Origin of the sequence: Beggiatoa alba B18LD (genome assembly GCF_000245015.1) — a bacterium.
GTDB lineage: Bacteria > Pseudomonadota > Gammaproteobacteria > Beggiatoales > Beggiatoaceae > Beggiatoa > Beggiatoa alba.
This window is the reverse complement of sequence record NZ_JH600070.1, coordinates 1,107,681-1,165,183: the sequence shown is the minus strand read 5'-3', so window position 1 is coordinate 1,165,183 and position 57,503 is coordinate 1,107,681. Positions and strand designations below refer to the sequence as shown.

At 41.6% G+C, this 57,503-nt stretch carries 45 protein-coding genes and 1 tRNA gene; 25 read left to right on the top strand and 21 right to left on the bottom strand.

Features of this window, described 5'->3' with window-relative positions:
• On the top strand, positions 1-650 hold a 650-nt coding region (locus BEGALDRAFT_RS19355), incomplete at its 5' end, for a site-specific integrase (protein WP_002684128.1).
• Between the two features lie 29 nt (positions 651-679).
• Here the strand turns inward: BEGALDRAFT_RS19355 and BEGALDRAFT_RS04620 are convergent.
• Together BEGALDRAFT_RS04620 and ispB are read right to left on the bottom strand one after the other, a co-directional pair.
• Positions 680-756, bottom strand: a tRNA-Pro gene (locus BEGALDRAFT_RS04620).
• Between the two features lie 21 nt (positions 757-777).
• A complete protein-coding gene (gene ispB, locus BEGALDRAFT_RS04615; RefSeq protein ID WP_040295245.1) occupies positions 778-1,746 on the bottom strand; it encodes an octaprenyl diphosphate synthase in 969 nt (322 codons plus the stop codon).
• A gap of 48 nt (positions 1,747-1,794) precedes the next feature.
• On the opposite strand from ispB, the gene BEGALDRAFT_RS04610 reads away from it, so the two are divergent.
• From BEGALDRAFT_RS04610 to BEGALDRAFT_RS04585, 6 genes are all read left to right on the top strand, one after another.
• A complete protein-coding gene (locus tag BEGALDRAFT_RS04610) occupies positions 1,795-2,172 on the top strand; it encodes a DUF423 domain-containing protein (protein WP_002684124.1) in 378 nt (125 codons plus the stop codon).
• Between the two features lie 117 nt (positions 2,173-2,289).
• Positions 2,290-3,699 (top strand): sigma-54-dependent transcriptional regulator, encoded by a 1,410-nt coding sequence (locus BEGALDRAFT_RS04605; RefSeq protein ID WP_002684122.1) that lies wholly within the window; start codon positions 2,290-2,292, stop codon positions 3,697-3,699.
• A 101-nt stretch (positions 3,700-3,800) separates the two neighbouring features.
• Positions 3,801-3,995 carry a hypothetical protein gene (locus BEGALDRAFT_RS04600; RefSeq protein WP_002684121.1) on the top strand — a complete coding sequence of 65 codons (195 nt, stop codon included), beginning with the start codon at positions 3,801-3,803 and terminating at the stop codon, positions 3,993-3,995.
• Between the two features lie 163 nt (positions 3,996-4,158).
• Complete coding sequence (locus tag BEGALDRAFT_RS04595; protein ID WP_002684117.1) at positions 4,159-4,533, top strand: hypothetical protein; 375 nt, start codon at positions 4,159-4,161, stop codon at positions 4,531-4,533.
• 56 nt (positions 4,534-4,589) lie between these two features.
• Positions 4,590-6,500, top strand: a complete 1,911-nt coding sequence (locus tag BEGALDRAFT_RS04590; protein WP_002684116.1) for a copper resistance system multicopper oxidase — start codon at positions 4,590-4,592, stop codon at positions 6,498-6,500.
• Positions 6,490-7,206: a copper resistance protein B gene (locus BEGALDRAFT_RS04585; protein WP_002684115.1), complete on the top strand. Its 717-nt coding sequence runs from the start codon at positions 6,490-6,492 to the stop codon at positions 7,204-7,206. Before BEGALDRAFT_RS04590 ends, BEGALDRAFT_RS04585 begins: the two co-directional genes overlap by 11 nt.
• A 550-nt stretch (positions 7,207-7,756) precedes the next feature.
• Here BEGALDRAFT_RS04585 and BEGALDRAFT_RS04580 read toward each other — a convergent pair.
• The 4 genes from BEGALDRAFT_RS04580 to BEGALDRAFT_RS04565 form a co-directional block, all read right to left on the bottom strand.
• Positions 7,757-8,968, bottom strand: coding sequence for an RsmB/NOP family class I SAM-dependent RNA methyltransferase (locus BEGALDRAFT_RS04580; RefSeq protein ID WP_002684114.1), 1,212 nt, complete (start codon positions 8,966-8,968; stop codon positions 7,757-7,759).
• Between the two features lie 125 nt (positions 8,969-9,093).
• Entirely contained in the window at positions 9,094-9,381 is a 288-nt protein-coding gene (locus BEGALDRAFT_RS04575; protein WP_002684113.1) for an encapsulin-associated ferritin-like protein, read from the bottom strand.
• A gap of 21 nt (positions 9,382-9,402) precedes the next feature.
• Positions 9,403-11,652, bottom strand: a complete 2,250-nt coding sequence (gene parC / locus BEGALDRAFT_RS04570) for a DNA topoisomerase IV subunit A (RefSeq protein ID WP_002684112.1) — start codon at positions 11,650-11,652, stop codon at positions 9,403-9,405.
• Between the two features lie 78 nt (positions 11,653-11,730).
• Positions 11,731-14,025, bottom strand: coding sequence for an ATP-binding protein (locus BEGALDRAFT_RS04565; protein ID WP_002684111.1), 2,295 nt, complete (start codon positions 14,023-14,025; stop codon positions 11,731-11,733).
• Between the two features lie 258 nt (positions 14,026-14,283).
• Here BEGALDRAFT_RS04565 and BEGALDRAFT_RS04560 point away from each other — a divergent pair, with 258 nt between their 5' ends.
• The gene (locus tag BEGALDRAFT_RS04560; protein ID WP_002684110.1) at positions 14,284-14,763 is read left to right on the top strand and encodes a peptidylprolyl isomerase; all 480 of its coding nucleotides are present in this window, start codon (positions 14,284-14,286) and stop codon (positions 14,761-14,763) included.
• Positions 14,764-14,803: 40 nt separating this feature from the next.
• Here the strand turns inward: BEGALDRAFT_RS04560 and BEGALDRAFT_RS04555 are convergent, their stop codons facing one another.
• On the bottom strand, positions 14,804-15,724 hold the full coding sequence (locus BEGALDRAFT_RS04555) for an alpha/beta fold hydrolase (RefSeq protein ID WP_002684107.1): 921 nt from the start codon (positions 15,722-15,724) through the stop codon (positions 14,804-14,806).
• A gap of 151 nt (positions 15,725-15,875) precedes the next feature.
• On the opposite strand from BEGALDRAFT_RS04555, the gene BEGALDRAFT_RS04550 reads away from it, so the two are divergent.
• Positions 15,876-16,751: a queuosine precursor transporter gene (locus BEGALDRAFT_RS04550; protein WP_002684105.1), complete on the top strand. Its 876-nt coding sequence runs from the start codon at positions 15,876-15,878 to the stop codon at positions 16,749-16,751.
• Here BEGALDRAFT_RS04550 and BEGALDRAFT_RS04545 read toward each other — a convergent pair.
• The gene (locus BEGALDRAFT_RS04545; protein ID WP_002684104.1) at positions 16,729-17,913 is read right to left on the bottom strand and encodes a thioester reductase domain-containing protein; all 1,185 of its coding nucleotides are present in this window, start codon (positions 17,911-17,913) and stop codon (positions 16,729-16,731) included. The two genes, BEGALDRAFT_RS04550 and BEGALDRAFT_RS04545, sit on opposite strands and share 23 nt — an antisense overlap.
• A gap of 1 nt (position 17,914) precedes the next feature.
• Here BEGALDRAFT_RS04545 and BEGALDRAFT_RS04540 point away from each other — a divergent pair, with 1 nt between their 5' ends.
• The 3 genes from BEGALDRAFT_RS04540 to BEGALDRAFT_RS04530 all read left to right on the top strand — a co-directional run bounded on the left by BEGALDRAFT_RS04540 (position 17,915) and on the right by BEGALDRAFT_RS04530 (position 20,674).
• Positions 17,915-19,252 (top strand): sulfotransferase family protein, encoded by a 1,338-nt coding sequence (locus BEGALDRAFT_RS04540; RefSeq protein WP_002684103.1) that lies wholly within the window; start codon positions 17,915-17,917, stop codon positions 19,250-19,252.
• A gap of 20 nt (positions 19,253-19,272) precedes the next feature.
• Positions 19,273-19,884, top strand: coding sequence for a hypothetical protein (locus tag BEGALDRAFT_RS04535; protein ID WP_002684102.1), 612 nt, complete (start codon positions 19,273-19,275; stop codon positions 19,882-19,884).
• A gap of 340 nt (positions 19,885-20,224) precedes the next feature.
• Entirely contained in the window at positions 20,225-20,674 is a 450-nt protein-coding gene (locus BEGALDRAFT_RS04530; protein ID WP_002684101.1) for a MaoC family dehydratase, read from the top strand.
• Positions 20,675-20,731: 57 nt separating this feature from the next.
• On the opposite strand, the gene BEGALDRAFT_RS04525 is transcribed toward BEGALDRAFT_RS04530, so the two are convergent.
• Complete coding sequence (locus BEGALDRAFT_RS04525; protein WP_002684100.1) at positions 20,732-23,815, bottom strand: beta-propeller domain-containing protein; 3,084 nt, start codon at positions 23,813-23,815, stop codon at positions 20,732-20,734.
• A 343-nt stretch (positions 23,816-24,158) separates the two neighbouring features.
• Here BEGALDRAFT_RS04525 and BEGALDRAFT_RS04520 point away from each other — a divergent pair, with 343 nt between their 5' ends.
• From BEGALDRAFT_RS04520 to BEGALDRAFT_RS04480, 9 genes are all read left to right on the top strand, one after another.
• On the top strand, positions 24,159-27,239 hold the full coding sequence (locus tag BEGALDRAFT_RS04520; RefSeq protein ID WP_002684098.1) for a type ISP restriction/modification enzyme: 3,081 nt from the start codon (positions 24,159-24,161) through the stop codon (positions 27,237-27,239).
• 336 nt (positions 27,240-27,575) lie between these two features.
• Positions 27,576-28,667 (top strand): globin domain-containing protein, encoded by a 1,092-nt coding sequence (locus tag BEGALDRAFT_RS17905; protein ID WP_002684097.1) that lies wholly within the window; start codon positions 27,576-27,578, stop codon positions 28,665-28,667.
• 291 nt (positions 28,668-28,958) lie between these two features.
• Positions 28,959-30,908 carry an AMP-dependent synthetase/ligase gene (locus tag BEGALDRAFT_RS04510; RefSeq protein ID WP_002684096.1) on the top strand — a complete coding sequence of 650 codons (1,950 nt, stop codon included), beginning with the start codon at positions 28,959-28,961 and terminating at the stop codon, positions 30,906-30,908.
• A 14-nt stretch (positions 30,909-30,922) separates the two neighbouring features.
• Positions 30,923-31,714: an ABC transporter ATP-binding protein gene (locus tag BEGALDRAFT_RS04505; RefSeq protein ID WP_002684095.1), complete on the top strand. Its 792-nt coding sequence runs from the start codon at positions 30,923-30,925 to the stop codon at positions 31,712-31,714.
• A gap of 125 nt (positions 31,715-31,839) precedes the next feature.
• Positions 31,840-32,745 carry a branched-chain amino acid ABC transporter permease gene (locus tag BEGALDRAFT_RS04500; RefSeq protein ID WP_002684094.1) on the top strand — a complete coding sequence of 302 codons (906 nt, stop codon included), beginning with the start codon at positions 31,840-31,842 and terminating at the stop codon, positions 32,743-32,745.
• A 12-nt stretch (positions 32,746-32,757) separates the two neighbouring features.
• Positions 32,758-33,828 carry a branched-chain amino acid ABC transporter permease gene (locus BEGALDRAFT_RS04495; RefSeq protein WP_002684093.1) on the top strand — a complete coding sequence of 357 codons (1,071 nt, stop codon included), beginning with the start codon at positions 32,758-32,760 and terminating at the stop codon, positions 33,826-33,828.
• Between the two features lie 111 nt (positions 33,829-33,939).
• Positions 33,940-35,277 (top strand): ABC transporter substrate-binding protein, encoded by a 1,338-nt coding sequence (locus BEGALDRAFT_RS04490; RefSeq protein WP_002684092.1) that lies wholly within the window; start codon positions 33,940-33,942, stop codon positions 35,275-35,277.
• A 93-nt stretch (positions 35,278-35,370) separates the two neighbouring features.
• Complete coding sequence (locus BEGALDRAFT_RS04485; RefSeq protein ID WP_002684091.1) at positions 35,371-36,192, top strand: ABC transporter ATP-binding protein; 822 nt, start codon at positions 35,371-35,373, stop codon at positions 36,190-36,192.
• 33 nt (positions 36,193-36,225) lie between these two features.
• Positions 36,226-37,479, top strand: coding sequence for a phenylacetate--CoA ligase family protein (locus tag BEGALDRAFT_RS04480; protein ID WP_002684090.1), 1,254 nt, complete (start codon positions 36,226-36,228; stop codon positions 37,477-37,479).
• A 641-nt stretch (positions 37,480-38,120) separates the two neighbouring features.
• On the opposite strand, the gene ahcY is transcribed toward BEGALDRAFT_RS04480, so the two are convergent.
• The 3 genes from ahcY to metE all read right to left on the bottom strand — a co-directional run bounded on the left by ahcY (position 38,121) and on the right by metE (position 43,428).
• Entirely contained in the window at positions 38,121-39,434 is a 1,314-nt protein-coding gene (gene ahcY, locus BEGALDRAFT_RS04475; protein ID WP_002684089.1) for an adenosylhomocysteinase, read from the bottom strand.
• A 115-nt stretch (positions 39,435-39,549) separates the two neighbouring features.
• Positions 39,550-40,713 (bottom strand): methionine adenosyltransferase, encoded by a 1,164-nt coding sequence (metK, locus tag BEGALDRAFT_RS04470; protein WP_002684088.1) that lies wholly within the window; start codon positions 40,711-40,713, stop codon positions 39,550-39,552.
• A 435-nt stretch (positions 40,714-41,148) separates the two neighbouring features.
• Positions 41,149-43,428 (bottom strand): 5-methyltetrahydropteroyltriglutamate--homocysteine S-methyltransferase, encoded by a 2,280-nt coding sequence (metE, locus tag BEGALDRAFT_RS04465; protein WP_002684087.1) that lies wholly within the window; start codon positions 43,426-43,428, stop codon positions 41,149-41,151.
• A 130-nt stretch (positions 43,429-43,558) separates the two neighbouring features.
• Here metE and BEGALDRAFT_RS04460 point away from each other — a divergent pair, with 130 nt between their 5' ends.
• Positions 43,559-44,479 carry a LysR family transcriptional regulator gene (locus BEGALDRAFT_RS04460; protein ID WP_002684085.1) on the top strand — a complete coding sequence of 307 codons (921 nt, stop codon included), beginning with the start codon at positions 43,559-43,561 and terminating at the stop codon, positions 44,477-44,479.
• Positions 44,480-44,655: 176 nt separating this feature from the next.
• On the opposite strand, the gene lipA is transcribed toward BEGALDRAFT_RS04460, so the two are convergent.
• Together lipA and BEGALDRAFT_RS04450 are read right to left on the bottom strand one after the other, a co-directional pair.
• On the bottom strand, positions 44,656-45,606 hold the full coding sequence (gene lipA, locus BEGALDRAFT_RS04455; protein ID WP_002684084.1) for a lipoyl synthase: 951 nt from the start codon (positions 45,604-45,606) through the stop codon (positions 44,656-44,658).
• Positions 45,607-45,666: 60 nt separating this feature from the next.
• Positions 45,667-45,930 (bottom strand): hypothetical protein, encoded by a 264-nt coding sequence (locus BEGALDRAFT_RS04450; RefSeq protein WP_002684083.1) that lies wholly within the window; start codon positions 45,928-45,930, stop codon positions 45,667-45,669.
• Positions 45,931-46,064: 134 nt separating this feature from the next.
• Between BEGALDRAFT_RS04450 and ispF the strand changes: the two genes are divergently transcribed.
• Complete coding sequence (gene ispF, locus BEGALDRAFT_RS04445) at positions 46,065-46,547, top strand: 2-C-methyl-D-erythritol 2,4-cyclodiphosphate synthase (protein WP_002684082.1); 483 nt, start codon at positions 46,065-46,067, stop codon at positions 46,545-46,547.
• A 340-nt stretch (positions 46,548-46,887) separates the two neighbouring features.
• Here ispF and hemA read toward each other — a convergent pair whose 3' ends face one another.
• Positions 46,888-48,147, bottom strand: a complete 1,260-nt coding sequence (gene hemA, locus BEGALDRAFT_RS04440) for a glutamyl-tRNA reductase (protein ID WP_002684081.1) — start codon at positions 48,145-48,147, stop codon at positions 46,888-46,890.
• A gap of 296 nt (positions 48,148-48,443) precedes the next feature.
• Here hemA and BEGALDRAFT_RS04430 point away from each other — a divergent pair, with 296 nt between their 5' ends.
• Positions 48,444-49,016 carry a hypothetical protein gene (locus BEGALDRAFT_RS04430; protein ID WP_002684080.1) on the top strand — a complete coding sequence of 191 codons (573 nt, stop codon included), beginning with the start codon at positions 48,444-48,446 and terminating at the stop codon, positions 49,014-49,016.
• A gap of 28 nt (positions 49,017-49,044) precedes the next feature.
• Positions 49,045-49,497, top strand: a complete 453-nt coding sequence (gspG, locus tag BEGALDRAFT_RS04425; RefSeq protein WP_002684079.1) for a type II secretion system major pseudopilin GspG — start codon at positions 49,045-49,047, stop codon at positions 49,495-49,497.
• Between the two features lie 254 nt (positions 49,498-49,751).
• Here the strand turns inward: gspG and BEGALDRAFT_RS04420 are convergent, their stop codons facing one another.
• The 6 genes from BEGALDRAFT_RS04420 to BEGALDRAFT_RS04395 all read right to left on the bottom strand — a co-directional run bounded on the left by BEGALDRAFT_RS04420 (position 49,752) and on the right by BEGALDRAFT_RS04395 (position 57,407).
• Positions 49,752-51,929 carry a molybdopterin cofactor-binding domain-containing protein gene (locus BEGALDRAFT_RS04420; RefSeq protein WP_002684078.1) on the bottom strand — a complete coding sequence of 726 codons (2,178 nt, stop codon included), beginning with the start codon at positions 51,927-51,929 and terminating at the stop codon, positions 49,752-49,754.
• Between the two features lie 17 nt (positions 51,930-51,946).
• A complete protein-coding gene (locus BEGALDRAFT_RS04415; RefSeq protein WP_002684077.1) occupies positions 51,947-52,399 on the bottom strand; it encodes a (2Fe-2S)-binding protein in 453 nt (150 codons plus the stop codon).
• Between the two features lie 529 nt (positions 52,400-52,928).
• On the bottom strand, positions 52,929-53,165 hold the full coding sequence (locus BEGALDRAFT_RS04410) for a hypothetical protein (protein WP_002684076.1): 237 nt from the start codon (positions 53,163-53,165) through the stop codon (positions 52,929-52,931).
• A gap of 13 nt (positions 53,166-53,178) precedes the next feature.
• The gene (locus BEGALDRAFT_RS04405) at positions 53,179-53,649 is read right to left on the bottom strand and encodes a hypothetical protein (protein ID WP_002684075.1); all 471 of its coding nucleotides are present in this window, start codon (positions 53,647-53,649) and stop codon (positions 53,179-53,181) included.
• Positions 53,650-53,730: 81 nt separating this feature from the next.
• On the bottom strand, positions 53,731-53,913 hold the full coding sequence (locus tag BEGALDRAFT_RS04400; RefSeq protein WP_002684074.1) for an AbrB/MazE/SpoVT family DNA-binding domain-containing protein: 183 nt from the start codon (positions 53,911-53,913) through the stop codon (positions 53,731-53,733).
• A gap of 83 nt (positions 53,914-53,996) precedes the next feature.
• Positions 53,997-57,407 (bottom strand): tetratricopeptide repeat protein, encoded by a 3,411-nt coding sequence (locus BEGALDRAFT_RS04395; RefSeq protein WP_040294866.1) that lies wholly within the window; start codon positions 57,405-57,407, stop codon positions 53,997-53,999.
• Between the last annotated feature and the right edge of the window lie 96 nt (positions 57,408-57,503).

The window sequence follows — 57,503 nt, the reverse complement described above, 5'->3', positions numbered from 1 at the left end:
AACTCAACTATGACCATGATGAAAATTTGCCGAATCCCACACTAGGCAACCGCGAAAAGAAACCGAGGGGGCGTAAAAGATGGGCAACCGTAGCGGAAGCAAAACACCTCATACAAGCGGCTAGCGAATCAAAGAACCCGCTGTTATTACCATTCATACAACTAGCCTTAGCAACGGGTATGAGAAAGGGCGAAATTCTTAACCTTCGCTGGGCGCAAATAGACTGGGAAAGCCAAACCATCTATTTAAACCAAACCAAAAACGGCGACCCTGCGTCGATACCCTTAAATCAATACGCCCTCCACGCATTAAACACCCTCAAAAAATACCGGGTTCGCAGTAGTACATGGGTATTTAGTCACCCTAACGGAGAACGGCTACAAAACATCAAAAACAGCTTTGCGACGGCGTGCAAGAAAGCCAAGATTGAGGGTTTAACCATACACGACTTAAGAAGAACGGTCGGGAGCTGGTTAATTAATGCAGGCGAGAGGCTCGAAATTGTGCAGGAAGTGCTTAGACACAAAGATATTGGAACAACGCGAGAATATTACGCACATCTGGAAAAAAGCAAGGCGCGTGAGGCACTTGAAAAACTCGACAATACAAAAATCTATATATTAGAGGACGTTAATATTAGAAAACGCTAATATAGTGAGGTAAGTTATTGATTTTAAAGTGGTCGGAGTGAAAGGATTCGAACCTTCGACCCTTACTTCCCGAAAGTAATGCTCTACCAGACTGAGCTACACTCCGACTTTTTAGGGATTTTTGCAGTTAGTAACTGCGATGCACTGAGAAATGCGCGAGAGAATAAAGCGCGTCTAAATAGGGGGTTGACGGCAGACCATTTAAGGCTTCTATGGCTTTGTTCATTTCTTGTATTGCAGACTGTTTAGTATATGCTATCGCGTTGGTTGATTCAATCGCTTTAAGAACTTGTTGAATATTCTCGCGTCCGCCGTGACGGATGGTTTCTTGGAGCATGGCTTTTTCGTCGGGGTTGCCGTGTTTCATGGCGTAGATGAGCGGTAGTGTGGGTTTGCCTTCGGCGAGGTCATCGCCAACATTTTTGCCCATTTCTTCAGCGGTTGAGCTGTAGTCGAGTACGTCGTCGATGATTTGGAAGGCTGTGCCTAGGTGCATTCCGTAGCGGGCTATTGTGCTTTCTATGTGGGGGGGTTGTTGGGTGATGATTGCGCCGAGTTGTAGGGCGGCTTCGAAGAGTTTGGCAGTTTTGGAGCGGATGACGGTGAGGTAGTCGGCTTCGGTCACGTTGGGTTCATGGCAGTTTAGGAGTTGCATCACTTCGCCTTCAGCAATGATATTTGTTGCATTGGAGAGGATTTCCATAATGCGCATGTTTTGGACTTCAACCATCATTTGAAAAGCGCGGGTGTAGAGGAAGTCACCAACTAAAACACTGGCTTCATTACCCCAAACGGCATTGGCGGTTTGTTTGCCACGTCGGAGTTCGGAGGCATCAACAACGTCATCGTGCAGTAGGGTGGCTGTATGAATGAATTCAATAACCGTAGCCAGTTTGATATGGTTTGTCCCTTGATAACCAAACGCATTGGCACTGAGGATGAGAAGGACGGGGCGCAGGCGTTTCCCACCACTATTGATGATGTAAGTCCCTAATTGGTTGATAAGAGCTACATCGGAGTGTAACCGTTGTTGTATCAGTGCGTTGACGGCTTGCATGTCGTCTTTAATGAGCGTTTGGATAGCAGTAATATCCATCATATTAATTTTTTTATTTCGTTAGGGGTAAAAAGAAGGGTGTCATTAATGGGTAAAATTTTTGTGATTCTGGGTAGTTTGAATGCTTTTTTAGCGGTTAGTTTGGGTGCTTTTGGGGCGCACGGTTTAAAGCCTGTGTTGAGTGCTGAGATGTTTGCGGTGTATCAAACGGGGGTCAGTTATCATTTATTTCATGCGTTAGCGTTGTTAATAATTGGTATTTTAACAAGGCTTTTAACCTCTTTTCGTTGGGTTGTCATGGCAGGCTGGTTTTTATTGGCGGGTATTATACTGTTTTCAGGGAGCTTGTATGTACTTAGTCTGTCGGGTGTGCATTATTTGGGCATTGTTACGCCGATTGGTGGAAGTGCGTTTTTAATCGGGTGGTTATTGTTAGTATGGGCGGGAATTAAAGCAGAAAATTAGCTGTTTTCTTGTGGGTAAATCAAGCAAATAGGGCTTGTGTCATATTTATGACATATGTCAGAATAACACACAGTATTCCTTATATGATGATTGAAAATAACTAAAGGATTTTGGATTATGGCTGATTTACCCAGCTTGTTATTGGTTGATGATGATCAGGCTATTACGGATTCTTTCGCGTTTGTTTTGCGTGATAGTTTTGCGATTAATGCCGTTGGAACACGGGAAGAGGCGAAGCGTTTTTTATATACCGCGCCTATTTTACCCAATATTGCGTTGATAGATTTGGGTTTACCGCCAACACCGCACAGCCCCGATGAGGGTTTTGCGTTAGTTTCTGATTTATTAGCATTTAATCCTAGCATGAAGATTTTAATTCTTTCAGGTCAGGATACTCAGGAGAATGTCCGTCATGCCTTGACTTTAGGCGCGGTGGATTTTATTCCTAAGCCTTGCGATATTGAGTTATTAAAAGCGCGTTTAAAACATCAGGTGATGATTTTAGAGGCTGAACAGTATGTTGCAACGCCTGTAGAGAAACGTGAGTGTCATTTAATTGGGCAAAGTAGTGCGATGAATATGTTACGCGCACAGATTCAGCAGTTTGCTAACTCTCCATTTTCCGTGTTAATTCAAGGGGAATCGGGTTCAGGTAAAGAGTTAGTTGCGCAATGTTTGCACACACAAAGCTGTCGCGCTCATTTACCTTGTTTAACCTTGAACTGTGCGGCGTTTACGTCGGAATTGTTAGAAGCGCAATTATTTGGTCATGCTAAAGGTGCGTTTACAGGAGCGGGCACAGCACGGGCGGGATTTTTTGAAGAGGCGGGCGATGGTAGTTTGATTTTAGACGAAATCGGCGAGATGCCGTTGTCTTTACAGTCTAAATTATTACGGGTTTTAGAAAACGGTGAATATTATCGCATTGGTGAAACAAAAGTTCGTCAATCTAATGCACGAATTATTGCGGCAAGTAACCGAGATTTACGGGAAGAAGTGCAGGCAGGACATTTTCGCGCCGATTTGTATCACCGTTTAAGCGTTTTAACAATTCGTGTGCCTCCGTTGCGCGAGCGGGGCGATGACCGTCTGGTTTTATTAGAACATTTCCAACAGTTTTATAAAGAAATGGGCACGTTGTTTCAATTGGATAATACTGCAAAACAGGCTTGGATGGGCTACAGTTTTCCAGGAAATATTCGAGAATTACGTAATATTGTGATTCGCATTGGTGCAAAATATCCGAATCAGCAAGTGCCACGTGCTTTGTTAGAAATGGAATTAGAGACCGATATTAATCGCCAAGAATTAGCCGATATTGATTCAGAAGAAGCCATTTTACGGCAGATTAATACGGGTAATTTCTCCCTAGATGATGTCTTATTAGATTGGGAACGGCGATATATCAATGCGGCTTTAAAAACCAGCCAAGGCAATTTGAGCAAAGCGGCGCGGGTGTTAGGCATTAATCGCACAACGTTGTATAGCAAAATGCAACGCATGGGTAAAACAACGCCTAGCCCTTAACCGAAACGGAATGTTATAGAACTATAAAAAAGCCTTATCTGTTTAATTAGCTAAGGCTTTTTTTATGCTAAACTTAAGTCTTTAACCACGGAGATAATGCGATGTCTAACAATGAACCTAAAAATGTGAATGAAGAGATGATTCGCCAAACCTTTAAATTTATGCAAGCTGATACCCCGCAGAGTTTGATGGAAAAAGCGTTAAAGGCACAAATTACAGGGCAATATGGTCATCAGGAAAAGCCCGAAGAAGCCGAGAAGGGCGAAACGGATATTAAATCTGATGAGAAAAAATGATTGATTGCAATTTATTTTTAAACGTTATTTGATACGAATACTTGTTAAAAAGTATTTCGTATCAATTAAGCATTCGCAGGTTATTTTTTGACTTTTATAAAAACGCTCAGTACACTAAAAATATAGTGTACTTATTTTACTGAAAAATTAAATTTTATTCATCATGTTACATCAATGGCTTGGCTACTGCTTAATAGTGGCGTTGGTTATTACGACCTTGCCAGCACGTGCTATGTCAATGCAACATTATCACGCCCGTGATTGTGCCCATGTTTCAATGGAATTACCAATAACAACGGCAGAACATGCGCATCATGTTGTTACGGATGAAACGCCTACGCAAACAACGCTAAATTATTCCCCAATTTGCGAAAAAAATTGCACCTGTTTAGCCAATTTGTGCCACGTTGTTCAGTTTTTCTACGCGCATCAACTCACAATTTCCCCCCATTTAATCACCAACCCTTTACCCCTTTTCACAGGGCTTCGCTTTCCTGCGAAACTCATCGCCCAAATAGAACGCCCGCCCAAGTTATAACCCTAATTGTTTTAAAAAATTAGCATTTTCTTTTTTTTAAACGAGGGTTTTCACTCATGAAACGATTGTTTTTCATGGCATTGTCGCTCTTGGGTTTTTTATGCCTAAGTGTTACGAGTTTTGCCAACACCACAGAATACACACTGACTATTGCACGCAACCCTGTGAATCTTACAGGTAACACGGTGAGTAAAATCACCATTAACGGTACAATTCCCGGTCCTACACTATATTTTACAGAAGGCGATGAAGCCGTTATTCACGTTATAAATCAATTAGCTGAAGATACATCCGTCCACTGGCATGGTATTTTATTACCCCCTTTAATGGATGGTGTCCCCCATTTAAATGGTTTTACAGGAATTAAACCAAACGCCACGTTTACTTATCGCTTCAAAATTCGCCAAACAGGTACATATTGGTATCACGCTCATAGCATGGGACAAGAACAAGATGGACATTACGGCGCAATCGTGATTCGTCCACAACAGCCTGATAATGTAAAAGTTGACCGCGATTATGTCGTGATGCTCTCTGATTTCAGCGAAGAAGAATCCAGCACTATTTTGGCAAATTTAAAAATGTCCTCAGACTACTACCAAAATGCCCGCCGTACTGTGGGCGATTTTTGGTCATCTGCCCGTCAACAAGGGGTTAGCAAAGCATGGGAAGAGGCAAAAATGTGGGCTGAAATGCGCATGTTACCTACCGATTTATCCGATGTTTCTGGCTACACATTTTTAGTCAATGGTAAAAATAACGCGCAAAATTGGACGGGACTTTTTAAAGCAGGGGAAAAAGTTCGCTTACGCTTCATCAATGGCTCTGCCATGTCTTTTTATGATGTGCGCATTCCCAAACTCGCCATGACCGTGATTGAAGCAGATGGACAAGCCGTTGAACCTGTCACCGTCAATGAATTCCGTTTCGGCGTTGCAGAAACATATGACGTTATCGTTACGCCAACAGAAGATATTGCCTACACCATCGTTGCCGAAGCCTTAGACCGCACAGGCTTTGCCTTAGGAACACTTGCCCCACAAGCAGGAATGCGTGGCGAAATGCCAAGCCATCGCCCACGCACATTATTAACAATGGCAGATATGGGCATGAGTCACGGCGAACACGCCAATCATCAAAGTACATCCTCAACAGATTCAAGTCAGAACAACAAGATGAGTGGACAAAACGAGCATACAAGCCACGCAGGACATCAAATGGCGGGTATGTCCACAGATTCAAATCAAGACTATGAAACAGGTGTAAAAGGCAGTGGTTGGGCAGATGCAGGGACTCCACAAGGTGATAAAGCCCTTAGTTATAAAGATTTACGTTATCGCGGTACACAAGCAGATACCCGCCAACCCGTTCGAGACATCGAAATTCGATTAGGGGGCAATATGGAGCGATACATTTGGACAATGAATGGGAAAAAATTCGCCAATGCAGAACCGATTCATTTTGAATATGGCGAGCGTATCCGCTTTAAATTTATCAATGAAACCATGATGGCGCATCCCATGCACCTACACGGCATGTTTATGCAATTAGAAAACGGGCAACCGATGGACAAATTGCCCAATAAACACACGATTATTATCGCCCCTGGGGACACTTACAGCGCGTTATTAACTGCTAATGAATCAGGCGACTGGGTCTTTCACTGTCATTTGCTTTACCACATGGCAACAGGCATGATGACAAAAATCGTTGTTTCTAAACAAGACCCTAACAAAGATTATTCACTCCCTCCCCCAAGTTCGCATGATATGTCCTCACACGACATGAGCCAGATGGAACATAGCGAACACAATGCACATCAATCTCATGAAATGCAAACGCAACCAGTGACATCCACAAAATCAGCTGATATGCCTGCAACGCACGACATGAGCCAGATGGAACACAGCCAGCATCAACAAACGCAAGCAGTTGATAAAAAAGCAGGAGAACATCATGCACACTAACGCGACCATGTTTGCTTTGTTACTCTTAGCCTTACCATCAGCCAGTTTTGCAGAAGAAACTCATTCAGGTATGGAACATGGTAGCGAAATTTTTCACCGTTTCACGCTGGATATTGGCGCAGGTTTAAGCCGTGATGATGAGACATTTAACTGGGATTTTGACGGCTGGATAGGAACGGATGAGCATAAGCTCTGGTTAAAAGCAGAGGGCGAGCACACTAATAGCAACACAGAGAAATCTGAATTTCACGCTTTGTATAGCTACAACCTCAGTACATTCTGGGACATACAAGCAGGTATTCGCTACGACAATGAACCAAAATCAATCAGCTACGCAGAAATTGGTTTTCAGGGTTTAGCCCCTTACTTTATTGAAACGGCTGCACATGTATTTGTCAGTGAAGACGGTGACACAACAGCACGATTACATCAAGATACGGAGTTTTTATTCTCACAACGCTTGATTTTACAACCTTATTGGGAAATCAACGCATCGGCCCAAACCGTACACGCGCTACATATTGGCAAAGGTATTTCCAGTGCGGAATTTGGCGGACAATTACGTTATGAAATCACTCGCAAATTTGCGCCATATATTGATATTAAGTATGAACGTAAATTCGGTGACACTGCTGATTTTGCCGAACGACATGGCGAATCTGTGGATGCAGTCGTAGGAACAATTGGCGTTCGTTTACTGTTCTAAATCTAATCTGAATTCTGTGGATTTCTTTTAAAAAGACAAAAATTTGTCTGAATCAGGATTCACAGGATTTAAACCTACTAGGTTTTGAAAACCTAGTAGGTTTTTTTGTCTGAATCAGAGTTCACAGAATTTTCAGAATTAGCAGGATTAAAAAGCATGATTCATCTTACTTTTTGGTTTAAGGGTTTTAAATTCCGCTAATTCTGTTAATTCTGAAAATCCTGATTCAGACAATGTTGTAATCTTGTCTGGTGAATTTTGATGAAAAACAAGAGAATAATCTCTGCCAGTCCGTCAACCCTTTTCTCGTGTTCCAACAGACCTGCTAGGTTTTGAAAACCTAGCAGGTCTCTGTTTTATTTTATAAAACTCGCCGAACTCAGGTTAGTAGTTTTTTTGTCTGAATCAGAATTCACAGAATTTTCAGAATTAGCAGAATTAAAAAGCGTCATTCACCTGACTTTTTTGGTTTTAGGGGTTTAACTCTTAAAAATCCTAATTCAGACAAGCTATTGTCTTTTTAGAAAATCTCGCCGAACTCATGTTGATATTAGCCAACTCTTTCTAAAACAGCGATATAAAAGCCATCAAACCCTGTCACATCTGGAAATAAGGTTGATTCAGACAAGAGTTGAAAACGTCCTGCTTGGCTTTCTAAAAAGGTCTGAATTTGTTGCTGATTTTCAGAGGGGAGAATGCTACAGGTAGAATAAACAAGTTGTCCGCCTTGCCGACATAAGGGGCTATAATTTTGTAAAATCTCTTGTTGGTGAGTACGCACCAGTTCCAATCCTTCTGCGCTGAGTTTCCATTTTGTATCAGGATTACGGCGTAATACACCTAATCCTGAACAAGGGACATCTAAAAGTAAACGGTCAGCACTGTCATATAAGCGTTTAATCACTTTGCGATTATCAATTAAACGACTTTCAATAATATGTGCGCCAGCCCGTTTTGCACGGGTCTGTAAGTTCTTCAATTTCCATGCTTCTACGTCTAATGCAATGATTTTTCCCTTATTTTGCATTAATGCCGCTAAATGTAAGGTTTTACCACCGCCTCCTGCACACGCATCTATTACCCGCATCCCTGCACTAACCGTTAATGCAGGGGCAACTTGTTGCGAAGACGTATCTTGTAATTCAAATAAACCATCCTGAAAGGCTTGTGTTTTAAATAAATTTTGCCGTTTTTGGAGGATTAGCCCATCTGTTGCAATTGGGCGAGTTTCAATGCCTTGTTGTTGTAGGTGTTCGGCTAAGGCTTCGCGCGTGATTTTGAGCGTATTCGCACGAATCACGACTTCAGCTTGTTGGTTTAAAGCATGTAGGCTACTTGCCCACTGTTCGGGTAATTCGCGGCTACCTTGAGCGTCTAACCAATCGGGAATTGATTCAGCCAGTGCACGCACACCGCGTGCATAGTTCATTCGTTCATGAATTTGTGTTGGGTTTAAGCCCGCGACTTCTGTCCAGTTAGGCAGTGTGCCGTGATGGTGTAGTGCCCAAACGCCGAATAATTGCCATAGTTCTGCTTCGGTGGGTTGTTCTGGGGCTTTTGTTTCATGTAGTACAAACCACAGTAGCCGCCACCAGCGCACCATGTTGTATGTGCTTTCTGCAACAAATGCCCTATCGCGTGCGCCCCAGCGGGGATTAGATTTTAAAATACGTTCAATGACTTTATCTGCATATTGTTGTTCGATAAAAATGGCTTGTAAGGCGTGAACAATGGCAGTAACAAGATTATGATGGAATTTCACAGCAGTTTCGTTTGATAAGTGAGTGGAAATAAGTTTTTAAAGAACAAACAAAAAAGACTGCCAATTGTTACCTGAATGGGCAGTCCTTGAATGTCATTTATGAAAAATGATTGATTAAGCGTTTTTTACATATGCGCAATGGTTTTTTCCGTAAATAGGTAATCGCGTAATTCTTTATCAAACATTGGGTCTTGGCGACGTATCCATTCTAATACCATTGCCGCGTGTTCTTTTTCTTCATCGCGGTTATGTGCAAGAATCGCTTTTAATTCAGGGTTTTTACACGCATCAACCCGTTGATTATACCAGTCAACAGCTTCTAATTCTTCCATCAAAGATGTGATTGCGCGGTGCATATCGCGGGTTTCGTCGCTCAGTTCTTCTATGGGTTCATGATAGCCTTCATTTGACATGATTTTTTCTCCTTGTTGTGTTTATGGGGTTGGTTCATCGCTTATCGGTTGGATTTCTATCTGCTCAATTTGTTGAAATCCTCGCGGTAATTTAAAACCACGACGCGCACGTTCACCTTGATAAAATGTTACATCACGCGGTTTTAGGGTTAAATGACGCTTGTCTGTGTATAGAATAATGGTTGAGTTTAAAGCGAGTAGTTGTAAATGTTTGATTTTTTCTGAACTGTTTGCAGGGATGTTTAATAGTTTAACACCTTTCCCTTTCGCTAAACGAGGAAGTTCATTTAAATCGACGACCATTAAATAGCCTTCGTTGGTGATGACGAGGTAATGCGTTAAGTCGGTCTGTAAGGTTAATGGCGGTAGAATGTGTGCTCCTTCACTGAGGGTGATAACGGCTTTTCCTGCTTTGTTTTTACTGTATAGCTCATTGAGTTTAACGATAAAGCCATAGCCTGCATCGGTAGCAAGTAAATAGTCTGTTTCTGGGTCAGCAAGGAGAAGGTGGTTAAAACTCGCGCCATCGGGTGGGGTAAAACGTCCTGTGAGAGGTTCGCCTAAACTGCGGGCTGAGGGAAGGGTATGGGTAGCGAGTGAGTAACTACGCCCCGTATTGTCTAGGAATACACTTTGTTGGTTGCTTTTGCCTTGTACCGCCATTAAGTAGCTGTCGCCTGCGCGATAGTTGAGGCTGTTGGGGTCTATCTCGTGTCCTTTAGCGGTACGTATCCAGCCATTTGCAGATAGGATAACGGTAACAGGGTCGGCAGGGATGATATTAGTTTCTGTCAGTTCTTGGGCTTGGGTGCGTTCAACAAGGGGCGAGCGACGCAAATCGCCGTAGTTTTTTGCGTCGGCTTTGAGTTCTTTAATAATCAGTTTATTGAGATTCTGCTCATTGCCTAAGGTTTCGACAAGGCTTGCGCGTTCTTTGTCGAGTTCGTCTTGTTCGGCACGGAGTTTAACTTCTTCAAGTTGGGCAAGTTGACGCAGTTTTAAGTCTAAAATGGCATCGGCTTGGCGGTCACTAATGCCAAACCGTTGCATTAAAATAGATTTTGGACGGTCTTCTGTGCGGATGATGTGAATGACTTCGTCGATATTGAGGTAGGCAATGAGTAAGCCTGCCAGCAGGTGTAAGCGTTTTTCGAGTTGTGCTAAGCGGTGTTGCAGACGACGGCGGACGGTTTCACGGCGGAATGTCAGCCATTCTTGCAGGAGGATTTTTAAATTTTTAACTTGAGGGCGACCATCTAAGCCGATGATATTCATATTAACGCGATAACTACGTTCTAGTTCAGTCGTCGCAAAAAGATGTGCCATGAGGCTATCAACGTCGACGCGATTAGAGCGTAGGGCAAGGACAATGCGCACAGGGTTTTCATGGTCGGATTCGTCGCGGATGTCTTCAATCATCGGCAGTTTTTTGGCAGTCATCTGCTCGGCTATTTCGGCGACAATTTTGGCAGGTGAGGTTTGATAAGGCAGTGCCGTTAGAATGATGTCGTTTTCTTCTTTGAGATAGCAGGCTCGTAGGCGAATTGAGCCGTTGCCTGTGGTGTAGATTTTTTGTAAATCGTTGCTTGTTGTGATGATTTCAGCATCGGTGGGGTAGTCAGGCGCACGCACGTATTGGCAGAGGTCGGCAATGCTGGCATCGGGGTTTTTAAGCAGGTGAATACAGGCTTCAACGACTTCAGTCATATTATGCGGGGGGATATCTGTTGCCATCCCCACGGCAATGCCTGTGCTACCGTTGAGTAAGACATGGGGTAAGCGGGCGGGTAAGAGTGCGGGTTCTTGTAACGTGCCGTCGAAATTTGCGTTCCAGTCGACGGTATCTTCGCCTAATTCGCTTAATAAAACATGTGAAAAGCGGGTAAGCCGTGCTTCTGTGTAGCGCATGGCAGCAAAAGATTTAGGGTCGTCGATAGACCCCCAGTTGCCTTGCCCATCGATGAGGGGATAGCGGTAGGAAAAGGGTTGCGCCATTAAGACCATCGCTTCATAACAGGCACTGTCGCCATGTGGGTGGTATTTCCCTAAGACATCTCCAACGGTACGGGCTGATTTTTTATATTTATTCTCTGCGTCTAAGCCTAATTCTGACATGGCATAAACAATCCGCCGTTGCACAGGTTTTAAGCCATCAGCAATGTGCGGTAATGCCCTGTCGAGAATGACATACATGGCATAGTCTAAATAGGCTTTTTCGGTGAAATCGTGCAGGGGTTGACGTTCAATGTCATCTAGCGCGTTGGTTTGCATGGTGACTTTATCGGTTAATTCGAATAGGAGGCTGTAAGTCCTGAAGAAAATTTCAGGCAATATGCGGGTTAGGTGCGCTTATTCATTGATAATGTGTAGTTGTTGAAGGAGCAGTTTAAATTCATCTAGCTTTAGTGGGTGATGCATATGGTGTTGAATTAAGGCGGGTAAGTGGGTGATTGCCGTCTCTTTTGTCGTGAGTAAGGCAACTATCGGCACGGTATAACTTAAAGTTTCTAAAGCCGTTAATAAGTTTTGATAGTAAGGGTCGGTCGTCATACTGATAAAAATAATAGTATATTTTTTTGCATGTAAAACATGTAAGGCTTCTTCATCATTATCGACGATGACGACGGGCAAATTCAGTTTTTTAAAAATACGTAAAGCAACTTTTTGATTAAAAATATCGTTTTCTATCAGTAATACGCAGTTTTCTTGAGCAGGTATCAGTGGCGTGTTGGACATCTCTGATGTTGGTAAGGTCGCTTGATGCTTTTCATCATCGATTTGCTGTTGCAGGGCTTGCAATTTTACGTTGAGTTGATGGGTATAAATAGGGTTATGTAAGAAATGTTTATATTCTGAAATCGTCAGATGATTGACGGGCACATATAAAATATGTGGTTTATTGAGATTGGGCAGGGTTTTATTTTGTAATAAAGAACTATCAATCAATAAAATATCGGCTTTTTCTTGTTCATCGAGTAATTCTAAATAGTGCTGTGTCGTCGTCACTTGCATGCCTAAGGTAGTGACATAATTTTTTAATTCTTGACAGATAGCAGGGTTAGGATGGGCGATTAATAGATGTCGTCCTGTAAGTATCTTATTATTTTTAAATATTTTTTCCGCAGAGGTTTCTTCTATGATAGGAACGGTTTGAAAAGCAAGGCTAAACCAGAAACAGCTACCTTGTTGTAATTCTGAATGTAAACCAATTTCCCCTTGCATACATTGAATCAGTCGTTTAGATAAGGCTAATCCTAATCCAACGCCTTCATGTGATCGAGTGCTAGAATTGTCTTCTTGTGAAAAAATTTCAAAAATATTCGTTTGATAGTCTTTTGCAATCCCAAGACCTGTATCACAGACTTCGCAGTATAACCATAAGGTATCCGATGTGACGCTATTAACGGATATATTTGTGGGCGGTGTGGTCTGCCGAATACGGATGATAATTTCGCCTTTATGGGTAAATTTAATCGCATTGCTGACAAGATTTTGTAACACTTGACAAAAGCGAGTACGTTCTCCTTGTAACTGTTCGGGAATATCATCTGCAATAGTTATTAATAAGGTCAGTTGTTTTTGTTGTGCAAGTAGTGCGAAGCCTTGCAGGGTTTGCTCAAGGGTTTGACGGAGCGAAAAAACTTCAGACAAGAGGACTAAACGACCTGCTTCTAGCATAGAAAAATCTAAAATATCATTAATCATGTTAAGCAGAGAATGCCCTGATTGACTGGCAATTTTAATATATTCTTGCTGGGTATCGTTTAATGGTGTGTGTAAGGTCAACGATAACATGCCTAAGATAGCATTGAGCGGGGTTTTTAGTTCATGGCTCATGGTTGCTAAAAATTCACTTTTCGCAGCACTGGCTTTCTCTATGATTTTCTTTGCTGCTTGCATTTCTTGTAGTAAGCGGTCGCGTTCGTTTAATTTTTCCTCAATGGTCTTTAAAAGCTGATTTGTAGAATCAACCAATTGTCCAAGCTCATCTTCTTGATGTTGCTCAGAACAAATGAGGCGTTGTTTTTCGGGTTGTTTTGGGTCTATTTGCCGTAAAACTGTGACCATGTTTAATAAAGGTTTGGTTAGTAAGCGATGAAATAAAAAGAGGAGAATCAGTGCTAAAACGACGTTTCTGGCAACCCCTGTGAATAGGGTGATAAAAGCACGGTCATAAAAATGAGTGGCTAATAAATAGTTATCGACGCTTACACGTAACAGGGCAAAATGATTGCTTTTTTTTAGATAAAGTGGGCTGTCATAAATCGTATATTTTTCGAACAGTAAACTAGAAAACCAACGCCAATTGCTATTAGCTGGGAGACGTTCACGATTGAGTAAGTGTGTGCGTTGGCTGTCGATTAATTCCACTTTATAAATGGGTTGGTATTGAAACAACCCTTGCGCTAGGCTATCCGCTAATTGATTATCTGCGGTGTCAACCGCTTGAATAGCTGATTTTTTGACTGTATTGATAACTTGTTTGACCGTATTATCGATTTCTTCTTGTGCTGCAAAATAGTCAATATAGATTTGTAAACAACTGAATAATACCCCTAAGCTCAATGCAATCAGCATCACTGAGCGAGCTTGTTGATAAGACAAGCGTTTGTGCAATGGTAAGGTTGATAAATGAGTTGACATATTATAATTGCATCAAGAAAAAACGGTCATTATTCCCGTCATACGGGTTATTTAGTCAGCATGGGAAAACAGCGTTATGCTTCGCATTCTCTCAAGGGACACGGTACAATAAATTTACACTGTCAAGGGTGGAAGCGGTAACTTAATGATAAATTAGCATTGTGTTATGTGGTTATCGCCTTAAATAGGCAACTTCAGTGCACCCATCTTTGAGTATGCAATTTTTCTATTTGTTATTTTAACCAAGGTGTTTTAACCATGTTGAAACTATCTCACTATTGTTGTGTTGGCTTATTTTTATTATTAGGAGCTTGTGGAGGGGGCGAATCTGTCAAGGAAGAATCCTCCCCAACAACCAGCGCAAATACAACAACTGACACAGCAGCAACCTCACAAACCAGTAGCAGTGGTTACGAATATCACGTCTATCATATTTTAATTTCAACCCCTCGTGGTGCGAGTGCAGCAGATATGACAACCCTGCAAACACAAGCAGAAAGAGTGCTTAAAATGGTGAAAGAAGGAGAAAATTTCCAAGGTGTTGCCGCAACTGTTTCTAACAGTCCCAGCGCGGAAACAGGCGGGGATTTAGGATGGCGCACCTTGAGCGAACTTCCCTCATTGTTCACTGATACCGTTAAAACTATGCAAGTGGGTGATGTGAGTGATTTAATTCGGAATGATAGTGGTTTTCACATTATCAAACTCGCGGATAAAAGACCCACCCAACGCAAATAATATCAGAAAACAAGCAACTATCATGCTCAGTTAGCAGGCTCTAAGCCTTTGAAAATTTACTTTTTAACCACCGCCACCATGAGTTTTGGGTTGTGGCGGTGTTACGATATGTCGCAAAAGAGTACTGATGGTTTAAGCTACGCCCATTTGTTTCAATAAACTCGAACAAAATCTTATTAAAATAATCAGGTTGTTCTAGCTGCGGGGCGTGTCCTGCCATGGGTAAAATAACTAACTGGGCATGTTGTAACGTTAGTATCATACGCTCTAGTGCCTCACGTTTGACCAACGTGTCGCGCTCACCCCAGATAATTAAAACGGGTAGGGATAGTTCTTTTAATCTGTCTAATACATTCCAAGTGGTTAACGAGTTTAAAAAACCGACAATGGCTTCAGGCGGCATCCGCGCCGCATCATCTACTAAGGCAGTAAATTCTGAGGTTTGATGATTTAAAGAAGGCACCATTTGCTTAAAAATGCGTAGCAGAATTGAGCGATTAAAATGGAGCGAATGTAATAATGCATGAAATTCAAAAGATTCCAACATGCCAACCACAAAACTATTATGTTCTTGCTTTAAATACGACATCCCTTCAGCAGGAGCAGGGGCGACAAGCGTCAGTGTAGTGACACATTCAGGATGATCTAACGCAAATTGTTGGGAAACAGCCCCCCCTAAAGAATGCCCCACTAAATGAAAGGCTGGTAACGCTAAAGCGGTTACAAAATCATATAAATCTTGTGCAAGTTGTTCTATATGATAACCATCAACCGTTTGCTCTGTATCACCACAACCGCGTAAGTCAGGAAGATAAGCAATATAGTTTTCAGGTAATTGCGGAAAAATACACCGCCACCACCGCCAAGAAGCAAAATTACCGTGGACAAAAACAATAGGGATTTTACCTTGTCCCGTTTGCTCATAATGAATTGATAAATTTTGTGTTTTAATGAATGGCATAATGTTTGCGATAAACAGGTTATTTTAAAATAAGTTTTCTTAAGGTCATAAAAGTACTGTTAGTTTATTGGGTCATTTGACCTAATCATACCCCAAACTGGTTTAATACTTGCTATATCAAAAAAACAACCGAACAATCATAAGTTGAGCTATGTTATCCGACTCTATCATGTTTTTCTTCTGGCATAACGCAGAAATTCTCTGGTTATTGACCGTTATTTTTGACCTAACGACAACTATCTTTATGTATCGATGGTTTGGCAAAATGGGGCTGTATGGGGTTGTCGTCATGAGTATCATGTTGAGCAACTTACAAGGACCTAAACTAATTACCGTCTTTGGGATGCAAACCAGTGTTGGCGTGATTCTTTACTCAGGTATTTATTTTGCGACGGATATTTTGAGTGAAAAATATGGCAAACGTGAAGGTCAACGCGCGGTGATGATTGGATTTGTGACCAGCATTATGATGGTTTTAATGATATATATCAGCTTATTATATGCACCCGCTGATATTCAATTTGCCAGAGCAACCCACGAAGCGATATCAACCCTCTTTAATTTCACGCCCTTATTTGTTTTCGGTTCATTATTTGTCTATTTAGTCAGCCAAAGCTTTGATGTATGGATTTACCACAAAGTTCTACATTGGACAAAAGGCAAACATTTATGGTTACGCAATAATATATCAACTATCGCCTCACAAACCATTGATACCGTGTTATATGCTGTTATCGTTTGGGCCCCTATTGTAGGTTTTACAGATGCGTTACAACTTGCTTTTGCCAAATATATTTTAAAAATTGTAGTTGCTTTAATGGATACCCCTTTTATTTACTGGGCTACTTCATGGGATATGCGTTACCGCGATTGGAGCGAAAGCCGTCACGGCAAGGATTATAATTATGAAGAAATAGAAGGTATTAGCAAAACAGAAACGGAAAAATCCTCTATTGACTCGTCATTCATAACAACATCAACACAATCAGCCGACGTTGTCCCTTTTAAGAAACTAAAGCAGGAATAAAGCCAATTTTTTGTAAATAATGTAAATAAATACGCATTCTCTCTGCATTAATAGGAGGACACGTTAAACCCAATGGAGCTAATTGTGCCGTTGTTTGTGTCACGTTAAATAAGGGGGTATCGGTAAAAAAAGCAGAATTGCGCAATAAAAAACGCAATAGATTGAAAATACTCTCTTTCGGACTTTGTGCCGCTTCCTCAGCAACCGCTTGCAACCAATCCGCATAAGTTAATGGCTTTAAGCAATACCCCAAATCAGCTAAAAGCCCCATCATTTCCAGCCAACTGATATTATTTGGATTTAAGATGTGAAATGTCTGCCCTATGCTAGTATTTTGTTGTGACAACTGCACAAGACCTTGCGACACATAATCTATCGGCGTTAAATTTAAATAAGTATCAACGTTCGGATAACTGCCTAATAATAAACACGCTTTTAAAACTAAGCAGAATAAATCATTTAAATTACCATGCGCCCCTGTTTGACTATGCCCAACCAAACGCCCCGCGCGATAAATAACTGTTGGCAACCCGCGTGCTTGCGCTTGCTGTACTAAACGCTCTGCTACCCACTTACTCTGACGGTATCCCCCTTGCAACTGTTGTCCATCAGGTTCTGTCGTTTCCAACAACTGCCCCCGATGTGCAGGACTAAAAAAGACCGCCACTGTAGAAACAAACTGCACAGGCTTTACCCGTAATAAACTCGCAAACTGTAAAATGGTCTGTGTGCCTAGCACATTAGTCGGTTTTAATGCACTATAAGGGCGTAACGCATTGACCTGTGCACCATTGTGATAAATAAGCTGTATTTTATCGGCAAGTTGTTGATAATCTTCCGCTGACAACCCAAACAACGGCAAGGCTAAATCGCCTTTCACAATCACAACCCGTTGCCAATCAATGGCTAAATCTAACGTTTGTAAATGCGCTTGTAAGCGTTGCAAACCTGTCGCATTATCTGCACAACGGACTAAGCAATAAACAGTAACGTGTGTCATCCGTAATAAATCATGCAACAAATACGCGCCTAAAAATCCCGTCGCGCCTGTTAATAAAACAGCGGTTGCCGATGTGTTTAGCGTTTGTACGTCTTGCGAATATTGAATCTGCTCATCTAATTGGGCTTCTGCCAATAAATCTATTGAAGGAAGTACTTGCACCGTGTCACTCTCCCTAAATTCAGATGTGTCATTCTATAAACTTCCCCCCACTTTTAATAGGGAACTCTTAGAACTCCATTCATTAAGTTGCGATATTAATCAGTTACGTGAAACCCTTCAAACCAAAGCCATTCCCCCAGCAGAATGGGCTTTATTTCTGCAACAATTGCAAGAAATTCAAGCTCGCTGGACAACTGTTGTGCAACAATTTGGACAACAATTAACGGGCGAATTAGCCTACCGTGATTTAATGCTCCGTTTTCACGAAAATATCGCCGTATTTGCCAAAAAATGGTTAAAGCCGAGCAATCCAGATGACCAAATTGCGCTAGAAATTATTCAAAAAATCCGACAGTTTGCCCCCGTTGTTATTCATGATACTCCCCGTATTAATAAACAACTATTAGAAAAACAACGCTGGAAAGCCAAGTTAAAAGCCTTAAACCCTCAAGTTTCCCCTCCCGATTTTCAACAAACCATTTTCATTGTATCCGCACCGCGTTCTGGCAGTACCTTGTTATATGAAACCTTAATGCAATTCAGTGAATTATGGTCAATCAATGGGGAAAGTCATGACATTATTGAAAGTATTCCCAGTTTGCACCCCGCACAACAAGACTATGCCTCTAACTGCTTAATGGCAGATAAAGCAAATCCTGAGACTATTCAGCAATTAAAACTAGGATTTACAGACGAGTTACAAAACCAAACAGGCGACTATTATTTAAATTTACCGCCTGAACAACGTCCGACACAAATTCGTTTTTTAGAAAAAACCCCGAAAAATGCCTTGCGAATTCCTTTTTTAAAACAAGCATTTCCCGATGCATTATTTATTTACTTATATCGAGAACCTGAAGAGAATATTCATAGCATTATGGAAGGATGGCGTTCACGTCGCTTTATTGCCTATCGTAATTTGCCTGCATGGGATTATTTAGAATGGAGTTTTTTACTCCCGCCTAACTGGCAACAACAAGCAGGGCGCACACTCGCACAGATTGCCGCCTATCAATGGCACGCGGCGAATTCGCATATTTTAAAAGACTTGCAAGCCCTGCCCGCTGACAGTTGGCGATTTGTGAATTATCAAGATTTACGACAACATCCCCACGCGATTTTAAAGCAACTCAGTGAGTTTGCAGGCTTAACATGGACAACACGCATTGCCGAATATGTTAAACAAGGGCTACCTTTATCAAAAATGACTTTATCCGCCCCCGCGCCCGATAAATGGCGACAACATGAAGCGGAAATTATGCAATGTTTACCCGCATTACAAACAATACTTGCTGAGATACAAGCAATAGATACGCAGGCAACAGTTTTAAAACCCTAGAAAAATAAAGAGGTAAATCGATGGAGAATAATTTTTTAAATATCATTCTCACTTTTCCCAACGTCATTTTTACGATTTTACTGGGAATTATCCTGTTGTATTGGATACTGGTGATTTTAGGGGCGTTAGATATTGAATTTTTTGATATTGATGATTTAGATAACTTTTTTGAATCTATTCATACAGGATTTGCACATGCCCCGTTTACCATTATTTTTAGTTTATTCACCTTGTGTGCGTGGATTCTATCGGCACTAGGAACACAACTTTTATTAACAACCATTTACAATGAATTCTGGCAATTTTTATTTGGTGTTTTGCTCTTAGTATTGAGTATATGGCTATCGGCATACATCACGGTTTATTTAATCGTGCCACTTCAAAAATGGTTGCCACAGACAGAAGGCGCGAAAATTCGTGGCGGTCAAGATTTACTGGGGAAAGTTTGCAAGATAACCACGGGGCAAGTATCTGCCAATGCGGGACAGGCTGAATATAATGACGGTGGCGCAGGGTTAGTGCTTACTGTGCGCACGCATAAAGCAACCGTGCATTTAAAAAAAGGTGATAACGCGCTCATTGTGGAATACGACGCAAAACACAATATTTATTATGTTGATAGTTTTGAATAAATATAATTTAATCTGAGTTCGGCGAGTTTTATAAAATAAAACAGAGACCTGCTAGGTTTTTAAAACCTATAGTAAACGTACCATAAAGCGATTTAAATTTAGGACTGGCAGAGATTACTCTCTTGTTTTTCATCGGGATTCACTAGGCAAGATGAAAACCTTGTCTGAATCAGGATTAACAGGATTTAAAACCCTCAAACCAAAAAGTCAGGTGAATCACGCTTTTTAATTCTGCTAATTCTGAAAATTCTGTGAATTCTGATTCAGACAAGCTGTTGTCTTTTTAAAAGAAACTCGTCAAACTCAGATTAATTTACGCATTCATTTAGGATAAATATTCATGAGCGTCTTGTATTTTGAAGATTTTCAAGTTGGGGATAAATTTGAGTCTGAACGATTGACATTGACTGAAGCGGATGTCGTTGCTTTTGGAAAACAGTTTGACCCGCAATATTTTCATACAGATAAAGACAAAGCTGTCGATAGTTTTTTTAAAGGGTTAGCCGCGAGCGGTTGGCATACCAGTGCAATTACGATGCGTTTAGTGGTTGGTAGCCCGATTGGAAAAATTGCTAATGGCGTGATTGGCTTAGGTGTTGATGAGTTGCGTTGGTTTACGCCAACGTATGCAGGGGATACCTTACGGGTTGTAATAGAAGTATTAGAGAAAAAAGCCTCACAATCGAAACAAGGCTGGGGTGTGGTTAAAATGCGTTGGCAGACGTATAACCAGCGGGATGAAGTGGCTGCCAGTTTAGTCACGCCGTTGTGGGTGCAGTGTCGCTCATAAATCAAAGGGCTGGCAGTCTTCAAAGACTACCAGCCCTCGTCTAAATCCTACCAGCGTTTATTGCAAATCAATCTTGGTTAAGCCTTCAAAGCCTTTGGCGAACCACAGGCTATTGTCAGATAAGTCTGACGCACTGATATTGCTACAATCTGCTTCTTTTAAGCGTAGCGGTTCTTTATCAAGCGTTAATTGATACACGTTACAAGGCGTTAATGCCCCTCCCATAAATGGCATAGAACTACTGGCAATCGTATCCATGTAGTAATAATAGCGAGGTTCGCTGATTAGCACTTTATCCGCACTAACCGCTTGCAGTTGTTGATAGCCGTCAAATGACCATTTGCCTAAATCAGCAAAGTTTGTATTTAAACTCACTTTGAGAATTGTCGTTTTAACTGTTTCTGTCTCTGTAACAGGGGCGGTTATGCTATCGCTTGCCATTTTATCCGCACTTGTATCAGCACCTCCGCCCATTGTTGTTGTCATGGGGTAGCCAATGTTGTTATAAGCCGTATCGCATTTGATATACAGCGCGTCAGTGGTTTTTAGTACTTGTGAATAAGGCGCACAAGCTAATTCACGAGTATTTAATAAAGTCGCACCGTCGCCAGTTAAACGCACTTGATTTAAAACCAGTTGATTGGTTGCGCTGGCTTCTTGCGTAATGAGCATTTGCGCACTGCTGAATCCTATCAGACGACCTGGAATAGAAACTGCTTTTGCTTCAACAGGTTTTTCGCCTGTTAAATCCCAATTACGCAATTGCCATTGCATCGGTAAACGTCCTGTTGCGTCGGTTTCGGGTTTGACTGTTCCGTCTTCCATCATAACAGGGGAATAACTCCATTTTTCCGCGATATAGAAATGTCCTTGATAAGCCAGTGGTTCGCTACGTTCTAACCAGTAGCCCATGTTGTAATAATCAAGGCTCGCATTTTCCTCCAACGTCCAAACAGGGCTGATAACATTGTTATCGGTATTCACTGTTTGCACGCTTAAAGGATTATAGTTATAAAAAACAGCGGTATGACCGTCTAAGGTAATGTTGTTATAGTTATGCCCTAACGCCCAATGCTGTTGAGGTTTTGCCGTCTCTGTGGGTGAGAATTGATATAAACGGCTGTAACCTGCTGCACCATAACCGCCTGCTAACAACTTGTCATCAGTAAATTTTATCCAAGCTAAATTTCTTCCCAGCTCTAATTCACCTAAAACCGTTGGTTTGGTATTCCCCCAGCGAATTGTCAATAAGGCTTGGTCGCCTAAAGTCGCTAATGTATCGCTATTAATTGGGGTACTGCGTGAAATAGCGACAGGCATATCGACTAAGCCTTTATCGGTTAATTGACGATTTGCCAGTGAAGCAATTTGTAAATAACTCCCTGTGCCTATCCCCCAAGATTCAATGGGTAACGCGGTTAATTCGCTGTCCCAATTCAGCAATAATGCCCGCTCATCTTGTAAGGCTTGCGAGTAACTCCAAGTGGTTTGTCCTGCTAAGGGGACAAGACGATTGATAAACGTCGGCTGTGTGGGGTTAGTCACATCAAATAAACTGAGCGCAACCCGTCTGACAAATTGATTTTCTTCATTGGTTTCAGGGACATCATGAATACCAACGCCGAGTAATAAATTGTCGTGAAAAAATAATTTTTCTGACCAACCAGGGATAACTAACTCGCCGAGAATTTTGGGGTTAGTCGGGTTGCTTAAGTCAATGACCCATAATGGGTCTTTTCGCTCATAAGTGACGACATAAGCACGGTCGCCCACAAAGCGCGTGGCGAATAAACTTTCTTTTGGCGCGATTTTATCGACTTTTCCTAGTAGTTGCAGATTGGGCAAGTTGTAAATGGCTAAGGTGCTACCTATCGCCATTTCACCCCAAGAGATAACATCACCAAACACAACCCGCAATTGTTGCTGATTCACATCAACATGAAATTCAGAAGGAATCCGCCCTGCAACGGCTAAACTTGGCAGGGCTTGCAATGGATTACCCGCAATATCCAATTGATAAACCTGAATTAACGATGTTTGCCAATTATCGGGATTAGGATTAGTAACCACTAAATAATCATTGAAAATAGAAACGGTGGGCGAGTAACCCACTAATTCCACTTGCTTCAGATTTTCCAATGTCCCCGTCGTGTTCAAACGTAACGCGACGATTTGTAACCCCGCAGGCGTACCGCAATCAACGCACGCAATATCCGATTTATCCAATAAAGGCATGGGTAAATTTGCATTGATTTGCGTCACGGCATAAATAATGTCATTACGTCGCCGTGATTCGAGAAAATTCCCGCTTAATTGTGTTTCACTGACAACGTTTAAGGTGTTACCTGTACCTTGCTGTAGCACGGTAATCTTTGTGCCGACTTCACCCGTATATAAAGACTGCAATAACACAATCTTATCGTCTAAGGTGTAAATTTCGCGCGGAGTCCCTGTTAAGGCGATTTCTCCCGTTAACTTAGGTTGAGTGACATCAGAAATATCAATTAGTTGAAATTTACGCGCTTGTGCGTTGGCATAAAGAATTTTTTGCCCAACCACTCTGAAAATATCGGGTTTTTCTGTTGTGGTTGTCCCTGAACCTGTATCTGTTTCTGCCTCATTATCTTTTGAGTCAGAGCCAGAAAATGGGAGACCTGCCGTTGTTGATTGATAATTATCAAGCGATAAGAAAAAGCGTTGACCAAGTAGGCGTAAATAACCCGCTTCTGTCGTTAAAGGTAAGATTGAAACCGCATCCCATTGTTGACTATCTAAGGGATTTACATCAGGTTTAGTTGCCACTAAGGCGACAAAGCAACGATGAGAAGCTGGGCAGGCTGCGGATAACTCAGCAATTGCCTTTTTTTCAAATTTTTCTACCTTAACAGGCGTTGGCGTGATGGGGAATAAGCCTTTTTGCCAACCTGTTGCTGTTGTCCACGACAAAAATTTATCCTCGCTGGCATCTAAATCCATCCAAACCAGATAAACCAGCTTCTCTTCTAATACTGTCGTATTACTAACGGTGATTTGTGCAGACTCTGTCGTTGTCGCGGGGGTTACATCCACTTGCCACGCAAAACTGGGCATAGTCATGACCAATGACAACGCACTGACCAATAATGTATGTTTGAATTGCATAAAAGACTCCTAAAATTAAGCTTTAAGCATAAGATGGGCTAAGTGTAGCTTAAGATAATTTAATCATCGGTATAAGTATAAATACCTATATTCGCTTTTTTTGCATACAATCATGTAGATATCGTGAAGTCACGTTACAAATTATTTTTATTAGAAATATTGCTTTAAAACAATCTTAATGCAAATAATCAGGACAGGAAATAATTGAGGCGGGTTTGTTCAGATGCGAGAATATAGTAACCGCTGCTAACCATTATGAACAAATAACACGCTAACATAGCGATACTCAGCAAGCTATTTACTCTCCTAATTTATTAACCCCTAAATATACGGATATAAAAAAATGCCTTTGAATTTAAAGTCAAACAGTAAAGCGATAAAAGATTATTACACCCAAGTAAAAGACCTGTTAGACACAAATCAAAACAATGAGGGCGCAGTTGCTCCAAAGTTTTCAGCTTTAATCCAACACTGCTTAAGCCAATTTCCTCACCTTGATTTAGTTGAACAATATTCAATCAAACGAGACAAACGGAAACCGTTAAGAGCTGACGGCGCATTAGTGGATAAACAAACGAAAGTCTTGTTATATGGGATATGGGAAGCGAAGGACAGTAAGGATAAGTTAAAGAAAGAGGTGGATAAAAAGTTTAAAGAGGGTTATCCGAAGGACAATATCTTATTTCAAAGTCCTGAATACGTGATTTTATACCAACATGGCAATTTAGCGTTTGAAGAATCCACAGAGAACCCCGAGCATTTAATCACCGCTTTAGACCTGTTTCTAAGCTACAAGCCGCCCGTTTATGAACAATGGGAAGAGGCAATCGAGGCATTCAAGGACAAAGTCGGCGAGCTAGGCAAGTCTTTAGTCAAAATCATCAATGGCGAATTAAAGACAAACAAAGCCTTTATTCTGGCTTTTGAAGACTTTGCAACTATTTGTCGTGTCTCGATTAACCCCAATTTATCACAAGATGCCATTATCGAAATGTTGGTTCAACATTTATTAACCGAGCGTTTATTTAGAACGATTTTTGATAATCCTGATTTTGCTAATAAAAACGTTATCGCTCGGGAAATTGAAAAAGTTATACAAGCCTTAACAGTTAAATCCTTCAGTCGCAAAGAATTCCTAAAAAGTCTCGACCGCTTCTATGTCGCTATAGAAGAAACCGCCAGTACAATCCACTCATACAGCCGAAAACAGGACTTTTTAAACGCGGTTTATGAAAACTTTTTTCAAGGCTTTGCGGTTAAAGTTGCAGACACCCACGGGATTGTTTACACCCCTCAACCCATTGTCGATTTTATGGTGAACTCCGTTCAAGAGATTTTAAAACGTGAGTTCGATAAAACCTTATCAAGTCCTGATGTTCACATTCTCGACCCATTCACAGGCACAGGTAACTTTATTTTACGGGTCATGCAGGAGATTAACCCATTGGGTTTAGGGACTAAATATAATGAATCACTCTATTGTAATGAGGTGATGTTGCTTCCTTACTACATCGCCAGCATGAACATAGAACACGCCTACTATGAAAAAACGGGTAAATATGAACCATTTCAAGGAATTTGTTTAGTCGATACATTTGAAATGTTAGAAGGCAAACAATACGGATTCGGTTTTAACATCCCTGAAAACATAGAACGGGTAAAGCGACAAAAAGACTCGCCTATTTTCGTTATTTTGGGAAACCCACCTTATAACGCTTGGCAACAGAACGAGAATGACAACAATAAAAACCGTAAATATCCCCATTTAGATGCAGTTATTGCGGATACTTATGCAAAAGACTCTAAAGCCACGAATAAAAATTCCTTATCCGATGCGTATATTAAAGCCTTTGCGTGGGCAACAGAACGGCTTGCAGGGCGAGAAAATGGCGTTATTGCTTTTGTGACTAATAATGGATTTTTAGAAGGGATAGCAACGGATGGAATGCGTAAGCATTTAGCCAAAGATTTCAATAAAATCTATATATTAGATTTAGGTGGAAACTCAAGAAAAACAGATGATGATTTAGGCAATGTATTTGGCATTCGTGTTGGTGTCTCTATCGCTATTTTAGTAAAAAACCACAATAACCAGACCTCCGAAATCTACTACCACCGTATGGAAAAAGGCTTAAAAAAAGAGGAAAAATTAAGCCTACTAGAAGAGAAAAAACAGTTTTCTAACTTAACCCTAAAACAGATTATCCCTGATGATAAAGATAACTGGATAACTGAGGGTTTAAAAGCTGATTTTGACACCTTTACACCTATTGGGTCTAAAGAAGGGAAGGCGACAGAAAGCCATGCAGAAGAGGTTATTTTTAAACTATATAGTGGTGGAATTAAGACAAACCGCGATATATGGGCTTACAACTTTAATGCGGCTGAACTTGCTAAAAACATACAGTTAAGCATTGATACTTATAATGAACATGTTTCTAAATATTCTCGTTTAACGTCAAAACTAAAAGGAGAAGAAGAATTTATCGATAGTTTTGTAACCTACGACGATAAAAAATTAAGTTGGTCAGCCACATTAAAAGGTTTTTTAAAACGGAATATCGACGCTAACTTGAAACAAGAAAGCATCAGAACAAGTTTGTATAGACCATTTACAAAACAATTCCTTTATTTCGACAGAATGTTTAACGAAAGGGTTTACCAATTCCCCTCTATTTTCCCCACCCCAGAAACTGAGAAAGAAAATAAGGTTATTTGTATAGCTGGAGTAGGGAATAGAAAAGGATTTGGATGTTTAATTACAAACCACATTCCCGCTCTCGATTTAGCATTTGAAAAAACACAATGCTTCTCGTTTTACACCTACGCCGAAGACGGCACGAACCGCACAGAAAACATAACCGACTGGGCATTAACGCATTATCAAGAACACTACCAAGATAAAAGCCTCAATAAATGGGATATATTCCATTATATTTATGGTGTTTTGCATCACGAAGGCTACCGAGAAACCTATCAAGCCAATTTAAAGCGAGAACTGCCGAGAATCCCCTTATTAAGCGATTTTTGGGCAATCAGTCATATAGGCAAACAACTCGCAGAACTACATTTAAACTACGAAACCCAAGCCGAATACGAGTTAGAAATCGACTGCCCTGATAGACTTGATTATCGTGTTGAAAAGATGAAATTTAACAAAGACAAGACCGCGATAATTTACAACGACAGCCTGACACTAAAGGGAATCCCAGCCGAGGCATTAGAATACCGCTTAGGCAACCGTAGTGCGTTAGATTGGATAATCGACCAGTACCAAGTCAGCACCGACAAACGCAGCGGCATCATCAACGACCCCAACAACCTAGACGACGAACAATACATAATCCGCCTAATCCGTCAAATCATCACTGTGAGCATAGAAACGGTTAAATTAGTTAAAGCGTTATCAAAACAACCACTTTAAATACACCTAACTATTCAACGCCTTGTAACGACTCATAAAAAAGTCAACATAACGCCTTGTTTCATTTTTCTTTTAACTTCCGTTGAAAATGAAAAATCAAGCAAATTAGGTTGCATAATAAATTATGGTTCAGATAGTCATTCTGTAGTGTGTTTACTTTAAGTAAAAAGTTTATCTGTGTAGCGTTATATACAAAATTATATAACGCATAGTTAATTATCGGACAAAATACAAGTGGTTTATATATTTTTGCATATAAATCAATATTATAAATAAAGGTATTGTTTTTGCTTATAGGAATAGCGGTTCATCTTGCTGTCTCTGAGGTTTAAAAACATGTCATCTAAACTCATGCTCTCTACATCTGAAATTGAATTAACAGCAGATATCACACGCTGCCCATTACATGGTATTGATGGAACGGCGTTACCTGAAGTTATTCCCCCCTCAACCCGTATTTTGCAAGTTGTCGGAGAAGCACGTTTACGGGCATTAGTTTTCCATCATCACGCTTTATTGCTCAAAAGTCCGATTGCTCACTTATTTACCCAAGAAGAAGAACAATTTTGGACAGTTGTCACAAAAATCGCTGACTTTTTTGTCGAAGCCTGTGGCGGAAAAAACTATTATTCAGAAGCTTATGGTCGCCCGCAATTACGTCGTCGTCATATTCCTTTTATGATTGATGAAGCAGGACGCGAAATTTGGTTAGCCTTATATCAACAAGCATTGCGAGATGTTGATTTTCCAAGCAACGTTTTAGAAGAGTTTTGGACATGGATAGAAGCCTTATCTATTCGCTTAGTCAATCAACGACATGGAAATATCCCCATTAAACGGGTTCATTTTGATAGTATTAAATCCTTTTTTACACGCACACCTATCAATCAACACTCAGAAATTAAACAAGAATTTCAGATTTTACCACCAATTCCCACCACCGACAGTATCACCTCTACCGATGCATTAAGTCGCCAAGAACGTGCGACATTAAGCATTTTTGGCGAAGTGAAAAAGCCATTAACCATTAACTTAATTGATTTATTTGATTTACCCACCGCCAGCATTTTAATGCCTCCCGTTATCTGCTCAATGACATATAAACAATTAGACACAGAACATTTATATAAAGGGGTGTTGTTAAAAAATCTCTTAAATCGCGCCATGATTAAAAGTGAACGCCCGTTATATCGTACCCCTTTATATATCGTCGTCACCGCTTACGATGGCTATCAAACTGTTTTTTCATGGCACGAAGTGTTTAATGCCACAATTGGCGATTCAATTTTATTAGCTTACAGTAAAAACAATCGTTTATTAGAAGATAAAGCAGGCTGTTTATGCTTATTAACCAATCCTGAAAGTTATATGACACCGCGTTTAGTGCGTGGGGTAAAAAGTGTCGAAGTTCGCCGTATTTCTGATTAATGCAAAAATTTACAATAATTTCTCATTTTTATAGAGATTAAGTAAATATTAATCATTATAACTTATTGAATTTTATATTTATTTTAAATAAGCGCTTATATTAATCCCACTGAAAATAGACCAATCAGTCTTTTTTCTTCACCGATAGCTTTTTGTTGCTATGCAACGTAATTTATTTATAAATAGACGCTTGCATTGTTAGTTTATATTGATAACATAGCCAAAAAAAATTATACCTATAAATAAAACTAATAAATTGCAGTACCACCATCGGAGGAACAAAAGTCAGTTATGTCTGAATTAGATACCTTCCCTAAGCTATTGGTTCACCATGCAAAACAGCGTCCTCATCGAGTCGCCATTCGTGAAAAAGATTTCGGTATTTGGCAATCGTGGACTTGGTCACAAGTTTATGAGCAAGTCCGTGAATTAGTTTGTGGTTTATCCGCGATGGGCTTACAACATGGGGATAAAGTCGCCATTATTGGCGATAATCGCCCCCGTTTATATTGGGCAATGACAGCAGTCCAAACCTTAGGCGCGATTCCCGTTCCTTTGTATCAAGACGCTGCCACAGAAGAAATGCAGTATGTGCTAGAACACGCTGAAGCACGTTTTGCCTTTGCCGAAGACCAAGAACAAGTCGATAAACTCCTCGAAATTAGAGACCGTTGTCCCTACTTAGAACATATCATTTATGACGACCCGCGCGGAATGCGTTTTCATGAAATGTATGAAAAAGCCTTTTTGCACAGTTATACCCATACACAAGAGCGCGGACGACATTATCAATTTGATAATACAGGTCTATTTCCCAGTGCGGTGGAGGAAACCAAAGCCAGCGATACCGCCATTATTGTTTATACTTCAGGCACAACAGGTCGTCCAAAAGGGGTTATGCTGTCGCACAATAACTTAATTGTTACCGCTCGTAATGCGATAGAACGTGATGGTTTAACGGATAAAGAAGAAGTTTTAGCCTATTTACCGATGGCGTGGGTGGGCGACAATCTTTTTTCATATGCACAATACTATGTTGCGGGCTTTTGCGTGAATTGTCCTGAAAGTAGCGATACGGTTTTAACCGATTTACGTGAGTTAGGCCCTACCTATTTCTTTGCCCCGCCCCGTATTTATGAAAGTCTGCTCACGCAAGTGATGATACGTATGGAAGATGCAGGCTATTTAAAACGTTGGTTGTTTCAATATTTTATGGAGTTTGCCAAACAAGTCGGCGTTAAAGTGTTAGATGGGCATGAAATCCCTTTTGCCGATAAATTGCAGTATCAAATCGGGCGTTTTTTACTCTATGAACCCTTAAAAAATGTCTTAGGACTTAGTTGCATTCGCTTGGCTTATACCGCTGGGGAAGCAATTGGCCCTGAGATTTTCCAGTTTTACCGCTCTTTAGGCATTAATGTAAAACAGCTTTATGGTATGACTGAAGGTTCTGTCTTTGTCTGTACGCAATTAAATGGTCAAGTGAAACCCGACACCGTTGGCACACCATCGCCCCAAGTCGAAATGAAAATTTCTGACACAGGGGAAGTGATTTTCCGCAGTCCAGGCGTTTTTCAGGGCTATTTTAAAAATCCTGAAGCAACCGCAGAAGCAAAAGATGCAGAGGGCTGGTTTCACACAGGCGATGCAGGTTTTTTTGATGATTCAGGGCAGTTAAAAATTATTGACCGTGCAAAAGATGTCGGTAAATTGACCAATGGGGCAATGTTTGCACCGAAATATATTGAAAATAAACTGAAGTTTTTCCCCCACATTAAAGAAGCGGTTGCCTTTGGGGATGGGCGTGATTATGCCACTGCTTTTATTAACATCGATTTAGGCTCAGTCGGTAACTGGGCAGAACGTCGTAACCTAGCTTATACAGGTTATAACGATTTAGCAGGACAAACCGCTGTTTATGACTTGATCGAAAAATGTATCGAGCAAGTCAATTTTGACCTGTCACAAGAGCCACATCTGGCTGATTCACAAATTAAACGCTTTTTAATCCTTCATAAAGAACTGGATGCCGATGATGGTGAATTAACTCGCACGGGTAAAGTGCGCCGTCGTCCGCTTGCGGAAAAATACGCAACTCTTATCGACGCGCTGTATTCCGCGCAAGAATCCATCAACGTAGAGGCAGCGGTTAAATTTGAAGATGGGCGTGAAGGGGTTATCCGTGCCACGTTAAAAATTCGGCAAACAAAAACCTTTACCCCCCTTGCGAAAGCCAGTTAAGAGGATGCGAAACAATGGCAGTCACAGGCAGAAGAATCGGCGAAACGCTGTTAAGTGTGGACAACATTAGCTTGAGCTTTGGTGGTGTTAAGGCATTAACCAATATTAGCTTTTCCGTCAAAGAGCATGAGATTTTAGCGATTATTGGCCCTAATGGTGCGGGTAAAAGTTCCATGTTAAACGTGATTAATGGCGTTTATCATCCACAAGAGGGCAAAATCACGTATAAGGGACAAACACGTGCGAAGATGAAAGCGCATGAGGCAGCGCAACAAGGTATTGCCCGTACCTTTCAAAACATTGCGTTATTTAAAGGAATGAGCGTCTTAGATAACATCATGACAGGGCGTTGTTTAAAGATGAAAAGTAATTTTCTCTTACAAGCCTTTTATTTAGGCGCGGCAAGACGGGAAGAAATCGAGCATCGGCGAAAAGTTGAGGAAATTATCGACTTTTTACGTATTGAATCGATTCGTAAAACCCCTGTTGGTCGCTTGCCTTATGGCTTACAAAAACGGGTAGAACTTGCCCGTGCGTTAGCGGCTGAACCTGAATTGTTATTGTTGGATGAACCCATGGCAGGCATGAACGTCGAGGAAAAAGAGGATATGTGTCGTTTTATCCTTGATGTTAATGATGAATTTGGCACAACGATTGTGCTGATTGAACATGATATGGGGGTCGTGATGGATATTTCTGACAGAGTGGTCGTGTTGGATTATGGGCGCAAAATTGGCGATGGTACGCCTGATGAAGTGCGGAATAATCCTGAAGTTATCGAGGCATATTTAGGAAATTCCCATTAAAGCCAAGTTGTTACAATATCATACTGTCTTTAAAACAATAAAAATTTACAAAATCATTCGCGCACCGCTTCAATAAAAAAACTAATTGCGCGGAAGAATCCATCAAAATCAAGGAGAAATTTCACGTGGCTGGAGAAATAGCGTTTTTCTTCGAAGTGCTGATTTCAGGCTTATTATCAGGCGTGATGTACGCCTTAGTCGCTTTAGGTTTTGTGTTAATTTATAAAGCCTCTGGTGTCCTCAATTTTGCGCAAGGAGCGATGGTGTTCTTTGCTGCACTCACTTATGTTGGTTTATTAGAAAAAGGCTTAAGCATCTGGACTGCCATCGCCCTGACTTTGGTCATTATGCTGGTCGTTGCTATTCTCACTGAGCGTTTAGTCTTGCGTCCGCTGGTCAATCAACCACCAATTACTCTTTTTATGGCAACCATTGGGCTTGCTTTTTTTCTCGATGGCTTTGCGCAATTGGTTTGGGGCTCAGAAGTGCGGGGCTTAGATTTGGGAATTTCTGAATCGCCTGTTGAATTTCTTATCAATCACACGGGGATGTATATCAGCATCTTTGACCTCGTCGCCGCATTGATTGCAGGTACTTTAGTCGTCTTATTAGTGTTATTTTTTAATAAAACCCGTGTTGGGCGGGCATTACGGGCGGTTGCAGACGACCATCAAGCCGCTTTATCTGTCGGCATTCCTTTACAACATATTTGGGTGATTGTTTGGTCAGTCGCAGGCATTGTCGCGCTGGTGACGGGATTACTTTGGGGGTCACGCTTAGGCGTGCAATACAGCTTAACGCAAGTTGCTTTAAAAGCCTTACCTGTGCTGATACTCGGTGGATTTACCTCTATTCCAGGGGCGATTATTGGCGGTTTAATCATTGGTTCTACGGAGAAATTGGCTGAAGTGTATGTCGGTTCTTACGTGGGCGGTGGGATACAAGAATGGTTTCCGTACATGTTAGCGATGCTGTTCTTATTATTCCGTCCCGAAGGGTTATTTGGTGAACGACATATCGACCGCGTTTAGGAGCATTCAGCCATGTTTTATCGTGAAACAGGACAATTTAAATCGCATTATGCTGAAGATTCAGCAATTTTCCCCATTCAACAAGACCGTATTGCTTTATATCTGTTATTAGCCGTTGCTTTTATTGGCGTGCCTTTATTTGCAACAGATTATTGGATGGGGTCAATCCTCACACCGTTTTTAATTCTATCGCTTGCGGCTATTTGGCTAAATATTTTAACGGGTTACGCGGGACAGCTTTCATTAGGCAGTGCTGCGTTTATGGCAGTGGGTGCATTTACGGCGTATAACTTCGCTTTGCGGATGCCATATTTACCGCTGATTGTTGATTTTATTTTAGCGGGCTTAGTTGCGGCATTAGTGGGGGTATTATTTGGCTTGCCAAGTTTACGGATTAAAGGTTTTTATCTAGCCGTTGCAACGCTCGCCGCGCAATTTTTCATCATTTGGTTACTCAATCGCGTGAGCTGGTTTTCCAATAATGATGCCTCTGGCGTGATTAACGCACCTGAAATCATTATGTTTGGTCATACGTTCGGCAGTGTCACGGAACGCTATTTATTAACCCTGCTCATTGTCGCGTTGCTGGCGTTGCTCGCTAAAAATATGGTGCGTTGTCACATTGGGCGGGCATGGATGGCAATTCGAGATATGGATGTCGCGGCAGAAGTGATAGGCATTAAGATGTTAAAAACCAAACTATTAGCCTTTGCAGTCAGCTCATTTTATTGTGGCGTTGCGGGGGCTTTGTGGGCATTTTTATATTTACGCACCTTAGACGCACAAGCCGATGCTTTTTCGCTGGCTGGGTCTTTTCAAATCTTATTCATGATTATTATCGGCGGGGTTGGCAGCATTTTAGGCTCATTTTTAGGGGCTGCATTTATAGTCTTACTGCCAATTTTCTTAAATATTATCGCCAGTTTATTTGGAAGTACCTTAAATGCAGATGTGGTAGCGCATTTAGAAGTGATGATTTTCGGGATTTTAATCATTTTCTTCTTAATTGTTGAACCGCATGGTTTAGCGCGTTTATGGGTAATTACTAAAGAAAAACTGCGTTTATGGCCGTTTCCACATTAATTTTTAGGGCGTGCTAAACAAGTTTTAAACGCATAAAATCAGACATTGATTTATATTATTAAAACAAGGGGATAATCCCCAATTTACATCTAAACGGAGGATTCACACGCTATGCGTATGCACAAAAAAATCATTGCCAGTTTAATGGCTGGGGTTATGTTTAGCGGTTTCAGCTTCAGCACGTTTGCTGCTGAAGAACAATTTATGCCCATTCCAATTTATCGCACAGGCCCATATGCAGCAGCGGGCATTGCGGTTTTTGGGGGGTTCATGGATTACATGGAGATGCTTAATGACCGTGATGGCGGGGTCAATGGGGTTAAATTAGTCTGGGAAGAGTGCGAAACGGCGTATAAAGCAGACCGTGCAATTGAATGTTATGAACGCCTGAAAAAACAAGGAGCAACAGGTGCTACCGCGTTTAACTTCTTAGGCACACCACAAATTTATGCGGTGATGGATAGAGCGGCAACGGATAAAGTACCTTTAGTTTCTATCGGTTATGGACGTTCTGATACGTTAGATGGTAGCGTTTTTGATTATGTATTTCCTTTAACAACCACTTATTGGAATCAATCCACCGCAAAAATTAAATTCATCGGTCAACAAGAAGGCGGTATGGATAAACTCAAGGGTAAGAAAATTGCCCATGTTTATCATGATTCTGGCTATGGTAAAGAAACTATCCCCGTTTTAGAGTTACAAGCGAAAAAATATGGGTTTACGCTGGAACATTTCCCCGTTGCTCACCCTGGTTTAGAACAAAAAGCCACGTGGTTACAAGTGCGTCGTATGGCTCCTGATTGGGTCGTCTTACGCGGTTTCGGGGTTATGAATCCTACCGCCCTGAAAGAAGCCAAGCAAATCGGTTTCCCGCGTGAAAAAATCGTTGGTGTCTGGTGGAGCGGTTCAGAGGAAGATGTGATGCCCGCAGGCGATGCCGCTAAAGGCTTTATTGCCGCTGGTTTCCATCCAGCTGGCACGGACTACCCTGTTATTAAAGAAGTCATGAAACATGTTTATGACAAAGGGAAAGGCACAGTTGATAAAAATCGTATCGGTTCAATCTACTACAATCGCGGTATCATCCACGGCATTTTAAATATTGAAGCCATTCGTGTGGCACAAGCGAAATTTGGCAATAAACCCTTAACAGGCGAGCAAGTACGTTGGGGCTTAGAACACTTAGACTTAACCGAAGCACGGGTTAAAGAACTAGGAGCAGAAGGTTTCTTATCCCCAATGAAAACCTCTTGCGCAAATCATGAAGGCAGTGGCAAAGTCCGCTTTATGCAATGGGATGGGACAAAATGGGTCAATATCAGTGATTGGATAGAACCTGATTATGAATTGACCATGCAACTAACCAAAGAATCAGCAGCAAAATACGCGGCGGAAAAAGGTGTTAAGCCCCGTGATTGCAAAGCGGAAGACGGCAGTTCTTTATAAATCCCTTTCACGGCTGGTTTAGTCTATTTATAACGTTCAATCAATTGATTAACAATAAATCAGATTGATGCCAGCCCAGCCCGCATGATAGCTATGATGAATGATACGAATACCTCTCTGTTTCTGTCTGTCAACAATGTCGAAGTGATTTACGATCATGTGATTCTGGTACTAAAAGGGGTTTCTTTAGAAGTCCCTGAAGGTGGTATCGTTGCCTTACTGGGTGCAAATGGTGCAGGCAAAACCACGACATTAAAGGCAATTTCTAACTTATTAGGCGTAGAGCGGGGAGAAGTAACAAAAGGCTCTATTTCTTTTCGCCATGAACAAGTTGACCAGTTAAACCCTGCGGAATTAGTCAAACGTGGCATTATTCAAGTGATGGAAGGTCGACGTTGCTTTGGACATTTAACCGTTGAAGAAAATCTGCTCACAGGCTCTTATATTCGCCACGATGGACGCGCGGCAATACGTGAGAGTTTAGAAAAGGTTTACCATTATTTCCCCCGCCTTAAAGTCCGTCGCTTAAGTCAAGCAGGCTACACCTCTGGTGGGGAACAACAAATGGTTGCCATTGGGCGTGCGCTGATGGCGAATCCTAAAATGATATTACTCGATGAACCCTCTATGGGACTTGCCCCCCAATTAGTCGAAGAAATTTTCCTCATCGTTAAAGAACTCAACCAACAAGAAAAAGTGAGTTTTCTACTCGCTGAACAGAATACTATCATTGCCTTACGCTATGCCGACTACGGCTATATTTTAGAAAATGGGCGGGTAGTGATGGATGGCGATGCGAAAACCCTAAGCGAAAACGAAGACGTTAAAGAATTCTACTTAGGCTTAAGCAAACATGGGCGTAAGAGTTTTCGGGATGTTAAACATTATCGTCGTCGGAAACGCTGGTTAGCTTAACCCCGTTTCACGTTTCACAAGGGAAGGAATGCCATGCAACAACATCATTCCGTATTTTATGATGATTTAGAAACCTTAGACCCGCATGTTCGTGAATTAACCCTCTTTGCGAGCTTGCCCCGTCAAATTCACCACGCCCAACAAAATTCTGCCAGTTTTGCCAAAATTTTAGCGGGTATCAATGGGGCAGACATTATTAACCGTCAAGCCCTTGCACAATTACCCATTACCCGCAAAAGCAATCTGATTGCGCTACAAGAAAAAAATCCCCCATTTGGCGGACTTGCCGCCCTATTTCCGCGCCAAATGCGCCGTATTTTCTCCTCACCAGGCCCTATTTACGAACCCGAAGCACGACGTATCGATTTCTGGCGGATGGCGCGGGCGTTATATGCGGCAGGATTTCGCACAGGTGACATTGTCCACAACTGTTTATCCTATCATTTCACCCCTGGTGGCTGGATGTTTGATGACGGGGCGCAAGCCTTAGGCTGTGCTGTTTTTCCCGCAGGGACAGGACAAACCGAGCAACAAGTACGCAGTATTACGGATATTCGCCCTAATGCTTACACGGGAACGCCTTCTTTTTTAAAAATCATTTTAGAAAAAGCCCGCGAACTTAACACCGATGTGTCTTGTTTACGCAAGGCATTAGTCTCAGGCGAAGCCTTACCCAACAGCTTACGCCGCGAAATCAATAATGCAGGGATTGATATTTACCAATGTTATGCAACGGCTGATTTGGGCATGATTGCATATGAATCTTCTGCAAAAGAAGGGTTAATTTTAGACGAAGCCTTAATTTTAGAAATTGTTCGAGCTGGTACGGGTGAACCTGTTGCAACGGGAGAAATTGGGGAAGTCGTGATTACCAGTTTATGCCCCGAATACCCATTAATCCGCTTTGCAACGGGAGACTTATCCGCTGTCTTAGCAGAAGCAAGCCCTTGTGGGCGGACTAATGTACGGATTAAAGGTTGGTTAGGACGTGCAGACCAAACGACGAAAATCAAAGGAATGTTTGTACATCCTGAGCAAATAGACGCAGTGATTAAACGTCATCCAGCCGTTAGCTATGCGCGTTTAGTGGTTGATAGAGATAATTTTAACGACATCATGACATTATATTGTGAAGTAAAAGACAATGCACAAACGCCAGAATTAACCAGCGCGTTAGAAAATAGTGTGCAAGTTGTGTGTAAATTAAAAGGCAAGGTGCAATTAGTCAAATGCCAAACCTTAGCCCGTGATGGAAAAGTCATTGATGATATTCGGAAATATGATTGATTAACTCGAACTCGACGAGATTTTATCAATAAAACAGAGACCTGCTAAGTTTTCAAAACTTAGCAGGTCTTTTTTTGTCTGAATCAGAATTTTCAGAATTAGCAGAATTAACCTGAGTTCGGCGAGTTTTATAAAATAAAACAGAGACCTGCTAGGTTTTCAAAACCTAGCAGGTCTGTTGGAACACGCGAAAAGGGTTGACGGACTGGCAGAGATTATTCTCTTGTTTTTCATCAAAATTCACCAGACAAGATTAAAACCTTGTCTGAATCAGAATTTTCAGAATTAACAGAATTAGCGGAATTTAAACCCCTTAAACCAAAAAGTAAGATGAATCATGCTTTTTAATTCTGCTAATTCTGAAAATTTTGTGAATTCTGATTCAGACAAGCTGTTGTTTCTTTAACAGAAACTCGCCGAACTCAGGTAGAATTAAAAAGCATGATTCGATTCACCTTAAATTTTTGGTTTAAGGGGGTTTAAATTCTGTTAATTCTGAAAATCCTGATTCAGACAATGTTTTCATCTTTGTTTTCTCGCAAAACTAGGGTTAATAAGCAATAAAACCTTGCAGATATTTATTTTCTGCAAGGTCTTATAAGTCTAGCAATCGTTTAGTGACTGCTTAGGGATTGTACAAATTAATAGCGATAATGTTCAGGTTTATAAGGACCTGTGACGGGTACGCCGATATAGCTGGCTTGTTCGCTGGTCAGTTCAGTCAGTTTCGCGCCTAAACGTCCTAAGTGTAAGCGGGCAACTTTTTCGTCTAAGTGTTTGGGTAAGACGTAAACTTTATTTTCATATTTGTCGTGGTGATTCCATAACTCGATTTGGGCTAACACTTGGTTAGTGAAGGAGTTGGACATCACGAAGCTCGGATGACCTGTTGCACATCCTAAGTTGACTAAACGTCCTTTTGCTAAAACGATGATGCGTTTGCCATCAGGGAATATAACGTGGTCGACTTGGGGTTTGATTTCTTCCCATTGGTATTTTTGTAAGCTGGCAATGTCAATTTCAGAGTCGAAATGTCCGATATTGCAGACAATGGCTTGATTTTTCATTTTTAGCATGTGTTCGTGAGTAATCACGCGCACGTTGCCTGTGGTGGTGACGAAAATATCGCCTAAGGCAGCAGCATCATCCATGGTGACAATGCGATAGCCTTCCATCGCGGCTTGTAAGGCGCAAATGGGGTCAATTTCAGTAACCCATACTGTGCCACCTAAGCCACGGAAGGCTTGGGCGCAGCCTTTGCCTACGTCGCCATAGCCTAAAACGACGCAGATTTTACCCGCAATCATGACATCAGTTGCGCGTTTAATGCCGTCGACTAAGGATTCACGGCAGCCATAGAGGTTGTCAAATTTGGATTTAGTCACGGAGTCGTTGACGTTAATCGCGGGGACTTTTAGCTTGCCTTGTTTGAACATTTCATACAGACGATGTACGCCTGTGGTGGTTTCTTCGGTAATCCCTTTGACTTCTTTTAACAGGTCGGGGTATTTTTCGTGCATGACTTTGGTTAAGTCGCCACCGTCGTCCAGAATCATGTTGGGTAGCCAGCCATTGGGTCCGAAAATGGTTTGTTCTACACACCAGTCATATTCGGCTTCGGTTTCGCCTTTCCATGCAAACACGGGAATCCCTTGGTCTGCAATCGCGGCGGCGGCTTGGTCTTGGGTTGAGAAGATATTGCAGGATGACCAGCGGACTTCAGCCCCAAGCTCGACTAAGGTTTCAATTAAAACAGCGGTTTGGATGGTCATGTGTAAGCAACCCGCAATCCGCGCGCCTTTTAACGGTTTTTGAGCCGCGTATTCTTTACGAATCGTCATTAAACCGGGCATTTCGGTTTCAGCAATGGCGATTTCTTTGTGTCCCCATGCGGCTAAACCGATGTCAGCAACTTTGTAATCGGGCGTTAAGTTAATGATGGGTTGTGTACTCATTATTGTATTCCTGTAAAAATTTGACGATACGCGGTAAACGTATCTATATGGCAAAAACCAAAGCCGACAGGGGGATTATTGCCCCTATCGGTGATTTTAAGAGAATTGCGTGATTTTATTTAATGCCAGCGGCTTCGCGCAGTGCGTCGGCTTTGTCGGTTTGTTCCCATGTAAAATCAGCGTCTTCACGTCCGAAATGTCCATAGCTGGCTGTTTTGCCATAAATGGGACGGAGTAAATTTAACATGGCAATTAAACCACGAGGACGTAAGTCAAAGTGTTCACGGACTAAACGCACGAGTTTGGCATCATCAATTTTGCCTGTGCCAAAGGTTTCAACCAGAATAGAAGTCGGTTCGGCAACGCCGATGGCGTAGGATACTTGGACTTCACAACGTTGGGCTAATCCAGCGGCTACGATGTTTTTAGCGACATAACGGCAGGCATAGGCTGCAGAGCGGTCAACTTTGGAGGGGTCTTTTCCAGAGAATGCGCCACCGCCATGTCTTGCCATACCGCCATAAGTATCAACAATGATTTTCCGTCCTGTCAAACCGCAGTCGCCCATAGGGCCACCGATTACAAAACGACCTGTTGGATTGATGTAATAGCGCGTATTTTTGTCTAACCATTCAGATGGAATAACGTGTTTAATCACGTCGTCCATGATGGCTTCTTGTAAGGATTTGTTACTGATATCAGGGCTGTGTTGGGTGGACAGAACAACGGCATCAACGCCAACAGGTTTGCCATCAATATAGCGGAAAGTGACTTGGCTTTTTGCGTCAGGGCGTAACCATGGGAGTGTGCCATTTTTACGGAGTTCGGCTTGACGTTTGACTAAGCGGTGCGCGTAAGTAATGGGGGCGGGCATTAATACGTCGGTTTCGTTGGTAGCATAACCGAACATTAAGCCTTGGTCGCCTGCGCCTTGTTCGTGATTTTCGGTTTCGTCAACACCAACAGCAATATCAACAGATTGTTTACCAATGGCGGATAAAACAGCGCAAGATTCCCAGTCGAATCCCATTTCTGAGCTGTTATAGCCGATTTCTTTAATCGTATTACGGACAAGGGCTTCTACATCAACCCATGTATTGGTGGTAATTTCGCCTGCAACCACGACCATCCCTGTTTTGACGAGTGTTTCACAAGCTACCCGCGCTTTTTTATCTTGCGCCAGTAATGCGTCTAAAACCGCATCAGAAATTTGGTCGGCAATTTTGTCGGGATGTCCTTCGGAAACAGATTCAGAGGTGAAAAGCACAGCTTCAGACATATTGTATCTCTTTAAATTAGCTAGTGAATTAAAATTGTAAGGGCTGTTATTATACCTGATAACTTGGGAAACACTGCAAGCTAGGTATTATCCATAGTGAATAGATAACTTTTAATTTCAATTTCTTAGTAAAATATCTATTGTCTCTTAGACATAGCCTTATTATTATCAAATATAGGTTGCTATTATGCCATAGGGATTGTTCTGAAATCGTGAAAAGCATCGCATTTGCGATATTGAAATTAATAGGGATAGTCGGGCTTGAGTTATCAACTAATAACTTTAATTTCTTAAGGTTTTTCACGAGAATGCCTGCAAGCGTTGGCATTTAACCGCATTTGTTATAAAACAATCAAGCAAAAAATGCCTGATTGTTTAAGCTGTATGAGCGTTTATTAGCTTTGCTTTTTTGCAATGTTGCCGATTTTTAGTTAATTACAGGCTGGCTCGCATTGTTTGTGCGGCAGTCACCATATTTCTTAATGCGGCGGTCGTTTCGTGCCATGTGCGTGTTTTTAAACCGCAATCAGGATTAACCCAAAGATGTGAGGCTGGAATGACAGCGGCGGCTTTTTTTAGCAAGTTCAGCATTTCTTCAACACTCGGCACGCGGGGCGAGTGAATATCGTAAACACCAGGTCCAATTTCATTGGGGTAGTTAAAGTCAGCAAATCCCGTTAATAATTCCATTTGTGAACGACTGGTTTCTATGGTGATAACATCCGCATCCAGTGAAGCGATTGCGGGCAGAATATCGTTAAACTCGGCATAGCACATGTGAGTGTGAATCTGCGTGGTATTAGCAACGCCCGACGCGGCAATTCTAAAAGCACGGGTTGCCCCTGTTAAATAATTTTCCCATTGGGCTTTACGTAACGGTAAACCTTCTCGAATCGCAGGTTCATCGATTTGAATAATGCCTATGCCTGCGTGTTCTAAATCTACTACTTCATCACGAATCGCCAGCGCGATTTGCAACGCGGTTTGTGCACGGGATTGGTCATCGCGGACAAACGACCATTGTAAAATAGTTATCGGTCCCGTTAGCATTCCCTTCATGGGCTTTTCAGTCAGGCTTTGGGCGAATGTTGTCCATTCCACAGTCATCGGACGCGCCCGCCATACATCGCCGTAAATAATGGGCGGTTTGACACAGCGTGAGCCGTAAGATTGCACCCAACCATTTTGGGTAAAGGCAAAGCCTTCTAACTGTTCGCCAAAATATTCCACCATATCATTACGTTCTGCTTCGCCGTGTACAAGGACATCTAAACCTAATTGGGTTTGTTGTTCAATCGCATGTGCAATGGCAGATTGCATTTGTTGGATATAACTGACTTGATCTAATTTGCCTGCTTTGAAAGCGGCGCGAGTGGCACGGATTTCACTGGTTTGGGGAAAAGAACCAATGGTTGTCGTGGGAAATAGTGGCAAGTTAAAACGGGCGCGTTGTTTGGCTTGACGTTCATTAAAACGGGCATGACGTTTGTCGCTGCTTGCATCTAGGCTTGTTAAACGTTCCTCAACAGCAGGAACATGCACCCGTGTGCTATTACGTCGTTGGTGCAGAATCCGCGCATTTTCTTGTAATGCAGATTCAACAGTTTTTTCATCGGATAAAGCTTGTTTTAAAACATGTAATTCTTCCAACTTTTCAGTTGCAAAAGCTAACCATGTACGCACTTCGGCATCAAGTCGTTGTTCTTGGCTTAAACTCAATGGACAATGCAGTAACGAACAAGAGGGTGCTAACCAAATCGAGGCTTGTCGTTGGGCTTGTATGGCTTTTAAAACGGGTAATACCGCATTTAAATCAGTACGCCAAATATTACGCCCGTCAATAATGCCAATAGACAACACTTTATCAGTGGCAAGCGTTTGCGCAATGGTTTGCACTTCTTCAGGGGCACGTACTGCGTCAATATGCAATCCGGCAACAGGCAATTGACAAGCAAGGTTTAAATTATCCGCCAGCGGTGAAAAATAGCTGGTTAATAAAAGGTTAATCGGAATAGTGGCTAATGCATCGTAAGTGGGTTGAAATGCTGATTTCCATGGGCTTGTTAAATCTAGCCCTAAAATGGGTTCATCAAACTGTACCCATTGCACGCCCATCGTATGCAACCGTTGCAGAATTTGTTGATAAACAGGGATTAAGCGCGGTAATAACGACAATTTTTCACCCGTTGTGATTTTCCCTAACCATAAAAAGCTTAACGGGCTGATTAATACCACTTTTACCGCATAACCCTGTTGTTGAGCTTGTTGAACTTCTTGAAATAATTGTTCTGACTGTAAACTAAATTGAGTATCTGCTGTAAATTCAGGGACTAAATAATGATAATTGGTATCAAACCATTTCGTCATTTCTAACGCGGGTTGAGTTAACGCCTGCGTTGTGTCTGCGGCAACGCCACGCGCCATTATAAAGTAGCGGTTTAAAGCAGTTTGTTCAGGGGTAAAGTTAAAACGTGTCGGTTCACAACCTAATAATTGAATATGGTTTAACACGTGGTCGTAAAAGGCAAAATCGCCAACAGTGACATAATCTAAGCCTGCTTGTTGTTGCAATACCCAGTGTTGTGTCCGTAACCGTTGCCCGACTAATTCTAATGCATCAGCATCAATTTCATGTCGCCAATATTTTTCCAATGCGAACTTAAGTTCTCGTTGTAAGCCTATGCGAGGAAAGCCTAAAACATGTGTTTGTAACATTCTAAAAGACTCCATATTTAAGAAGTCGTTATAATGCAGGCAAATAATACTATGAATCAAACACATAATTTTCATTAAATCATGAAATATATTCATGATTAATTATCTTTAGCGTTGCCTTAATTTTATTATGTTAGAACTCCGCCATTTAAAAGCGATGCTTGCCTTATTTGAAACAGGGAGCGTGACTTTAGCCGCGACACGTTTACATCTCACGCAGTCCGCTTTATCGCATCAGTTAGCGAGCTTAGAAAATTATTTAGAAACTCCCTTATTTGAACGTCAGCAACGACCATTAAAATTAACACCCGCAGGAGAATTATTATTGCAATTAGCACAAAAGGTCTTGCCTGAGTTTGAGAAAACCCGCCAAGCAATCGCACAGTTAAAAACGCTGGGGGTCGTGCGTGAATTACGCATTGCGGTGGAATGTCATACTTGTTACGACTGGTTAATGCCTGCGATGGACAACTACCGTGAACAACAAAACGCGGTTGAATTGGATTTAGTGGCGGGCTTTCATACTGACCCGTTGTTGCTACTGGCAGAACAACAAGCGGATGTTGTGATTGTTTCGGAGGCAAAAGCACAGCGCAATATCACTTATTTTCCTTTATTTAGCTACGAAATTGTTGCCTTGATTGCGCGACAACATGCGTTTGTTGAAAAAGCCTATTTAGTGGCAGAAGATTTTGCGACAGTTACTTTAATTACTTATCCTGTGCCTGATGCAAAGCTAGATTTAATACAACATGTGCTGAAACCCGCAGGCATTAACCCGACTCGACGCACAGCAGAATTAACTATTGCAATTTTACAATTAGTTGCTTCACGGCGCGGGATTGCTGCCTTGCCACGTTGGGCGGTTCAGCCTTATTTAGAAAGGGATTATGTTCAAGCGCGTCCGATTGGAATACAAGGATTATGGGGAGAACTATACGCAGCGGTGCGTAGTCATGAAAAGGATATTCATGTGGGGTTTATCACAACATTGATAGAAACAGCATTTGCTACTTTAAAGGATTTAAAGAACAAGCGTTTGCCCGAATAAGGATTAGCAGGATTAAAAAGATTTATCCGCCTTACTTTTTGGTTTGCAGGTTTTAAATCCTGTTAATCCTGAAAATCCTGATTCAGACAATATTTTAATCTTGTCTGGTGAAGCCTTTTCGCGTGTTTCGACAGACCTGCTAGGTTTTCAAAACCTAGCAGGTCTTTTAAAACAGCTTAAAACGTTCCTTCCGCTTGTTTATCCGCATGATAAGAAGAACGTACCAACGGCGCACTGGCAACTTGTTTAAAGCCCATTTGTTTGCCTAATTCACCCAAGTCTTTAAATTCTTGTGGAGTCACATAACGCTGCAAGGCTAAATGATGTTGGCTCGGTTGTAGATATTGCCCTAACGTCAACATGTCGCAATCATGCGCACGTAAATCTGCCATGACTTGCTGAACTTCTTCTAACGTTTCTCCTAACCCCAGCATTAACCCTGATTTTGTCGGTACATCAGGATGTTGGGCTTTAAACTGTTTAATCAGATTTAATGACCATGCATAATCCGCACCTGGGCGAGCTTGTTTATATAAACGGGGCACAGTTTCTAAATTATGATTAAACACATCAGGTGGAGCTTCATGCATAATTTCTAAGGCTTTTTCTAAACGCCCACGAAAATCAGGCACTAAAATCTCTATGCGCGTTTTTGGCGAATATGTCCGAATTTCGCGGATACATGCAACAAAATGCCCTGCACCACCATCGCGTAAATCATCACGGTCAACGGAAGTAATCACCACATAATTTAAGCCCATATCGGCAATAGTGTGTGCTAAATTAATCGGTTCATTTTCATCTAGTGGCTCTGGACGACCATGCGCAACATCGCAGAAGGGGCAACGACGTGTACAAATATCTCCCATAATCATAAAAGTAGCAGTTCCCCCCGAAAAACATTCGTTTAAATTCGGGCACGATGCCTCTTCGCAAACGGTGTGCAAATGATGGTCGCGTAATTTTTCTTTAAGGTCACGCACGGCAGAGCCTGTTGGCACACGAATCCGTATCCAGTCAGGTTTGCGCTGGGGTTCGGCAGGCACAACTTTAATGGGAATCCGCGCGGTTTTTTCTGCGCCACGTTGATGTTTACCAACTTCAACGGATTTAGAGGGGTTATCCATAGCTTTCTCAATTAATAACTGGGTGAATCAATGACAGGCGTGATTACATTTAGCTGTCTGTTATTTCGCACTGAGTTTTTTTTCAGAACTTGGCGTTTTTTCTATGTTTTCTGCAACGGTCGCGCTTATATTATTTGTTTGGGTTTGTTGTTTTGTGGTTTCTGCTTTCTTCTGTTTTGCTTGTTGAATGGCGATTTCTTGCATTAACCACATTTCTTTTTCGCGTCGTTCTCGTTCTAATTCTTGCATTTTACGTTTATACATAAAAAGGGTTAACAGACCAATCCCTATCAACGCGAAAAAAACTACATACATCATTTCCATAGAGGAATCCCTCAGTTTTTTAATAGGTCTATCGGCTTAGACATTAAGTTAAGCAGATTCTAGCGGGTATTATCAGGTTAATTCGGGATAAAATAAAAAACTTTTTTATTGTTGTGGTGAGAGGTTGGAATTCAATGCGTGTTAAAACAGGATTAGGACAAGATAGCCATCGTTTTATTTTGGCTCATGAGCATAAGCCTTTAATATTGGCTGGGATTTTATTTCCTGATGATTTAGGATTAGAGGGGAATAGCGATGCTGATGTGGTATTACATGCCATTACGAATGGGATTTCTGGGATTACAGGCGTTAATATTCTCGGCAAAATCAGTGATGAGTTGTGTTTAAAACAGGGGATTACAAATAGTCGGGTGTATGTTGAGGAAGCGTTAAAGTATTTAAATGGTTGGCAAATTTGCCATATTTCTATCAGTATTGAGTGTCAAACGCCTAAAATTACGCCGTTTATTCCTGCGATGAAACAGAGCATTGCTGAATTATTGCAGATAACGGTGGCAGATGTTGGCATTACTGCAACGACGGGCGAGGGTTTAACTGATTTTGGCAAGGGTTTAGGTATTCAGGTTTTTTGCATTATTACAGCAGTGCAGGAGTAGTTTACTGTTTGAACCATATAAGATTAACTTGAGTTCTGCGAGTTTCTTTTAAAAAGACAACAGCTTGTCTGAATCAGGATTTTCAGAATTAAAAAGACAAGAAAATTAAAAGAATAAAAAATTATGTTTTTAATTGTTTTTAATTCTGCTAATTCTGAAAATTCTGTGAATTCTGATTCAGACAAAAAAAGACCTGCTAGGTTTTGAAAACCTAGCAGGTCTCTGTTTTATTTTATAAAACTCGCAAAGCTCAGGTTTTTTAGGGTTTAAATCCTGCTAATCCTGAAAATTCTGATTCAGACAAGCTATTGTCTTTTTAAAAATATTCTCCGAACCCATATTATTTATGCTGATTTAATTGAAACAGTTGTTGTGCCGCAAGGACAAGGTCTTCACGACCGTTATAGCCTGCTTGTCGTAATTGCGTACAGGGCGTGTGAATTAACGTATTTGTTAAAGTATGTGCTAAATAATCAATCACATCTTGTGGCGATTTGCCATTTTCTAGCATCTTTTTAGCTTTTGTCACTAATTCAACCCGTTTATCTTGTGCGCGTTCGCGAATATCGCAGATGGTTTCTATCGCACTGAGCGAATTAAGCCAGCCCATAAAGTGGGTGACTTGAGTATCAATAATTTCTTCTGCTTGGCGGGCAGCTTGTTCTCGAGTGCGTAAATTTTCTTGAATCACTTCGTTTAAATCATCAACGGTATAAAGATAAACATCTTCTAGTCGACTGACTTCTGCCTCTACATCGCGGGGGACGGCAATATCAACGATAAATATTGGGCGATGTTTACGGGCTTTTATCGCTTGTTTAACCGTGTTACAGCTTAAAATTGGGGTTGGGCTTGCAGTTGAAGAGATAATGACATCTGCCTCGGCTAAATGGTTGGGGATTTCTTCCAACGTGATTGCATAACCACTGAATTCTTTTGCTAATGTGCGTGCACGGTCTAAGGTTCTATTGGCAACTATCATCCTGCCTAAGCCTTTTTCATGCAGATGACGAGCAGCCAGTTCTATCGTTTCTCCCGCGCCAATCAGCAACGCCGTATTTTGTTGTAAATCGCCAAAAATTTGCTGGGCTAATCTAACCGCAGCAAAAGCAACAGAGACAGGACTTGAGCCGATAGCCGTATCAGTTCTCACTTGTTTCGCCACAGAAAAACTATGCTCAAACAGTTTGCTTAATAATCGTCCTGTTGTATTAACATCACGTGCCTGTTGATACGCGGCTTTAATTTGTCCCAGAATTTGAGGCTCGCCTAAAATGAGTGAATCTAAACCACAGGCAACCCGTAGTAAATGGCGAATTGCATCAGTATGTTCATGAATATATAAGTAATTGCTTAATTTTTCGGGGGTGATGTGATGATATTGACCTAACCATGCCAGTAATAAATCGCGGGTATCATGCGCTGTCGCGCAATAAACCTCTGTTCGATTACAGGTCGAGACAATAACCGCCTCCTCGACTAACTCATGTTGCGTTAAATCGTGTAAAGCGTGATGCAAACGTTCGGCTGGGAAAGAGACCTGTTCACGAATCGCAACAGGTGCGGTGGTGTGATTCAAACCAACAACATACAACTGCATGGGAAGACATGACCCCGTTTAGAGCAAAAGACTAGGCAAGTGTAGTCAGCAAGATTAAAAAAATTTTAGTGTTCTATTATACTTACACAATAAGCACCTGCGACAGGTGGCGTTATTGTGGGGTATCTTACCCCTGAATACAAGCCAGTTTATAGGATATACTAAAAGTCAAATCGGCATTAAGACCAGAAAAATAAATGTAGTATTGGGAGTGTTGTTTATTTATACAAAGCCTCAATTAATCCACATCAATATTGAGGAATCACTCAACAGGGTAAAACTAAAGGAGAAAACGGATGATTCAATCTGAAGGCATTGCAAAAAGTGCGCGTAGAAATCGTCGTGAACGCTATTCAAACCAAGCTACATCAACGCTTGCGAATCTCTCACAACACCCCATTAGCGTTTTTAAAAGTGCGCGTCGTTTACGTCGTGAACGTTACGCAATGCAACCCTCTCCCTGCTTAACTGCCGTTCAAGTCACTCACAGTATTGTCGCCGTAGTAGGAACATCTAGCCCCAGCATGGCACTTAGTGCCCGTCGTGCTCGTCGTGCTTATTATGCAACGCAAACCACAAGCACAACAAAACCCGCATTAGTTGTGACAAAACCTGTCGAAGAAACCGCCATAAAGCAAGCAGAACCTGTTAAAACAACGCCTGTTACCCCACCTGTAACAATAGAGAAACCCGCACCCGCGCCTGTGGTTTCCAAACCTGTCCCCAAAGTGACACCCGTTTTAGAACGTCCGCGTAATGAACCTGATTACCAACAAGTACAAAAATGGGAATGGATACTCTTTATTTTATTATTAGGGGTAGGGGCAATCGTCTTTTATACATTAGGTCTTCATCATTTACTTAATTAACCTTCGTTCTTAAATTACACAGCGCAATATGATAAACACACAATCTTTAAAGCAAGCTTATCGTCAAACAGGTTTTACCTTGATTGAAGTGATGGTCGTCATTGTCATTTTAGGCATTTTGGCAACCCTTGTTGTCCCTAGCATTATGGGACGTACTGCCGATGCACGTGTCACTAAAACCAAACATGATATTCACGCCATAGAAGCCGCTTTAAAGCTTTATAAACTAGATAATTATGTGTATCCATCAACTGACCAAGGATTAGAAGCCCTTGTCACTCGTCCAACCAGTGCCCCAGAGCCGAGAAAGTGGAAGGAAGGCGGTTATTTAGAACGTTTACCAATGGATGCGTGGGGCTCTCCCTATCAATACATGAGTCCTGGTGTACATGGTGAAATTGACATCTGGTCACTGGGAGCAGATAAACAACCCGATGGCATGGGGGAAAATATGGATATTGGAAATTGGTCTGTAGAATAACCTCCCCCGTTTTACAAGATTTATAAAATAAAACAGAGATTTGCTAGGTTTTAAAAACCTAGCAGGTCTGTCGAAACACTTGAAAAAGATTCACCAGACAAGATTGCAACATTGTCTGAATCAGAATTAACAGGATTAGCAGAATTAAAACCCTAAAACCAAAAAACTAATGTACTTGAGTTCGGCGAGTTTTATAAAATAAAACAGAGACCTGCTAGGTTTTGAAAACCTAGCAGGTCTTTTTTATCCAACGGTTACGCTAGTTTTAACGGTAATTCGTATAAACGTTTTCCTGTTACTGCAAATAAAGCATTAGCAACAGCGGGGGCAATAACAGGCGTTGCTGGTTCACCTACACCTGTAGGCTTTTCTGTGGACTCCACGATATAAACCTCAATGCTTGGCATTTGATTAATGCGCAACACGGGGTAATTGTGGAAATTGCTTTGCTCCACTAAACCATCTTTAAACGTAATCGATTCTGCTAAAGTTGCAGATAATCCATAACCTAAACCGCCCTCCATTTGGGCGCGAATTACGTCGGGATTAATGGCTATCCCACAATCTACCGCACAGACCACACGGTCAACGCTAAAAGTACCATCCTCTTTTACAGTAACCTCAGCGACTTGCGCGACATAAGTGTTAAACGACTCATGGACAGCAACACCACGTCCTTTCCCTTTTGCTAACGGTGTTCCCCAGCCTGCTTTTTCCGCTGCTAATTTTAAAACACCTGCATGGCGAGGATGCTCTTTTAACAAGGCAAGCCGAAACTCAACAGGGTCTTTCCCTGCATCATGGGCTAACTCATCCAACATCGTTTCGGTAGAAAATGCGGTATGCGTTGAACCAACTGACCGCCACCATTGGATAGGAATTTGTGAGCTTGTTGTATGTAAATCAACCAATAAATTAGGAATCTGATAAGGCAGTGTGGATGCACCTTCGACCGACGTTGCGTCTATGCCTTCTTTAATCAGAAAACCTTCAAACGGAGAACCCGCAATAATAGATTGTCCGACAATACGATGATGCCACGCAGTCACATTACCTTTTTCGTCTAGTCCTGCATCGATGGTGTGATAATAGAAGGGACGATATTGTCCGCCTTGCATATCATCTTCACGTGTCCAAACCAATTTAATGGGCGTGCCTTCAACCGCTTTAGCAATCGACGCAGCTTCTTTGACATAATCCGATTTAGGATTTGCCCGCCGTCCAAAGCTACCGCCTGCATAAAGCATATTAATTTTAACTTGCTCAGGTTTTAAACCAACCACTTGAGCAATATTGGCTTGGTCTATCGTTTGAAATTGTTCACCATTCCATACTTCACAACTGTCTTTACTGAGTTTAACCACGCAATTCATGGGTTCCATCGTGGCATGAGCAAGGAAAGGAAAGACATATTCAGCATGACGTTTTTTAGTCGTTTTGGGTAAATTGGTTTCAACATCACCCTCACGGCGGGCAACTTTGCCCATACTTTCCGCTTGTTTTTTATAATCAGCGAGAATATCGGCAGAACTTCCCATAAATGCTTGACTGTTATCCCATTCAATAACGAGGGCATCACGTCCTTTTTTCGCTGTCCAAAAATCTTTGGCTAACACGGCAACCCCTGTGGGAATTTCTACCACATTAACCACACCTTTTACAGCTTTCGCCTTGCTCATGTCGACACTTTTGACTTTACCGCCAAAACGGGGGGAATGAGCAACAACAGCAGTCAGTAAATCAGGGAAATTAATATCTTGGGTATAAATCGCCGTGCCATTCGTTTTCGCTTTAGTATCTTTGCGTTTTATCGCCATTTTGCCGATATAAACAAAATCTTTCGGCTCTTTTAATTTAATTTCCCCATGTTCAGGGACAGCCACATGCGAAGCTAATTCGGCTAATTCGCCAAAACTGGCTTGATGTTTAGATGCGGGATGACTGACAACACCCGCTTTAATCACAATTTCCTCAGCGGGCACTTTCCATGCCTGCGCGGCGGCGGTAATCAACATTTTTCGAGCGGTCGCGCCTGCAACGCGCATTTGCTCGAAAGAATTTGCCATTGCGGTACTGCCACCTGTGCCTTGTACAGGGCCCCAGAATAAATTGTTATAGCGTCCCGCATCCGCAGGTGCGCCAACCACCTTAATTTGCGCCCAATCTGCATCTAATTCTTCAGCGACTAAGGTCGGTAAACCTGTATAAGTCCCTTGTCCCATTTCTACATGCTTAACGGTAACTGTCACCGTATTATCTGTGCCAATGCGTACAAAAGCATTCGGTTCTAAAACAATTTCAGTGGTAGTAACGGGAATTTTTTCAGATTCTGCGAGGGTTTTCGGCAAATACAAGCCTAACGTGAGTCCTGCACCAACGCTTGCCCCTGTTTTTAAAAATGTCCGACGACTCAGATTAAAAATCGTATTCATAGTGAACTTTTCCTAAATTAGACCAGCGTTTTTGCAGCTTCTTTAATAGCCGCACGGATGCGAACATAAGTTGCACAACGGCAAACGTTACCGCCCATTGCGGTGTCGATATCGCTATCGCTGGGGTTGGGATTACGTTCTAACAACGCGGTCGCGCTCATGATTTGCCCTGATTGGCAATAACCACATTGCACCACATCTAACTTTTCCCACGCTGTTTGCACCGCTTGCGCAGCTTTACTACTAATCCCTTCGATGGTAGTAATTTGTTTACCTGCCATGGCAGAGACGGGCATCGAACAGGAACGGGTTGGTTGTCCATCAACATGCACTGTACATGCACCACACAAAGCCATCCCACAGCCGAATTTAGTACCCGTCATGTGTAAATGGTCGCGGAGAACCCATAACAAAGGAGTATCTGGCTCAACCTCCACCGTGACGGTTTTACCGTTAATAATCAGCTCCATAGAAAACCTCGTTATTATTTAGAAAGTGTTGGGGTGTTGGTGCTGAATAATTTGGGACAGAAAAAGGGAAACTACAAGGTGTAGTTCATGAGATTTTTGAGATTAAACAAGAGGATGTATAAAAATAATTACGCTTTTTATAAAATTATTAACTAGATATAACGTTTTCTTAAAAAGAACGAATAACGCTTTAAAGCTAAAATGGCTAAAGCGATTGCTCGCCTGCCTCATTAATCTAACCTGAAATCGCGAGATTTATAAAATAAAACAGATAGTTACTATGTTTTGAAAATCTAGTAGGTCTTTTTTTGTCTGAATCAGAATTCACAGAATTTTCAGAATTAGCAGAATTAAAAACATAATTTTTTATTCTTTTAATTTTCTTGTCTTTTTAATTCTGAAAATTCTGTTAATTCTGAAAATTCTGATTCAGACAATCTTTTAATCCTGAAAATCCTGATTCAGACAAACGTTTGTCTTTTTAAAGAAATTTCACTGAATTCAGGTTAACTAAATGTTTTTATATGACTTACTCTTGTCTTGGTCGTGTAATCAAAACAGCGGGCAACTGCATAGACTCCGCTATTTTTTGCGTTGGACTCTTATAAATGGTCACCGTGCTCGCTTCGGGTAATAAATCAACTTCCCATGTTTCCCCACAATAGGGACAATAGCCCATTAAAACAGGTTGTTCTTCTGAATCAATCAATAAATCAAAAGTTTCTTGGCATTTGTGACACTGAAAACGTTGTTTTTGTTTTGCCATGAGATTGCCTCATTTAACGAATAAAGATGCTCAAGCCTGCACAGGCTAAACCTAGAAAAAAGCACACACTACCCGCGACTAATTCCCAATATTTATCCCGCGCACTTTTTTGGAAAAATTCCTCGATACTAATGCCCTCTGTTGGATTATTGGAAGTTTCACGGCGGATAAGATTGCGCCTCACTTTATAACGATTATTAGGAAATAAGGTGAAAAAAGTCAGTAAGAGCGCGAGAAACCATAAAGTAAAAGCACTGATTAAATAAGCATTTAAACCCAAACTCGCTTTTTCACCTTGTACCAATTGCAAAACAGTCACATACACACTCGGCACAGCTAACTCTAAAGTGAATAACTGTTTTGCAAGCTCATCTAAACGATTTGCTTGCTGTACGATTTCTTCTACAAATTTTTGTTGTAAGTATTTATCTGTTTCCGAAGGCGGGCGAGTTTGAATAATCGGCGGTGGGGTTTGGTCGGTCATGATGTTCCATACTGTTTATAAGTATCTTGTGGTTAAAATGATTTTGTTTAATATAGATATTTGTATTTATTAAATAATTCATTAAAATAGTTCTCTTGTTTGTATTTCAGGTTGTTTTCTTTCCTCTTGCATAAAGTCGTCGCTAAATTGTTGGGCAATATGGAAAACAGTTTGCCAGTTGCGAATAGTTGGAGAAACTAAAGATATTTTTTTAGTTAAATTATCAAGTTTTTGTAAAAGGGGGGCATCTTGGCTAGAATGCATGGTTTGTTTCCTTTAGTTCTAAACCACAATTCACTTAATAAATAAAACTAGCACAATAATGATAATTAAGAAAATTATGTAAGTTATGATTCAGGAAATTGCTTACTTAATTGTTTCCAAAAATTTAAGCCATCCTGTCCCAAATCCTTCGCCAACTGCTCCAACGCCCGCAAGACTTGTGCATAACCAATCTTATGAGCAATTCGATACGTTTCTACAAATTTCGCGATTCCTTCCTGCACTTCTTCATTTTGTAAATGAATATGTCCCATATTAAACAACGTCGCACACAAGCCTGCCACATCGCCGATTTCTTGTCTTATCGCTAAGGACTGTTGCAAGTAGCGCAGGGCGGTTTCGTAGTCGCCTCGGGCTTTAAATATTTGTCCAATATTGTTGAGCGTCGTGCCTTCGCCACTTTTATCGCCGATTTCTTGTCTTATCGCTAAGGACTGTTGCAAGTAGCGCAGGGCGGTTTCGTAGTCGCCTCGGGCTTGAAAGATAGAAGAAATATTGTTGAGCGTCGTGCCTTCGCCACTTTTATCGCCGATGTCTTGTCTTATCGCTAAGGACTGTTGCAAGTAGCGCAGGGCGGTTTCGTAGTCGCCTCGGGCATCATAGATTTGAGAAATATTGTTAAGCGTCGCGCCTTCGCCACTTTTATCGCCGATTTCTTGTTGAATCGCTAAGGACTGTTGCAAGTAGCGCAGGGCGGTTTCGTAGTCGCCTCGGGCATAAGCAGTTGTTGCCATATTGTTGAGCGTCGTGCCTTCGCCACTTTTATCGCCGATTTCTTGTTGAATCGCTAAGGACTGTTGCAAGTAGCGCAGGGCGGTTTCGTAGTCGCCTCGGGCATCATAGATTTGAGAAATATTGTTAAGCGTCGCGCCTTCGCCACTTTTATCGCCGATTTCTTGTTGAATCGCTAAGGACTGTTGCAAGTAGCGCAGGGCGGTTTCGTAGTCGCCTCGGGCATGGGCGATAGTTGCCATATTGTTGAGCGTCGTGCCTTCGCTTTTTTTATCTCCCAATTCTTTGAAAATCGCTAAGGACTGTTGCAAGTAGCGCAGGGCGGTTTCGTAGTTTCCTAGTGCGTGGTTTGTCGTGCCTAGCCAACTTAAAACTCGACTTTCAATTGCTTTATCTTCTCCGCCTTGCATCGGCTCTACCCATTCCAACAAGGTACGATATAAACCCACGAGGTAGAAAGAGGGCACAAGTTTATCTAACGCAAAGCTATCCGCCTCTGCTTTTTTTCCTGCCAGTGTCAAGGATTCGTGCACTGCAAGGGCTTGTTCATAATCTTTTTTATCAGTCTCAAAAAGATAGCGTTGATAGTCAGCCGCTTGACTGTATAACGTGGTGGTGATGGGGGGTAAATGTGCTTGTATCCATAAACGCACCATTGCACCACAATAGAAAATCTCGCGTTGTAAAGGTGGGTTAAAAACACATTCGATTAAAGAATAATGACTTAAGCGTTGAAGTAGGTTCTCGACAGGCTTTAATTGAGGCTCACTCAGGGCAATTTTTTTCACCCCTTCTTGTGGGACAGCGGTTGTATAAACCGTTAAACGTCTTAATAACTCGCGTTCATCTGCTTCTAACGCGGTTTGAATGATTTTTTCTAAAAGTTGATTGGTTTGTAAATCTGTTTGAGCAGTTTTAATGTTTGTTAATAACTGTTCGCGGTCAGTTTGGCTTAAATCGGGGAGCAATTTAAGAAAGAACTCTAAGCCACGAAAATTACCTTGAAAGGCTTGATAAAGTTCACGAAGTAATTTAAACCGCGCTTCTTTTTCATTGGGTAAAGGGGTTTTTTGTAAATAAATGAATTGAATAAAATCGCCATAATTTGCATGACATAAAGACAAATATCCTGCTTGCCAATTCGGTAATTTCCAACGCGATGTTAATAAAACCGTTGGCGCACTGTCGCCCATTTGCTGAATAACGCTTAACCATGTTGTTATTGTTTCATCAGTTAATGCATGTGTTTTTAAATCTTGTAAAGACTCTAAATTGTCAAAAATCAATACTAATTTACGTTGGGTTTGTTTCTGTAAGGTTGAGATTAATAACTGGGCAAATAATTTTACAGTCTTGCATTTTTCCTGTTTCGCTGTAAATTCAGGCGTATGTACTCCATCTAAACTAAACTGTAAAAGTGTTTCAAACTCTGTCCAACTATTTTCAGGACGCGCTGAATATACATGAACAATAAAGCCTTTTTGCTGTAACCGTTGCGCTAAATAGGTGACAAGCGCGGTTTTTCCCTGTCCCCCTTCGCCTGTGATGAGCAACTGTTTAACTTGACGACTTTCTAAACGGTTGCGCCATTCCCTCAGTTCGCGCCGTCGTCCGATAAAACGTTGTAAAGGTGGTAACCCTGATAATGAAGAAGATAAAACCGTATCAGCAGGCGGTTTAACCTCAAACCCCCAATTCACCAAAGGCACAGCAGGGTCACGACTCCACAATATTGGCAAAGACCATTGCGTTATACTCAATTCACGCCAATGATTTTTTAAATCTTCGCTGACTGTGTCCCCGCGCTCAATCGCCTGCCGTCCTGCTTGCACCGCTTCATCAATCCGCGCTTGTTGGGCAATGGCTTCACAAAATGCCCGCGCAAAAGCAATGCCTGCAATCTCTAATACTGATTCGCGCATCCCAACAACATGCGGTAAGCCGATATTTACCAACGATTGCGCCAAACCTGTACTTAAATCTGCCGATGCACTTTGTCCCGATTCGCACGCCGACAACACAACACATTGCACCCCCTGCCCACGAAAAGCCTTTGCCAGCTCACTATCGCGCACCATCACAGCATTGCCGTTGTCATCCTCGAAACAAAATTCGCCATATTTTTCCGTTAAATGTGCGTCATCATGAAATATCCCATGCCCGCTTAAAAACACCACATCAAACCCTTGTTTTAAAAACTGTTGTAAAGTCTGAAAACGTCCATCGTCGGGCACTTCTAACTGTACAATACCGCGCTGAACTGGCTCGAGTAAGGCTTCTAAAACATGGGCTTGTTCATTTTCAACATTCAACCGCCCTTGCTCGGTGAGATTTTCGGGCAAACTGGTGAATAACAGGACTTTTAAGGGGCGTTGCTGAATAGGCGTTACAACACATTGCGTCGGCACACGGCGTGACAGGGTGAAATGTGGATGTTTAGCTAAAAAACCATGTTGCGGATGGTATAAACATTCCCATGCAAGCTGTTGCAGTTGTGCGTCTTGGCTTTCGAGAATAATCGGTAATATAGCGGGGCAAGCTTGTCGATAAGCGGTATCAAATGCCTCGTCGATATTTAAAGCCCGCCATAAATCCGCCCCAAAGGCTTTTAACTCATTTTCTTCAATTTTCTGCCGATTGGCATACCGCAAAGCAAAATCAGCAGAAACCTGACGACGGGCGGGGGTGTATAAATCAGCGGGGGGATTGATGATAAATGGGGAGACGTGGACTTGTTGGGGCATGGTCTAGGCTTCGTGAACAAGGGGATTGGATTAATTTTCAGTGAATTAAAGTTTATGCGCAATTAAAAATAACTTATTTGAATCAGGATTCATAGG

Excerpts from the sequence above, each read along its gene's own strand:
- ispF (WP_002684082.1), top strand. The coding sequence starts at position 46,065 with ATGCGTGTTAAAACAGGATTAGGACAAGATAGCCATCGTTTTATTTTG.
- BEGALDRAFT_RS04405 (WP_002684075.1), bottom strand. The coding sequence starts at position 53,649 with ATGACCGACCAAACCCCACCGCCGATTATTCAAACTCGCCCGCCTTCG.
- BEGALDRAFT_RS04395 (WP_040294866.1), bottom strand. The coding sequence starts at position 57,407 with ATGCCCCAACAAGTCCACGTCTCCCCATTTATCATCAATCCCCCCGCT.
- BEGALDRAFT_RS04595 (WP_002684117.1), top strand. The coding sequence starts at position 4,159 with ATGTTACATCAATGGCTTGGCTACTGCTTAATAGTGGCGTTGGTTATT.
- metE (WP_002684087.1), bottom strand. The coding sequence starts at position 43,428 with ATGTTACAAACACATGTTTTAGGCTTTCCTCGCATAGGCTTACAACGA.
- BEGALDRAFT_RS04410 (WP_002684076.1), bottom strand. The coding sequence starts at position 53,165 with ATGGCAAAACAAAAACAACGTTTTCAGTGTCACAAATGCCAAGAAACT.
- BEGALDRAFT_RS04605 (WP_002684122.1), top strand. The coding sequence starts at position 2,290 with ATGGCTGATTTACCCAGCTTGTTATTGGTTGATGATGATCAGGCTATT.
- BEGALDRAFT_RS04480 (WP_002684090.1), top strand. The coding sequence starts at position 36,226 with ATGCAACAACATCATTCCGTATTTTATGATGATTTAGAAACCTTAGAC.
- BEGALDRAFT_RS04555 (WP_002684107.1), bottom strand. The coding sequence starts at position 15,724 with ATGCCATTCATTAAAACACAAAATTTATCAATTCATTATGAGCAAACG.
- BEGALDRAFT_RS04495 (WP_002684093.1), top strand. The coding sequence starts at position 32,758 with ATGTTTTATCGTGAAACAGGACAATTTAAATCGCATTATGCTGAAGAT.
- parC (WP_002684112.1), bottom strand. The coding sequence starts at position 11,652 with ATGCAAACCAACGCGCTAGATGACATTGAACGTCAACCCCTGCACGAT.
- BEGALDRAFT_RS04560 (WP_002684110.1), top strand. The coding sequence starts at position 14,284 with ATGTTGAAACTATCTCACTATTGTTGTGTTGGCTTATTTTTATTATTA.
- BEGALDRAFT_RS04450 (WP_002684083.1), bottom strand. The coding sequence starts at position 45,930 with ATGGAAATGATGTATGTAGTTTTTTTCGCGTTGATAGGGATTGGTCTG.
- BEGALDRAFT_RS04510 (WP_002684096.1), top strand. The coding sequence starts at position 28,959 with ATGTCTGAATTAGATACCTTCCCTAAGCTATTGGTTCACCATGCAAAA.
- BEGALDRAFT_RS04535 (WP_002684102.1), top strand. The coding sequence starts at position 19,273 with ATGGAGAATAATTTTTTAAATATCATTCTCACTTTTCCCAACGTCATT.
- BEGALDRAFT_RS04490 (WP_002684092.1), top strand. The coding sequence starts at position 33,940 with ATGCGTATGCACAAAAAAATCATTGCCAGTTTAATGGCTGGGGTTATG.
- BEGALDRAFT_RS04485 (WP_002684091.1), top strand. The coding sequence starts at position 35,371 with ATGATGAATGATACGAATACCTCTCTGTTTCTGTCTGTCAACAATGTC.
- BEGALDRAFT_RS04585 (WP_002684115.1), top strand. The coding sequence starts at position 6,490 with ATGCACACTAACGCGACCATGTTTGCTTTGTTACTCTTAGCCTTACCA.
- BEGALDRAFT_RS04590 (WP_002684116.1), top strand. The coding sequence starts at position 4,590 with ATGAAACGATTGTTTTTCATGGCATTGTCGCTCTTGGGTTTTTTATGC.
- BEGALDRAFT_RS04525 (WP_002684100.1), bottom strand. The coding sequence starts at position 23,815 with ATGCAATTCAAACATACATTATTGGTCAGTGCGTTGTCATTGGTCATG.
- BEGALDRAFT_RS04505 (WP_002684095.1), top strand. The coding sequence starts at position 30,923 with ATGGCAGTCACAGGCAGAAGAATCGGCGAAACGCTGTTAAGTGTGGAC.
- BEGALDRAFT_RS04575 (WP_002684113.1), bottom strand. The coding sequence starts at position 9,381 with ATGTCAAATGAAGGCTATCATGAACCCATAGAAGAACTGAGCGACGAA.
- BEGALDRAFT_RS17905 (WP_002684097.1), top strand. The coding sequence starts at position 27,576 with ATGTCATCTAAACTCATGCTCTCTACATCTGAAATTGAATTAACAGCA.
- BEGALDRAFT_RS04600 (WP_002684121.1), top strand. The coding sequence starts at position 3,801 with ATGTCTAACAATGAACCTAAAAATGTGAATGAAGAGATGATTCGCCAA.
- BEGALDRAFT_RS04460 (WP_002684085.1), top strand. The coding sequence starts at position 43,559 with ATGTTAGAACTCCGCCATTTAAAAGCGATGCTTGCCTTATTTGAAACA.
- BEGALDRAFT_RS04420 (WP_002684078.1), bottom strand. The coding sequence starts at position 51,929 with ATGAATACGATTTTTAATCTGAGTCGTCGGACATTTTTAAAAACAGGG.
- ahcY (WP_002684089.1), bottom strand. The coding sequence starts at position 39,434 with ATGAGTACACAACCCATCATTAACTTAACGCCCGATTACAAAGTTGCT.
- hemA (WP_002684081.1), bottom strand. The coding sequence starts at position 48,147 with ATGCAGTTGTATGTTGTTGGTTTGAATCACACCACCGCACCTGTTGCG.
- metK (WP_002684088.1), bottom strand. The coding sequence starts at position 40,713 with ATGTCTGAAGCTGTGCTTTTCACCTCTGAATCTGTTTCCGAAGGACAT.
- BEGALDRAFT_RS04565 (WP_002684111.1), bottom strand. The coding sequence starts at position 14,025 with ATGTCAACTCATTTATCAACCTTACCATTGCACAAACGCTTGTCTTAT.
- gspG (WP_002684079.1), top strand. The coding sequence starts at position 49,045 with ATGATAAACACACAATCTTTAAAGCAAGCTTATCGTCAAACAGGTTTT.
- BEGALDRAFT_RS04550 (WP_002684105.1), top strand. The coding sequence starts at position 15,876 with ATGTTATCCGACTCTATCATGTTTTTCTTCTGGCATAACGCAGAAATT.
- BEGALDRAFT_RS04430 (WP_002684080.1), top strand. The coding sequence starts at position 48,444 with ATGATTCAATCTGAAGGCATTGCAAAAAGTGCGCGTAGAAATCGTCGT.
- BEGALDRAFT_RS04415 (WP_002684077.1), bottom strand. The coding sequence starts at position 52,399 with ATGGAGCTGATTATTAACGGTAAAACCGTCACGGTGGAGGTTGAGCCA.
- BEGALDRAFT_RS04610 (WP_002684124.1), top strand. The coding sequence starts at position 1,795 with ATGGGTAAAATTTTTGTGATTCTGGGTAGTTTGAATGCTTTTTTAGCG.
- lipA (WP_002684084.1), bottom strand. The coding sequence starts at position 45,606 with ATGGATAACCCCTCTAAATCCGTTGAAGTTGGTAAACATCAACGTGGC.
- ispB (WP_040295245.1), bottom strand. The coding sequence starts at position 1,746 with ATGGATATTACTGCTATCCAAACGCTCATTAAAGACGACATGCAAGCC.
- BEGALDRAFT_RS04520 (WP_002684098.1), top strand. The coding sequence starts at position 24,159 with ATGCCTTTGAATTTAAAGTCAAACAGTAAAGCGATAAAAGATTATTAC.
- BEGALDRAFT_RS04530 (WP_002684101.1), top strand. The coding sequence starts at position 20,225 with ATGAGCGTCTTGTATTTTGAAGATTTTCAAGTTGGGGATAAATTTGAG.
- BEGALDRAFT_RS04400 (WP_002684074.1), bottom strand. The coding sequence starts at position 53,913 with ATGCATTCTAGCCAAGATGCCCCCCTTTTACAAAAACTTGATAATTTA.